The organism is Micromonospora luteifusca (genome assembly GCF_016907275.1).
Taxonomy (GTDB): domain Bacteria; phylum Actinomycetota; class Actinomycetes; order Mycobacteriales; family Micromonosporaceae; genus Micromonospora; species Micromonospora luteifusca.
In genome coordinates, this window is the sequence record NZ_JAFBBP010000001.1 from 4918071 (window position 1) to 4974537 (window position 56467).

54 protein-coding genes, 5 tRNA genes and 1 pseudogene (2 of these 60 only partly in view) are annotated in these 56467 nt (G+C 71.1%); 32 read left to right on the forward strand and 28 right to left on the reverse strand.

The features are described 5' to 3' along the window. On the forward strand, positions 1-134 hold the 3' end of the coding sequence (locus JOD64_RS22450) for an alpha/beta hydrolase (protein ID WP_204944014.1). The gene continues 1021 nt to the left of window position 1, outside the view; 134 of the gene's 1155 nt are visible here — the last part of the coding sequence; the start codon falls outside the window, past its left edge; it ends in the stop codon at positions 132-134. Positions 135-180: 46 nt separating this feature from the next. Here JOD64_RS22450 and JOD64_RS22455 read toward each other — a convergent pair whose 3' ends face one another. From JOD64_RS22455 to bioB, 3 genes are read right to left on the reverse strand one after another with little or no spacing between them, the layout of a single operon-like run. Beyond that, complete coding sequence (locus JOD64_RS22455; RefSeq protein ID WP_204944015.1) at positions 181-687, reverse strand: GNAT family N-acetyltransferase; 507 nt, start codon at positions 685-687, stop codon at positions 181-183. A 4-nt stretch (positions 688-691) separates the two neighbouring features. After that, the gene (gene bsaP, locus JOD64_RS22460; protein WP_372434179.1) at positions 692-886 is read right to left on the reverse strand and encodes a biotin synthase auxiliary protein BsaP; all 195 of its coding nucleotides are present in this window, start codon (positions 884-886) and stop codon (positions 692-694) included. After that, positions 883-1878 (reverse strand): biotin synthase BioB, encoded by a 996-nt coding sequence (gene bioB / locus JOD64_RS22465; RefSeq protein WP_204944017.1) that lies wholly within the window; start codon positions 1876-1878, stop codon positions 883-885. The genes bsaP and bioB overlap by 4 nt, the downstream gene beginning before the upstream one ends. A 157-nt stretch (positions 1879-2035) precedes the next feature. Here bioB and JOD64_RS22470 point away from each other — a divergent pair, with 157 nt between their 5' ends. The 4 genes from JOD64_RS22470 to JOD64_RS22485 are packed head-to-tail and all read left to right on the forward strand — an operon-like array spanning position 2036 to position 6262. After that, entirely contained in the window at positions 2036-3172 is a 1137-nt protein-coding gene (locus JOD64_RS22470; RefSeq protein WP_204944018.1) for an 8-amino-7-oxononanoate synthase, read from the forward strand. 55 nt (positions 3173-3227) lie between these two features. After that, the gene (gene bioD, locus JOD64_RS22475; RefSeq protein ID WP_184183104.1) at positions 3228-3953 is read left to right on the forward strand and encodes a dethiobiotin synthase; all 726 of its coding nucleotides are present in this window, start codon (positions 3228-3230) and stop codon (positions 3951-3953) included. A gap of 54 nt (positions 3954-4007) precedes the next feature. After that, the gene (locus JOD64_RS22480) at positions 4008-5585 is read left to right on the forward strand and encodes a sensor histidine kinase (RefSeq protein ID WP_307813558.1); all 1578 of its coding nucleotides are present in this window, start codon (positions 4008-4010) and stop codon (positions 5583-5585) included. 11 nt (positions 5586-5596) lie between these two features. Further along, positions 5597-6262 (forward strand): response regulator, encoded by a 666-nt coding sequence (locus JOD64_RS22485; RefSeq protein WP_204946189.1) that lies wholly within the window; start codon positions 5597-5599, stop codon positions 6260-6262. A 38-nt stretch (positions 6263-6300) separates the two neighbouring features. Here the strand turns inward: JOD64_RS22485 and JOD64_RS22490 are convergent, their stop codons facing one another. The 5 genes from JOD64_RS22490 to JOD64_RS22510 form a co-directional block, all read right to left on the reverse strand. Next, on the reverse strand, positions 6301-7122 hold the full coding sequence (locus JOD64_RS22490; protein ID WP_204944020.1) for an ABC transporter permease: 822 nt from the start codon (positions 7120-7122) through the stop codon (positions 6301-6303). Next, a complete protein-coding gene (locus JOD64_RS22495) occupies positions 7119-8051 on the reverse strand; it encodes an ATP-binding cassette domain-containing protein (protein WP_204944021.1) in 933 nt (310 codons plus the stop codon). Before JOD64_RS22495 ends, JOD64_RS22490 begins: the two co-directional genes overlap by 4 nt. Positions 8052-8140: 89 nt before the next feature. After that, entirely contained in the window at positions 8141-9040 is a 900-nt protein-coding gene (locus tag JOD64_RS22500; RefSeq protein WP_307813560.1) for a polysaccharide deacetylase family protein, read from the reverse strand. A 24-nt stretch (positions 9041-9064) separates the two neighbouring features. Continuing rightward, positions 9065-10258, reverse strand: coding sequence for a cytochrome P450 (locus JOD64_RS22505; protein WP_204944023.1), 1194 nt, complete (start codon positions 10256-10258; stop codon positions 9065-9067). Between the two features lie 9 nt (positions 10259-10267). Beyond that, on the reverse strand, positions 10268-10936 hold the full coding sequence (locus JOD64_RS22510; protein WP_204944024.1) for a class I SAM-dependent methyltransferase: 669 nt from the start codon (positions 10934-10936) through the stop codon (positions 10268-10270). 182 nt (positions 10937-11118) lie between these two features. Here JOD64_RS22510 and JOD64_RS22515 point away from each other — a divergent pair, with 182 nt between their 5' ends. Next, the gene (locus JOD64_RS22515) at positions 11119-11964 is read left to right on the forward strand and encodes a hypothetical protein (protein WP_204944025.1); all 846 of its coding nucleotides are present in this window, start codon (positions 11119-11121) and stop codon (positions 11962-11964) included. 45 nt (positions 11965-12009) lie between these two features. On the opposite strand, the gene JOD64_RS22520 is transcribed toward JOD64_RS22515, so the two are convergent. The 3 genes from JOD64_RS22520 to JOD64_RS22530 form a co-directional block, all read right to left on the reverse strand. Beyond that, complete coding sequence (locus JOD64_RS22520) at positions 12010-14940, reverse strand: M36 family metallopeptidase (RefSeq protein ID WP_204944026.1); 2931 nt, start codon at positions 14938-14940, stop codon at positions 12010-12012. A 433-nt stretch (positions 14941-15373) separates the two neighbouring features. After that, positions 15374-15955, reverse strand: coding sequence for a TIGR03086 family metal-binding protein (locus tag JOD64_RS22525; RefSeq protein WP_204944027.1), 582 nt, complete (start codon positions 15953-15955; stop codon positions 15374-15376). Positions 15956-16038: 83 nt separating this feature from the next. Beyond that, positions 16039-16641 carry a TetR/AcrR family transcriptional regulator gene (locus JOD64_RS22530; protein ID WP_204944028.1) on the reverse strand — a complete coding sequence of 201 codons (603 nt, stop codon included), beginning with the start codon at positions 16639-16641 and terminating at the stop codon, positions 16039-16041. A gap of 412 nt (positions 16642-17053) precedes the next feature. Here JOD64_RS22530 and JOD64_RS22535 point away from each other — a divergent pair. The 6 genes from JOD64_RS22535 to JOD64_RS22560 all read left to right on the forward strand — a co-directional run bounded on the left by JOD64_RS22535 (position 17054) and on the right by JOD64_RS22560 (position 21587). Then, positions 17054-17126 (forward strand) — tRNA-Gly (locus JOD64_RS22535). Between the two features lie 34 nt (positions 17127-17160). After that, positions 17161-17231, forward strand: a tRNA-Cys gene (locus JOD64_RS22540). 13 nt (positions 17232-17244) lie between these two features. Further along, positions 17245-17319: transfer RNA gene (locus JOD64_RS22545), tRNA-Val, on the forward strand. 95 nt (positions 17320-17414) lie between these two features. Continuing rightward, complete coding sequence (locus JOD64_RS22550) at positions 17415-17810, forward strand: hypothetical protein (RefSeq protein ID WP_204944029.1); 396 nt, start codon at positions 17415-17417, stop codon at positions 17808-17810. Between the two features lie 271 nt (positions 17811-18081). Next, positions 18082-19095 carry a helix-turn-helix domain-containing protein gene (locus JOD64_RS22555; RefSeq protein ID WP_204944030.1) on the forward strand — a complete coding sequence of 338 codons (1014 nt, stop codon included), beginning with the start codon at positions 18082-18084 and terminating at the stop codon, positions 19093-19095. 536 nt (positions 19096-19631) lie between these two features. Then, positions 19632-21587: a serine hydrolase domain-containing protein gene (locus JOD64_RS22560; protein ID WP_204944031.1), complete on the forward strand. Its 1956-nt coding sequence runs from the start codon at positions 19632-19634 to the stop codon at positions 21585-21587. A gap of 456 nt (positions 21588-22043) precedes the next feature. Here the strand turns inward: JOD64_RS22560 and JOD64_RS22565 are convergent, their stop codons facing one another. Next, positions 22044-22832 (reverse strand): ABC transporter permease subunit, encoded by a 789-nt coding sequence (locus tag JOD64_RS22565; RefSeq protein WP_204944032.1) that lies wholly within the window; start codon positions 22830-22832, stop codon positions 22044-22046. After that, complete coding sequence (locus tag JOD64_RS22570; RefSeq protein WP_204944033.1) at positions 22825-23739, reverse strand: ABC transporter ATP-binding protein; 915 nt, start codon at positions 23737-23739, stop codon at positions 22825-22827. Before JOD64_RS22570 ends, JOD64_RS22565 begins: the two co-directional genes overlap by 8 nt. Positions 23740-23803: 64 nt before the next feature. On the opposite strand from JOD64_RS22570, the gene JOD64_RS22575 reads away from it, so the two are divergent. From JOD64_RS22575 to JOD64_RS22585, 3 genes are all read left to right on the forward strand, one after another. Further along, positions 23804-24280, forward strand: a complete 477-nt coding sequence (locus JOD64_RS22575; RefSeq protein ID WP_239559614.1) for a GbsR/MarR family transcriptional regulator — start codon at positions 23804-23806, stop codon at positions 24278-24280. Between the two features lie 414 nt (positions 24281-24694). Next, on the forward strand, positions 24695-24889 hold the full coding sequence (locus JOD64_RS22580) for an SbtR family transcriptional regulator (protein ID WP_204944034.1): 195 nt from the start codon (positions 24695-24697) through the stop codon (positions 24887-24889). A 365-nt stretch (positions 24890-25254) separates the two neighbouring features. Next, positions 25255-25722 carry a nuclear transport factor 2 family protein gene (locus JOD64_RS22585; protein ID WP_204944035.1) on the forward strand — a complete coding sequence of 156 codons (468 nt, stop codon included), beginning with the start codon at positions 25255-25257 and terminating at the stop codon, positions 25720-25722. Positions 25723-25750: 28 nt separating this feature from the next. Here the strand turns inward: JOD64_RS22585 and JOD64_RS22590 are convergent, their stop codons facing one another. From JOD64_RS22590 to JOD64_RS22605, 4 genes are all read right to left on the reverse strand, one after another. Next, positions 25751-26254, reverse strand: a complete 504-nt coding sequence (locus JOD64_RS22590; RefSeq protein WP_204944036.1) for a winged helix-turn-helix domain-containing protein — start codon at positions 26252-26254, stop codon at positions 25751-25753. A gap of 104 nt (positions 26255-26358) precedes the next feature. After that, on the reverse strand, positions 26359-27093 hold the full coding sequence (locus tag JOD64_RS22595) for a GNAT family N-acetyltransferase (RefSeq protein ID WP_204944037.1): 735 nt from the start codon (positions 27091-27093) through the stop codon (positions 26359-26361). A 69-nt stretch (positions 27094-27162) separates the two neighbouring features. After that, positions 27163-27354, reverse strand: coding sequence for an ArsR family transcriptional regulator (locus tag JOD64_RS22600; RefSeq protein ID WP_372434249.1), 192 nt, complete (start codon positions 27352-27354; stop codon positions 27163-27165). 102 nt (positions 27355-27456) lie between these two features. Beyond that, positions 27457-27699, reverse strand: coding sequence for a DUF6458 family protein (locus tag JOD64_RS22605; RefSeq protein WP_091400768.1), 243 nt, complete (start codon positions 27697-27699; stop codon positions 27457-27459). A gap of 145 nt (positions 27700-27844) precedes the next feature. Between JOD64_RS22605 and JOD64_RS22610 the strand changes: the two genes are divergently transcribed. Beyond that, positions 27845-27917 (forward strand) — tRNA-Gly (locus JOD64_RS22610). Positions 27918-27943: 26 nt separating this feature from the next. Beyond that, positions 27944-28018 (forward strand) — tRNA-Val (locus JOD64_RS22615). 53 nt (positions 28019-28071) lie between these two features. Here JOD64_RS22615 and JOD64_RS22620 read toward each other — a convergent pair. Next, positions 28072-28383, reverse strand: a pseudogene (locus JOD64_RS22620) (tyrosine-type recombinase/integrase); the annotation flags it as partial. 103 nt (positions 28384-28486) lie between these two features. After that, positions 28487-28963 carry a hypothetical protein gene (locus JOD64_RS22625; RefSeq protein WP_204944038.1) on the reverse strand — a complete coding sequence of 159 codons (477 nt, stop codon included), beginning with the start codon at positions 28961-28963 and terminating at the stop codon, positions 28487-28489. Between the two features lie 336 nt (positions 28964-29299). Between JOD64_RS22625 and JOD64_RS22630 the strand changes: the two genes are divergently transcribed. Beyond that, positions 29300-29689 carry a CPCC family cysteine-rich protein gene (locus JOD64_RS22630; protein ID WP_204944039.1) on the forward strand — a complete coding sequence of 130 codons (390 nt, stop codon included), beginning with the start codon at positions 29300-29302 and terminating at the stop codon, positions 29687-29689. 1088 nt (positions 29690-30777) lie between these two features. Continuing rightward, positions 30778-31881 carry a phospho-N-acetylmuramoyl-pentapeptide-transferase gene (mraY, locus tag JOD64_RS22635; RefSeq protein WP_204944040.1) on the forward strand — a complete coding sequence of 368 codons (1104 nt, stop codon included), beginning with the start codon at positions 30778-30780 and terminating at the stop codon, positions 31879-31881. A 577-nt stretch (positions 31882-32458) separates the two neighbouring features. Here mraY and JOD64_RS22640 read toward each other — a convergent pair. Together JOD64_RS22640 and JOD64_RS22645 are read right to left on the reverse strand one after the other, a co-directional pair. Next, positions 32459-32878 (reverse strand): hypothetical protein, encoded by a 420-nt coding sequence (locus JOD64_RS22640; RefSeq protein WP_204944041.1) that lies wholly within the window; start codon positions 32876-32878, stop codon positions 32459-32461. Positions 32879-33458: 580 nt separating this feature from the next. After that, positions 33459-34004, reverse strand: a complete 546-nt coding sequence (locus JOD64_RS22645; RefSeq protein ID WP_204944042.1) for a TetR/AcrR family transcriptional regulator — start codon at positions 34002-34004, stop codon at positions 33459-33461. Between the two features lie 151 nt (positions 34005-34155). On the opposite strand from JOD64_RS22645, the gene JOD64_RS22650 reads away from it, so the two are divergent. After that, positions 34156-35040 carry an oxidoreductase gene (locus tag JOD64_RS22650; RefSeq protein ID WP_204944043.1) on the forward strand — a complete coding sequence of 295 codons (885 nt, stop codon included), beginning with the start codon at positions 34156-34158 and terminating at the stop codon, positions 35038-35040. A 174-nt stretch (positions 35041-35214) separates the two neighbouring features. Here JOD64_RS22650 and JOD64_RS22655 read toward each other — a convergent pair whose 3' ends face one another. From JOD64_RS22655 to JOD64_RS22670, 4 genes are read right to left on the reverse strand one after another with little or no spacing between them, the layout of a single operon-like run. Beyond that, positions 35215-38004: an FtsX-like permease family protein gene (locus JOD64_RS22655; protein WP_204944044.1), complete on the reverse strand. Its 2790-nt coding sequence runs from the start codon at positions 38002-38004 to the stop codon at positions 35215-35217. Then, positions 38001-41165 (reverse strand): FtsX-like permease family protein, encoded by a 3165-nt coding sequence (locus JOD64_RS22660; protein WP_204944045.1) that lies wholly within the window; start codon positions 41163-41165, stop codon positions 38001-38003. Before JOD64_RS22660 ends, JOD64_RS22655 begins: the two co-directional genes overlap by 4 nt. A 7-nt stretch (positions 41166-41172) precedes the next feature. Continuing rightward, positions 41173-41895 (reverse strand): ABC transporter ATP-binding protein, encoded by a 723-nt coding sequence (locus JOD64_RS22665; protein ID WP_204944046.1) that lies wholly within the window; start codon positions 41893-41895, stop codon positions 41173-41175. After that, positions 41892-42824 carry an ABC transporter ATP-binding protein gene (locus JOD64_RS22670; RefSeq protein WP_204944047.1) on the reverse strand — a complete coding sequence of 311 codons (933 nt, stop codon included), beginning with the start codon at positions 42822-42824 and terminating at the stop codon, positions 41892-41894. The genes JOD64_RS22665 and JOD64_RS22670 overlap by 4 nt, the downstream gene beginning before the upstream one ends. A gap of 301 nt (positions 42825-43125) precedes the next feature. On the opposite strand from JOD64_RS22670, the gene JOD64_RS33550 reads away from it, so the two are divergent. The 3 genes from JOD64_RS33550 to JOD64_RS22680 all read left to right on the forward strand — a co-directional run bounded on the left by JOD64_RS33550 (position 43126) and on the right by JOD64_RS22680 (position 45159). After that, the gene (locus tag JOD64_RS33550; RefSeq protein WP_275581590.1) at positions 43126-43254 is read left to right on the forward strand and encodes an RNA polymerase sigma factor; all 129 of its coding nucleotides are present in this window, start codon (positions 43126-43128) and stop codon (positions 43252-43254) included. A 22-nt stretch (positions 43255-43276) separates the two neighbouring features. After that, complete coding sequence (locus tag JOD64_RS22675) at positions 43277-44047, forward strand: hypothetical protein (RefSeq protein WP_204944048.1); 771 nt, start codon at positions 43277-43279, stop codon at positions 44045-44047. Between the two features lie 122 nt (positions 44048-44169). Continuing rightward, entirely contained in the window at positions 44170-45159 is a 990-nt protein-coding gene (locus JOD64_RS22680) for an NAD-dependent epimerase/dehydratase family protein (RefSeq protein ID WP_204944049.1), read from the forward strand. 75 nt (positions 45160-45234) lie between these two features. Here JOD64_RS22680 and JOD64_RS22685 read toward each other — a convergent pair whose 3' ends face one another. Genes JOD64_RS22685 through JOD64_RS22695 form a run of 3 tightly spaced genes read right to left on the reverse strand, consistent with a single transcriptional unit; the run spans position 45235 to position 49417 of the window. Further along, positions 45235-46092, reverse strand: coding sequence for a universal stress protein (locus JOD64_RS22685; RefSeq protein ID WP_204944050.1), 858 nt, complete (start codon positions 46090-46092; stop codon positions 45235-45237). 10 nt (positions 46093-46102) lie between these two features. Beyond that, positions 46103-48496 (reverse strand): phosphoketolase family protein, encoded by a 2394-nt coding sequence (locus tag JOD64_RS22690; protein WP_204946191.1) that lies wholly within the window; start codon positions 48494-48496, stop codon positions 46103-46105. Between the two features lie 60 nt (positions 48497-48556). Beyond that, on the reverse strand, positions 48557-49417 hold the full coding sequence (locus tag JOD64_RS22695; protein ID WP_204944051.1) for a universal stress protein: 861 nt from the start codon (positions 49415-49417) through the stop codon (positions 48557-48559). Positions 49418-49608: 191 nt separating this feature from the next. On the opposite strand from JOD64_RS22695, the gene JOD64_RS22700 reads away from it, so the two are divergent. The 9 genes from JOD64_RS22700 to JOD64_RS22740 all read left to right on the forward strand — a co-directional run. Further along, positions 49609-50895, forward strand: coding sequence for a sensor histidine kinase (locus tag JOD64_RS22700; protein ID WP_204944052.1), 1287 nt, complete (start codon positions 49609-49611; stop codon positions 50893-50895). Then, positions 50886-51533, forward strand: coding sequence for a response regulator transcription factor (locus JOD64_RS22705; protein ID WP_204944053.1), 648 nt, complete (start codon positions 50886-50888; stop codon positions 51531-51533). The genes JOD64_RS22700 and JOD64_RS22705 overlap by 10 nt, the downstream gene beginning before the upstream one ends. A gap of 141 nt (positions 51534-51674) precedes the next feature. Then, positions 51675-52448, forward strand: coding sequence for a CPBP family intramembrane glutamic endopeptidase (locus JOD64_RS22710; protein ID WP_204944054.1), 774 nt, complete (start codon positions 51675-51677; stop codon positions 52446-52448). A gap of 150 nt (positions 52449-52598) precedes the next feature. After that, positions 52599-53450 (forward strand): LLM class flavin-dependent oxidoreductase, encoded by an 852-nt coding sequence (locus tag JOD64_RS22715; RefSeq protein ID WP_204944055.1) that lies wholly within the window; start codon positions 52599-52601, stop codon positions 53448-53450. Then, entirely contained in the window at positions 53447-53872 is a 426-nt protein-coding gene (locus tag JOD64_RS22720) for a nucleoside deaminase (protein WP_204944056.1), read from the forward strand. Before JOD64_RS22715 ends, JOD64_RS22720 begins: the two co-directional genes overlap by 4 nt. A 57-nt stretch (positions 53873-53929) precedes the next feature. Next, the gene (locus JOD64_RS22725) at positions 53930-54166 is read left to right on the forward strand and encodes an HTH domain-containing protein (protein WP_007457155.1); all 237 of its coding nucleotides are present in this window, start codon (positions 53930-53932) and stop codon (positions 54164-54166) included. Beyond that, positions 54166-54750: a Clp protease N-terminal domain-containing protein gene (locus tag JOD64_RS22730; protein ID WP_204944057.1), complete on the forward strand. Its 585-nt coding sequence runs from the start codon at positions 54166-54168 to the stop codon at positions 54748-54750. The genes JOD64_RS22725 and JOD64_RS22730 overlap by 1 nt, the downstream gene beginning before the upstream one ends. Positions 54751-54844: 94 nt before the next feature. Then, complete coding sequence (locus tag JOD64_RS22735; RefSeq protein WP_204944058.1) at positions 54845-55849, forward strand: diacylglycerol/lipid kinase family protein; 1005 nt, start codon at positions 54845-54847, stop codon at positions 55847-55849. Next, positions 55842-56467 carry the 5' portion of a YihY/virulence factor BrkB family protein gene (locus tag JOD64_RS22740; RefSeq protein ID WP_204944059.1) on the forward strand. Its footprint extends 376 nt past the window's final position, so 626 of the gene's 1002 nt are visible here — the first part of the coding sequence; the start codon lies at positions 55842-55844; its stop codon lies beyond the right edge, outside the window. The genes JOD64_RS22735 and JOD64_RS22740 overlap by 8 nt, the downstream gene beginning before the upstream one ends.

Sequence of the window (56467 nt, forward strand, 5' to 3'; positions counted from 1 at the left end):
CCGAACTGCCCGGCGGACAGCACGGGTTCGACCTCTTCCACTCCCCGCGCTTCGAGGCGGTCGTGGACGGCGTCGAAGCCTTTGCCGCCTGGGTCCTGGCTGTTCCACAGCGCACTCCCGACTCAGCCCGCTGAACGGGCGCACCGTCCGCCGGGGCGCTGGGACGGTTGAGGCTTGCGCTCACTCCACGAGATCGTCGGCGAGCAGGTCCATCAGCAGGCCGTCGTGCCAGCGCCCGTCCGCGCCGCGTTCGTAGCGGCGCAGCACGCCCACCGGGCGGAAGCCCACCTTCGCGTACGCCCGGATCGCGGCGCTGTTCGCCGCGGCCGGGTCGATGGTGAAACGGTGGTGGCCGTACTCGTCGATCAGGTGTCGGGCCAGGGTGCGGATGGCGTCACCGCCGAGGCCGGCGCCACGCACCGCCGGGTCGAGAAAGATGTCCAGGCTGGCGTGCCGGTAGTCCGGGTCCGGCTCGGCGTGCCACTGGATCGCGCCGACCACCCGGCCGTCGTGCTCGACCGCGTAGACGTGCAGGTCGTCGTCGGCGAGGTCGGCACGGACGGAATCGGCCAGGTCGTCGCCGCCCCGCCACCACCGGCGGACCTCCGGGTCGGCCCGGATCTCCGCGAGGAGCGGCACGTCCGCGACCGTCGCCGGTCGCAGTGTCACCGCTCGCCCGCGTAGCACCGGCTCAGCCTCGCATCTCGCCGTGTTCGACGCACAGTGCCGACCAGCCGACCGGCAGCACCTGCACCTTCATTCGACGGCGACACCGCGTGCAGAACCGGGGCGGCTCCAACTGGCGGGCTGCCGCGCAACCCGGATGGGCGGCGCCCGCCGGCTCACCGCACCGGTCGCACCACAGCTCGGTCGTCATGCTCGTCACAGCGTGGCGGAGAGCGCCTTGACCGGCATCTTCAACTCGTCCAGCAGGTCCAGGTCGGCGGTGGCCGGTCGACCCAGCGTGGTCAGGTAGTTGCCGACGATGACCGCGTTGATGCCGCCGAGCAGACCCGCGCGGGTGCCCAGGTCACCGAGGGTGATCTCCCGACCGCCCGCGTACCGCAGGATGGTGCGCGGCATGGCCAGCCGGAACGCGGCGATGGCCCGCAGCGCGTCCTTGCCCTCCACCACCGGGCGGTCGCCGAGCGGGGTGCCGGGACGCGGGTTGAGGAAGTTGAGCGGCACCTCGTGCGGAGCCAGCTCGGCGAGCTGCGCGGCGAACTCGGCCCGCTGCTCGACGGTCTCACCGAGGCCGAGGATGCCGCCGCAGCAGACCTCCATGCCGGAGTCGCGGACCATCCGCAGCGTCTCCCAGCGCTCCTCCCAGGAGTGCGTGGTGACCACGTTGGGGAAGTACGACCGGCAGGTCTCCAGGTTGTGGTTGTAGCGGTGCACACCCATGTCGACCAGGTCGTCGACCTGCTCCTGGCTGAGCATGCCCAGCGAAGCGGCGACCTGGATGTCGACCTCGGCCTTGATGGCGGCGACGCCCTCGCGCATCTGCTTCATCAGGCGGGCGTCCGGGCCGCGCACCGCGGCGACGATGCAGAACTCGGTCGCCCCGGTCTTGGCGGTCTGCTTCGCCGCCTCGACCAGCGACGGGATGTCCAGCCAGACCGAGCGCACCGGGGAGGCGAACAGGCCGGACTGGGAGCAGAAGTGGCAGTCCTCCGGGCAGCCGCCGGTCTTCAGCGAGACGATCCCCTCGACCTCGACCTCCGGGCCGCACCAGCGCATCCGTACGTCGTGGGCGAGCTGCAGGGCGGCGGGTAGGTGCTCGTCGGGCAGGTTCAGCACCGCGAGGATGCCGGCCTGGTCGAGGCCGACACCGTCACCCAGGACCTGGGTCCGGGCCTGGTCGAGGATCTCTGGCATGGCTCGTACCCTACAAGGCCCCCCGGAAAGCCGGAATGACCTGGCAGCCCGTCGGCCCCCTCGCACCGAGTGGATCCGTCGGGCCGATGATGGCGGGTGGTAATTTCGCCCGGCAGGTGTCGGGCTGACCGGCGCGGACGGCGGCGAAGGGGTGACGGTGGCGGACTGGCTGGCGGCGCTCGACCGCCGCGCGGAGTTGCGGGCGAAGGCCGGGCTGACCCGACGACTGCACCCGCGTCCCGCCGGCGATCAGATGACCGATCTGGCCGGCAACGACTACCTCGGCCTGGCCGCCCACCCGGAGGTCACCGCCGCGGCTGCGGCGGCTCTGTCGGCGTACGGGCTGGGGGCGACCGGGTCGCGCCTGGTGCGGGGCTCCACCGACGCCCACCACGCGCTGGAGGACGAGCTGGCGCAGTGGCTGGGCACCGACCGTGCCCTCGTCTTCTCCTCCGGCTACCTGGCCAACCTCGGGGCGCTGCGGGCGCTCGTCCGACCTCGGACGCTGCTCGTCTCCGACGCGCACAACCATGCGTCCCTGATCGACGGCTGCCGGATCTCCGGTGCGGAGACGGTGGTCACCCCGCACGCCGACGTGTTGGCGGTCGCCGCCGCGCTGGAGGCCGCTCCGGGCCGCCCGGCGGTGGTGGTCACCGAGTCGATCTTCTCGGTCGACGGTGACCTCGCCCCGCTGACCCAACTACACGCGGTGGCGCGCCGTCACGGTGCGCTCCTGCTGATCGACGACGCGCACGCGCTCGGTGTGACCGGTCCGGCCGGCGCGGGTGCGGTCGTCGCCGCCGGGCTGGCCGGTGAACCGGACGTGGTGGTCACCGCCACCCTGTCCAAGGCGCTCGGTGGCGCGGGTGGGGTCGTCGCCGGCCCGGCCGAGTTCGTCCGGCACCTGGTCGAGACCGGACGTACGTTCATCTTCGACACGGCACTGCCACCGGCGGTCGCCGCCGGTGTGCACGCCGCGCTGCGACTGGCGCGGGTCGGCGACGACCTGCGCCTGGAGTTGTCCGACCGGGTGGGGTTGGCGGTCGGTCGACTGCGTGCCGCCGGGCTGACCGTCTCCGCTCCGGACGCGGCGGTGGTCTCGGTGACCGCGCCTGGGCCGGAGGCGGCGAGCGCCTGGGCCGCCGACTGCCGGGACCGGGGTGTCGCGGTGGGCTGTTTCCGGCCGCCGTCGACCCCGGACAGCCGCTCCCGCCTGCGCCTCACGGTCAGCGCCGGGGTGCCCCGGGCGGATTTCGAGCGGGCCCTGGAGGTCATCGTGGACTGTGCACCGTGAGCGCGAGGAGTGAGCCGGGTTTGCGAGCCCCGCAGTCGCGAGCAGAGGCGACCCCATGAGCGGGTGGGAGGGGCCGGTTCTGGTTACCGGGACCGACACCGAGGTCGGCAAGACCGTGGCGACCGCGGCGATCGCGGCCGCCGCGCAGGCCGCCGGGCTGCGGGTGGCTGTGGTCAAGCCGGGCCAGACCGGTACGGCCGGCGGTGAGCCCGGTGACGTGGACGCGGTCAATCGGCTGGCTGCCCCGCTGACCGGGCGGACCCTGGCCAGTTACCCGGACCCGCTCGCCCCGCTGGCCGCCGCCCGGGTCGCCGACCTGCCGCCGCTGGAGTTGTACGCGGCGGTGGACGCGGTCCGTGACGAGGCCGACAAGCACGACCTGGTGTTGATCGAGGGCGCGGGCGGGTTGCTGGTGCCGATGGGGCTGCGTCCGTCGGGTGAGCCGTGGACGATGGCTGACCTGGCGGTGTCGCTCGGTGCGCCGGCGGTGGTGGTCGCCCGGGCGGGGTTGGGCACGCTCAACCACACCGCGTTGACATTGGAGGCGCTCGACCGGCGTGCGGTGCCGGCGGGCGTGGTGATCGGGGCCTGGCCGACCAGGCCGGAGTTGGTGCACTGGACCAACCTCACCGACCTGGTGCCGAACCTGCTCGGGGCGCTGCCCGACGGCGCCGGTGCGATGGATCCGGGCGTGTTCCGGCGTTCCGCGCCGGGTTGGCTCACCCCGGCCCTGCACGGCGTGCTCGACGACTGGCGGGTCTGGGCCGAGGAGAGCGGCTGAACACCTGACGTTCGTCGGTGTCCGCCCAGGTCGTGCGTGGGTAGCCTGACGGCCGTGCGGATCCCCGACCTCTCGACGCCAGGCTCGCTGGACCGGCGGCGTCGCCTGCTGCTGGACGCGCTGCTCTGGGCGGTGGTCGCGGCCCCGGTGGGTTACGCCGGGCTCAGCCCGCCCTACCCGCGGTGGGCGTTGCCGCTGCTGGTCGGGAAGCTGCTGCTGCTCGGCGCGGCGGTGGTGGCGAGTCGACGCGCACCGTTGGTCGCCCTGGTGCTGGTGGTGCTCGGGTCGGTCGTCGATGGCAACTTCGTGTTCGCCATCCCGGTCTTCAGTTACCTGGCGGGGCGGCGCAGCGCGACCGCGGCCCCGGCGGCCGTGGTCTTCGTGGTGATCGCGGGCGGTGGCACGGCGCTCAACCTGGGGTTGCTCGGCACCGGCGCGGGCACCTGGTTCCTGCTCGCCTCGGTGCTGCTCTTCGCCGCGGTGTTCCCCTGGTTGGTGGGCCGGTACCGGCGTCAGCAGCAGGAGTTGGCCGACGCGGGTCGTCGCCACGTCGAGGCGCTGACCCGTGAGGAGCGTGGCACCGCCGAGCGGATCCGGCTGCGGGAACGGGCCCGGATCGCCGGGGAGATGCACGACTCGCTCGGTCACGACCTCAGCCTGATCGCGTTGCGTGCCGCTGCCCTTGAGGTCGCCGCCGACCTCGACGATCGACACCGGGCTGCGGCGGGGGAGTTGCGGGCCAGCGTCTCTGCCGCGACCGAACGACTGCACGAGATCATCGGGGTGCTCCGCGAGGAGGGCGGTGCGTCGGTGCGTCCGAGCGGGGAGACCGTCGCCGACCTGGTCGACGGTGCCCGGGAGGCCGGCATGGCGGTACGGATGGACGCCGCCCCGGCGGTCGCTGACCTGCCAGCGATGACCGGTCACGCGGCCCACCGGGTCGTCCGTGAGGCGCTGACCAATGCCGCCCGGTACGCACCGGGTGCCCCGGTCGACGTGCGCCTCGCCCGGGACGGTGACCGGGTCGAGGTGAGTGTCGTCAACGGTGCCCCGCAGGCTGGGCCGTTGCCCGCGCCGACGTCGCAGGGCAGCGGGTTGCTCGCCCTCGCCGAGCGGGTCCGTCTCGCCGGTGGGACGCTCGACGCCGGCCCCCGCGACGACGGCGGATTCGCGGTGCGGGCGGCGCTGCCGGTGAGCGCGCCGCCGTTGGAGGAAATCGAGCTGGTGGGCCCTGGGGCGGGTCTGGCAGTGCGGCCCGGCGACGGCAGGCCGGGTCCGGTGGAGCGGCCGGTGGATGCGGAACGGCGGCTGAACGACGCCCGCCGACGAGTCCGGCGCAGTCTCCTCGTGGCGCTCGTGGCACCGGCCGGCTTCGCCCTGGTGCTCTCCCTCGTCTACTACCCGGTGGCGACTGCCGGGACGGTGCTGGACCGGGCCACGTTCGACCAGATGCGCCTCGGCACGGCCAGGTCGGAGTTGAACGGTCTGCCCCGGCGGCAGTTGGAACGCCCCACCGCCGCCGACCGGGCCGACTGCGAGTACTACACCGACGGCAACTTCCCCCTGGCGCAGCCGACCTGGCGGCTCTGTTTCAACGATGGCCGGCTGGCCAGCAAGGAGTGGATCGCGTAGTGAACACCGACATGGCCGGGGCACCGCCGGTCCGGGTCGTCCTGGCCGACGACGAGGCGATGATCCGGGCGGGTGTCCGGGCCATCCTCGCCACTGATCCCGGCATCGAGGTGGTCGCCGAGGCCGGCGACGGACACGCGGCGGTGGAGCTGGTCCGTGCGCACCGACCTCGGGTCGCGCTGCTGGACATTCGGATGCCACGGCTGGACGGGCTGGCCGCCGCCGCCGAGATCCGCCGGGTCGTGCCGGAGACCGCGACGATCATGTTGACCACGTTCGGCGAGGACGACCACGTGGCTCGGGCGCTCGGGCACGGCGCCAACGGGTTCCTGCTCAAGGCCGGCGACCCGCGTGAGCTGATCGCGGGTGTGCACGCCGTCGCCGACGGTGGGGCGTACCTGTCGCCGAAGGTGGCCCGTCGGGTGCTCGAGCTGGGTGCCGGAAGGCTGGCCCGCCGGCCCGTCGCACGGGACCGTACGGCTGGGCTGACCGAGCGGGAACGGGAGGTGCTCGCCCTGGTCGGGGCGGGGCTGTCCAACGCCGAGATCGCCCGCCGGCTGCACCTGGTGGAGGGCACCGTGAAGAGCTACCTGACCAGCATCTTCACCCGGCTGGACGTGCGCAACCGGGTGCAGGCGGCGATCCTCGCGTACGAGGCGGGGTTGGTCGACGGCTGAGCGGGGACCGGTGCGGTCCCCGCTCAGCCGGTGAGCCGTTACGCGTCGCGGCGGCGCAGCGCGTACCGGCCCAGCAGCAGCGCGGCACCGGCCCACCCGGCCAGCAGGAGCAGCCCGACCAGGCTCGGGTACGGCTCGGTGTCGCCGGCCAGGAAGTGCCCGCCGGCCACACCGGGGAACACGTCGGCGATCCGGTTCAGCACGTCGATGTCCGGCTCCTGCAGGGACAGCGGCACGATCATCAGGGTGGCGAGGAGGACGGTGAGCGTGAGCACCGCACTGCGCAGCGCGGCACCGAGACCCAGCGCGAGCACGCCGACCAGCGCCAGGTAGGCCGCCACCGCCACGATGTCGCCGATCGTGCCGGCCACCGGGGCGCTGCCCCACTCGCCGAGCACCGGCCGGGCCATCAGGGCGCCGACGCCGCCGAGCAGCAGGCCGAGGACGAAGGTGACCGCCCCGGCAACGGCGGCCTTGGCCAGCAGTACGCGACCGCGGGACGGGGTGCACTGCAGCGTGGTGCGGATGGTGCCGCTGGTGAACTCGGCGGTGATGGCCAGCAGGCCCAGCGCCAGCACCACGTACTGGGTCATTTCGACTGAGTCGATCAGCACGCTGCCGACGGTGACGATTCCCCGGTCGTCGGTCGGGTCGTCGTTGGTGTTGTCGTTGGCGGCGTAGATGGCCAGCTGGCCGGCGCTCGCGGCCATCACCAGCAGCCCGGCCAGCGCCGTCCACCAGGTGCTGCGCACCGAGGAGAGCTTGGTCCACTCGGCGGCCACCGCCCCCCGGAAGGTGGCCGGCGCACCGGCGGCCGGCTTGCTGGCGGGGCGGGTGCCCGCGTCGGTCTGCGTGCTCATCGTTGCCCACCCTCGGTCGGACCGCCGGCGTACTCGACGCTGTCGGCGGTCAACTCCATGAACGCCTGCTCCAGCGACGCGGCGTGTGCACTCAGCTCGTGCAGTCGTAACCCCAGCTCGTGGGCCAGGTCGCCGACCTGGTCGGCAGTGGTGCCGGTGACGGTCAGCTCGTTCCGGTCGGCCGCCTCGACGCTCGCCCCGGCGGCCGTAAGGCGCGCGGCGAGCGCGGCCAGCCCGTCCGGGTGCGGGCTGCGGACCCGGACCGCGACCGTGCTGCGGGCGATCACCTCGCCGATCGGCTCGTCGGCGAGCAGTCGCCCCCGGCCGATCACCACGAGTTGGTCGGCGGTGAGCTGCATCTCGCTCATCAGGTGGCTGGAGACGAAGACCGTCCGCCCCTGGTCGGCCAGCGAGCGCATCAGCTGCCGCACCCAGCGCACCCCGTCCGGGTCGAGGCCGTTCACCGGCTCGTCGAACATCAGCACCGGCGGGTCGCCGAGCAGCGCGCCGGCGATGCCGAGCCGTTGGCCCATGCCGAGCGAGAGCGTCCGCCCCGGCTTGGCGGCGGCCCGTCCGTCCAGCCCGACGGTGTCCAACACCTCGTCGACCCGGCGGGTCGGGATGCCGTTGCTGTTCGCCATGGCCCGCAGGTGCGCTCGGCCGGACCGGGCCGGGTGGATGGCCCGGGCGTCGAGCAGCGCGCCGACCTCGTGCAGCGGCCGGCGCAACTCCCGGTACGCGCGCCCGTCGATGAGGGCCTGCCCGGCGGTGGGGCGGTCCAGCCCGAGGATCATCCGCATGGTGGTGGACTTGCCGGCGCCGTTGGGGCCGAGGAAGCCGGTGACCCGGCCGGGCGCGATGTCGACGGTCAACGCGTCGACCGCGACGGTCGCCCCGAACCGTTTCGTCAACCCACGTAATGTGATCATGCGCTGACGCTAGGCGTGCGGCCCGCTGCCGCACCGCGCCCGAACGGCACCACCCGGTACTGACTTTCGTCAGGTCGCGGCCGGGTCGGTCAGCGGACGTAGTCCTCCAGCAGTGCCGGCGTGAGCCCGGCCCGGTGAATCGCCTTCAACGCCGCGAGCAGGTCGTCCATGAGCGCCGGCCGGAAGTGCATCAGCAGCACGTCGCCGGGCTGGACCACCTTCTCCGGGGTCTGGTAGCGGACCTTTCCCTCGTGGACGGTCTCGGACCAGTGGAAGACCGCCTTCGCGCCGCAGTCGTGCGCGGCCCTCAGCGTGGTGGCGTCGTGGTTGCCGAAGGGTGGGCGGAACAGGGTCGCTCGCTTGCCGAAGAGCGTCTCCAGCTTGTCCGCCGCCCCGCAGATCTCCCGCTTCTGGTAGTCGTACGACCGGCCGGCCAGCGAGTTGTGGTTGATCGTGTGGCTCTCGACGACCCCGCCGGCCACCTCGATCTGCCGGAAGTAGACGTCGTGCTCCTCGGCGGCCGGTGAGTTCAGGAACAGGGTGACCGGGATGTGCGCCCGCCAGATGAAGTCGGCCACTGCGGGCGGGCGGGCCAGGCCACCGTCGTCGATGGTAATGAAGGCGACCTTCTGCTCGGTCGGCAGGCGGTGCCAGAACGGGGCCGTATCGGTCGTGGGGGGCAGCAGCACCGGTTGCGGTGGTGGCGGCTCGGGAAAGGTCGGCACCTGGGACACGTACCACTCCAGGCTTCCCGGTGCGGGCTTCGCCGTCGCGGACGGCAAGATCGAGGGCGTCGCGGACGGCAGCGTCGACGGCGCCGCGGACGGGGCGATCGACGGCGTCGAGGGCGGGGTCGACGGGTTCGACTGGCCCGCAGCGACCTGGCGGGCGTGGATCGCCTGGCCGGGGCCGGCTGTGCAGCTACTCAGCGCCAGGATGGCCGGAAGCGTTACCGCCGCGAGGATGCGGCGCACGGGGGCTGACAACACGCCCGGAAACATATCGGGTCAAGGTCAGGATCGCGGCCCCTCGGTGCTGCGCGCACCGGCGGCGGCGATCACGAAGGCGTCGGGCATCCGGAAGGTGAGATTGTCCGGACACCAGGGCGGGCGGACCACCGTCACCCCGTCCAGCAGCGGCGCGGCCTCGGCAACCACCACGGCGGCCTCCATCCGGGCCAGCACGTCACCGACGCAGCGGTGCGCGCCCGCCCCGAACGCCAGGTGTCGGCGCGAGCCGCGCTGGCCCGGCCGGAACTCGTCGGGCGACTCGACGACCGCGGGGTCTCGGCCGGCGCGGCCCAGCCAGAGCACGAGACTGCTGCCCGCCGGCACTGCCGTCCCGCCCAGCGTGGTGTCCGTCGCGGCCACCCGTCGCCAGGTGACGATGGGCGGTTCGAGTCGTAGCCCCTCCTCCACGACATCGGCCACCGCGACCTCGCCGGTGCGCAGGCCCGCGCGCACCGTGGGCTCGCCGGCCAGCCGGTGCAGCAGCAGGGTGAGGAACTGCGAGGTGGTCTCCTGCCCGGCGACCAGCAGGAAGAAGAGCGCGCCGACCACGACGTCCGGCGGGTGCCCGGCCGCGCGCAACTCGGCGGCCAATCCGCCGCCGGTGGCCGCGAAGTCGCGCAACACGCGGTGGAACCGGCCCACCTCGGCGGCGAGTGCCACCTGCCGGTCGGTGTCCAGCGGTGCCCAGAACAGCTCCAGCGCGGCGCGGGTGAACTCCTTGACCGCGCCGACCGGGGCGTCCGGCAGCTCGACCAGTCGGGCCAGCACCAGCAGCGGCAGGTCGGCGGCGAGGTCCGCGTACAGGTCGACAGGCGTGCCGGCGTCGAGGGTGGCGCGGATCTGGGCGACCCGGTCTCGGACCAGCGTGGTGAGCCAGGGCCGCTGCGCGGCGACCCGGGCGGGGTGCAAGGCGTCCGCCACGATGGCGCGGATCTGGGGATGGCTGGCGCCCGAGTTGTTCGCCAGGGTCGGCGGCAGCCGGAACCGGTGTCCGGCGAGCACCCGCAGCGCGGCCGCCGGCATCGGTGTCACCGCGTCCAGCGCGTTGTCCGGTCGGTAGGTGACCGGGTCGGCGAGGACCTGACGGACCAGCGCGTGCCGGGTGACGAGCAGGTGGGTGCCGCCGACGTGGTCCGGCACCCGGGCCACGTCCGGCCATGCGGGGTCGGTCACCCGCGCCCAGCTGCGAAACAGCACCCGGACACGCTAGCCGGAGGCCCCCGGCAGCCCGGCCCGCAGCCGCCAGACGGTGGTGCGCTTCACCCGGACACTCTCCAGCGCCTCCGGCACTGGCACGTCGTACGCCGCCAACTCGTCGAAGCGGTCCCGAGGCAGGAACGCCCGGCCGGGGTCGCCGACCAGCGCCGGTGCGCCGGCCCGGGTGGCGCGGAGCAGGAACCGCAGGACCCGGCGGGCCATCGCGTCGCTGTAGAAGACGTCGCCGGCGAGCACCACCTCGGCGTCCCCGGCGTCGGAGTCGAGGATGTCGCCGAGTTCGGCGTCGACGCGTACCCCGTTGGCCTCGGCGTTGAGCGCGACCGCCGCCACCGCCAGCTCGTCCACCTCGACGGCTCGCACCGACGCGGCGCCGGCACGGGCGGCGGCGATGGCCACCAGGCCGGAGCCGGAGGCGAGGTCGAGCACCCGGCGGCCGGCGACCAGCTCCGGGTGGTCGGTCACGTAGCGGGCGAGCGCCTGCCCGCCGGCCCAGGCGAACGCCCAGAACGGCGGCGGCCGGTCGGTGGAGAACTCGCCCTCGGTCAGCTCCCACAGCCCGATCGGCTCGTCGGCCTGGTGCAGCCGCACCTCGGGGACGAAGGGAACCGGGGTCAGCCGGGCGTGCAGCCGGACGAACGCGCTGGAGAGCTCGGACACGTCGCCGATTGTCCCAGCGGGCCGACTCCCGGCGTGTCGCGGGGGAGCGGTGACCGGTTCACCACCGTCGGTGAAAACCCACCCCGTCCTTGCCGTCCGGTGCGAACACACCCGTCTGGTCGGGGCGATGCCCCGCTTCTAGCGTTGCGAGGTGGGGGCGACCGGAGGCGAGGGCGGCGGTGGTGACGGTGTGGCGGTATGCGCTGAGGGCGGGGGTGGTGCTGGCCTGCCTGAGCGGGCTGGGGTTGGCCCTGGCCGCTCCGGCACAGGCGGCGTTCACCACCGAGCTGAGTGGGCTGCCGGCCCGGTTCACCGCCGGTGAGCAGGTGCGCACGGTGTCCGCCGTCGTCTCCCGGACCGACCGGCGCGGCGGCTGCGTGAAGGTGCGGTGGTCGATGGTGCTCACCGTTCAGGGCATCCGACTCGACCAGGTGAAGATGGATCGGGTGGAGGAGACCGGGGACTTCCCCCTGGACGTCCGGAGCGAGGGCAACGTGGCCCGGCTGACCGACCGGCAGCTCGACCCGGGCACGCTCTGCCCGGGCCGCACGGTCACGGCACGCTACCGGGTGGCCTTCGACGAGGACGTCGCCCAGGGTCGCGTCACCCTCGCCGCCGAGGCGTACGACGCCGACGCGCGTCTGCTGGCCCGGCAGACGGCCACTCGCTCGGTGGTGGGTGTGGGCGGCACCCCGACCGGTACGCCGAAGCCGACCGCCATCTCGCCGCAGCCCAGCGACCCGGCGAGCGCGCCGGCCGAGGAGGACACGTCCGGGGTGGAGCCGGTGGGGGACTACCCGGCCGACGCCGCGCCGCCGGCCGGCCGCCCGGTCTCGCAGTCCGGAGGGTTCGGCGTGGTGCAGGCCGCGTTCCTGCTCGGCGGGCTGCTGCTCTCGCTCGGGATGGGGTTGCTGCTGCGGCTACGGCACCTGACCAGAGCCTCGGGCGAGGATGCCGAAGACCCACCCGTGGACCGGCGCTGGGAGCGGCCGGCCCCGGCCGACCGTTGGCGACCGGCCCGCCGCTGACCCGGGCCGTGAGGGCCGGCGGACATCCCGCCGGCCCTCACGGTGTCACTTGGAGAACGCCTGGAACTCGGCGATCCTGACCTGGTTCCGGGCCGGGCTGGCGGTCGCGCAGTCCGTCGTCGTGGCCGGGTCGTCGTCCTGCTCGCCCGCGTACTGCGGACCGCCGGTGCACTGGCTCGCCAGCACCTCCAGTCGCAGGTGGGTGGCGAGGGTGGTGGGCACCGCGAACGTCCGGAGGTTGATGTCCCGGCTGTAGGCCCGGTACGCCCCACCCGGGAACGCGTCACCCGCGCTGGTGTAGATCCGTTGCCAGCGTGCCGGGTCCGCGCAGTCGGTGGTCGTCGCGTTGCAGGCGGACACGGCGAACGAGCGCAACGCACTGAGCGCGTTCTGACTGCCGGTGTCGGCGTCGCCGGCGATCGCCGGGCGCAGCATCGCGCTGACGTTCACCCGTTTGACCACCTGTGCGGCGTCCCCGGGCAGCGCCACGGTGAGCTGCCGACCGGCGACCCCGTCCAGGGAGGCCCAGTTCGTCGACTCGGTGTCGTCGACGATCCGGTCCAGGTTGACCCCGTCGCCGCTGATCGTGGCACCGGACGCGGTGGACGCGAGGTTGCGGCTCATCCGCAGGTCCACGTACCCGTTCTGGCCGGCCTTGGCGCTCACGCTGAGCCGCTGGTGCCCGAAACCGGGGGCCACAGCGAGCAGGTCGTACGTGCCGGCCACCAGCTCCACGGTGTCCGGGATCGGTGTCGCCGGGTCGGTGTCGGCCACCGGCACGGCCCGCGCCTCGTACGCCCCGACGTAGACCCGGATGGGCGCGTCGGCGCTGTCCCCGCGCGGGCGCAGGGTGAACGTCGCGTTGCCACCGCCTGGGGAGGCGAAGCTCGGCGTCGGGTCGGTGTCACCGGCACCGTTGGTGACGGCGTCCCGGCCCATCCCGGAGCGGGCGAACTCGGCCCAGATCAGGTCCTGGTTGGCACCGCCGAAGCGGAGCAGGTCGGCGGTGAGCATGTTGTCCCGCATGTCGAGCATGCTGACCTGGCTGGCGGCCTGGAGCAGGAACGAGTCGAAGACCAGTTGCGACCAGCGCCGGTTGCCGGGGCACTTGTCGGCGGCGACCTTCCCCTGCGCGCATTCGAGCTGTCGCTGTGGGGTGCCGAGGCCGTACCGCTTGACGAGTGCGGAGCGGACCCGGAAGTTGGTGGCACCCCAGATCTCCCCGTCGGCGTGCACGGCCGGCCCGCCGGTGTTGTAGCCGATGTCGGAGTAGTTGAGGGGGCTGCGGCTCAGGTCGTAGTTGCGGATGCCGCTGACCAGGTTGCCGGTGACGTAGCCCCCGGTGACGAAGGGCGTCTCGCCCGGTGCGCGCAACCCGTGCTGGAAGAGGTATTCGGCGGCGAGCAGGTCACCCCAGGACTCACCCATCGACCCGCCCTGGTGGCCGCCGATCCCGCTGTCCGGGCCGGCGATCATCCGGTTGGTGATCGCGTGGGTGTATTCGTGGCCGATCACCGTCATGTCGTAGTCGCCGTCCACGCACGGCGGGTACGGCCCGCCGGCCAGCGGCTGCCACAGGTACATGTTGGTGGTTGGCGGCTGCCCGTCGCGCCCGGTGCCCTGGTTGGCGTTGTTCCGGTTGCCGGTCAGCGCGCCCTGCTGGGCGCGGCCCTGCTCGGCGTCACCGCCCAGCCCGTCGGGGGTGAGGTTGACCGCCTGGAGGTTCCACGCCGACTCCGTGAAGCCCAACTGGTACGACCAGTCGTGCAGCCGGTTGTGCATGGCGAAGAGGTTGGCGATCGACGCGTCCGCGTCGTTGCGTTGGGCGGAGGTGAACACCCCCGGGTTGCAGCGGGCCTGGTGCCACTGGTCGGTGAAGGGGTAATCGTAGCGGCGTTCCGGGCTGGTGGTGGCCGGGACGATCGGGGTGCCCGAACCCCAGGAGAGCACCGTGTTGGCCGAGTTGCCGCGCGAGGTGAAGGTTGGCGTGCCGGTGGCCGCGTCGACATCCCACGGTTGGCCGGTGGCCGGGTCACGGAAGGCGGCCTGGCAGCCGGGCGACGGGTCGCCGCACCAGCGCACCCGGGGGTCCTGCCCGGGGCCGAGGTCGCGGGGCGGGGTGGCCGGGAAGACCGCCCAGCTCGGGTTGTCGGAGTCGAAGTCGACGAGGTCCTCCCGGACCAGCACGTGACCGGTGATGCCGTCGACGTAGCTGGTGAACGCGGCCGGCTGGTCGGTGTCCGCACCGATCATGGTCACCTCGTAGGCGGCCCGAGGCCCGTCCAGCGGGGTGGGTACCGCCACGGTTCGCACGGTGTGGCTGGCCACCGCGCTCGCGGTCAGCTTCGCGTCGGCGAGCGCGGCGGCGTACGCCTGCTCGGCGGTGCGGGTGGCCGGTGCCGGGGCGCCGGTGTTCCGGGCCAGCGAGGAGTTGACCGAGAGCACCGCGCCGTTGGCGACCGCGATGGTGACGAGGCCGTCCGGCCCGGCGGGTAGATCGCCGAAGCGTTGCCGGAGGGTGACGACAGCCCCGCTGCCGATCGCCCGGACCAGCACCCGTTCCATGTTGGCCACCGTGGCCGCGTCCATCCCGAACAGGTCGCGGTTGGCGATCAGGTAGGCGCGGGCCGCGACCTCCGGGTCGGCGGAGAGCCCGCTGGCCAGCGGGGTGCGGCCGGGGCCGAGCGCCTGCGGGGTGCCGAGCCGGTTCCACCGGACGTCGGGATCGGCGGCCCGGGCCAGGCCGCGCTGACGGGTGTCGGGTGCCGCCGTACCGGTGCGGTTGTCGACGTCGGCCGGTTCGTGCCCCTCGGCGAACGGTCCGGACCGGCGCTCGGCGGACGGTGTGCTGCCTGCGGGGGCGGCGGTGCTCGCGCTGGTGGGGAGCAGCGCGGCGACCGTCGCCGTCGTCGCCAGGACGGCGATGAGCCGGCGTCGACGCCGGCTCATCGGGGGTGACCATTCCGGTTGTGGCACGGGACCTCCTCGTGGGAGCGGGATGGCCGACGGTCGCCGGCCGTCATTGCGCGGTAACGCATGTGCATCTGTGGATATCAGTCGATCGTGGTGGCGGCAAGGTCCAGGGCCGCCGATGCGCCAACAGATCGAGATAAGTTGGCTGGATCATGACCGTCGTCTCTGGTCTGAGCCCGGTGATCGACCTGCTGCTCGGCGACGACCGGCCGGGCGGCTGGAGGCCAGCCGGTTCCGCGTCCGCGCTCGGGTGCTTCAGGCGGTGGTGGGCTTCGCCCCGCTGGAGGTGGTCGACCTGGGCGCTACGGCCGGCCCGGCAGCGGCGCGGCGATGGTGGGGGCGCACAGGTGCCACCGCCGCGGTGCCGGGTGAGGGACCGTCGCGTGCTGGCCCATCACGGCCGCGGCCGGGGGCGGACCAACGTCCACCGCCGTGGTCAGACGCCCGGCGCCCAGTTCGGGTCGCGGCCGAAGGCGGCCAGCAGGTGATCCTGCTCGTCTGCGTCGTCGGGCACCCGCACCCCGGTCCGGACGAGGTTGTTGCGCCGGTAGTTGTCGATCTGGCCGGCGAACCATCCGGCGGCGGCGTGCACCACGCTCGGATCGAAACGCGGCTGCGCCCCGATCGCCACCGCCACGTCCCAGCCGTGGATGAGATGCTCGGCGAGGAGTTGCTTGAGGTATTCCGTCGCCGGGGTCTCGCCGCTGGAGAGCTGCACGGTGCGGTCGATGGTGCCGGGGTGGGTGGCGGCGATCTCTGCCTGCGCGGCCGCCTCCCGCGCCATCGAGATCGGGTCGGTGCCGAGCTGGTCACCGTCGAGCCGGTCGCCGACCTCGTCGATGGTCCGGCCGGCGAGCAGCGGGACGCTCCACCGGTCCTCGCTCACCACGTGGTTGACCAGAGTGCGTACGTCCCAATCCGTGCAGGGTGTCGGGTCGGACCACTGGCCGGGCGCGACCTGATCCACCCGGTCGATGAACTCGGCCAGGCTCCGGCGGTACGCCTCCAGCAGATCCATGCTGCCGATTGTTCCGGTCCGCGCGGCAGGCCGAGCCGTTTTCCCGGGCCTGGTGGGGCGAGATCAGCGCCGGGCCGCCCGGCTCAGTCCAGCTCGGCCTGGTCCAGGCCGAGCTCCCGGGCCGCGACCAGGCGGACCCACTCGCCGAACTGGCGGCGGGAGATCACCCGGTCGTGCACGGCGAGCTGCACGGCAAGGCCGTCCATCACCGCGCTGATCCGCCAGGCGGCGCCGTCCGGGTCGGCGCACTGGAAGGTGCCGTCGGCCACCCCGGCGGAGATCACCGCGGCCAGGTCCTGCCGCCAGCGCAGGTCGAGCCGTCGGGAGACCTTCTCCAGTTCCGGGGTACGCAACGACTCGGACCAGCCGTCGATCCACATGGACCAGGAGGTTGCCCGCCCGGCCGGGGTGTAGAGCTTGAGGATCCGCCGGAGCTTGGTCAGCGGTGGGGCGGAGGAGCGGGTCACCGCGTCCAGCCGGGCCAGATCCTGCTCGACCGCGTACGCGAAAGCCTGCGCGAGCAACCGTTCCTTGGTGGCGAAGTGGTAGAAAACCAATGCTTGACTCACCCCGGCGGCCTGCGCCACGTCCGCCGTCCGGGTGTTGGCCAGACCCCGCTCCGCGATCACGTCGCAGGCGGTGCGCAGCAGGGCATCCAGGCGGATCTCGGCCGCACGTCTCGTCACGACGGTTACCGTAGCCCATCCGAGTGAACACGAACAGTTACCACCACCGTCCGATCCGCGATGCGACAGTCGGAAGCCGGACACTTCGGGAAGGCGTCGTCGGTCGTTCTTCTGAGAGTGTTCGTCGAGGTCCGAAGCGGCTGGTTGGCCTGCGAGGACGTCCGCCGACTGGCCTGTGGCGTGGTGGTGGCGATGATGGCCCGGCGATGCCGGAGTGTGACGGTCGGTGGCCGACGAGGGTCCCAGGCCAGCCCCCTAGGAAGCTGGCCGGTGGTGGTGGGCCGCTCCACGCACGCTGCTTCCGGCTCCACGCCGGTGCGGGTGGGACGCGCCGGCGGCGACCCCGAGTTGGCAGTAGTTCACCGGCTCGGCTAAAGTTCTCATCCGTCACCCGGGAACGTCCGGGGGGCGTGCGGACGTAGCGCAGCTGGTAGCGCATCACCTTGCCAAGGTGAGGGTCGCGGGTTCGAATCCCGTCGTCCGCTCGGAGCTGCCGCCACGCATGACGGGGGCAACCTCGGTGGGGTGGCCGAGAGGCGAGGCAACGGCCTGCAAAGCCGTGTACGCGGGTTCAAATCCCGTCCCCACCTCGGCAATGAGCACGGGCGATTGGCGCAGTGGGAGCGCGCTTCCTTGACACGGAAGAGGTCACTGGTTCAAACCCAGTATCGCCCACCAGTAGTAAGAGCAGGTCAACGGCTCGTTACCGGAAGCTTCCGGTGACGAGCCGTTCTGGTTGTGCCCCTTACGTTGGGAGCAAACTGGGGGCACAGATGACCCTGCGGACAGCCGAGGCCAACGGGCTTGTCGTTGACGGCTCCGCGGCAGCACTCGAACGCCTTCTCCCCGGGAACGAGATCGCCGAAGAGTTCACCCACCAACCAGACGTCGCCATGGGCACGATGTTCCGCAGCCCCGGGCTCCGTACCGATGGCAAGATCTTCGCCTTCCTCGGTCATAACGGTGAACTCATCGTGAAACTCCCACAGGACCGGGCTCGCCAGTTCGTCGACGCGGGAACCGCGGAGGAAGTGACCACGGGAACGCGGACCATGCGGGAGTGGGTCGCGTTCCCAGCCGGCGGAAGCGACCCGGCCACACTCACACTATGGCGAGACGTGGCGCAGGACGCCTATCAGTACGTCCACTCCCTGCAACAGCCAAGCTGATCCGATTAGACCCGCCCAAGCGACAATCGCCGGCCGCCTTCACCTCACCAAGGCGCTCTGCGAATAGCGACGGATTCCCATCCACCAGAGTCGCGGTTTGGCGTATCCGCCGGGGGAGGCCGGCCGAGAGAGTCGGATGAGCACTATCAAGACCATCATCCCCGTCTGTGAATTTCCCAACTCCTCACGACCCCCTGGCCAGCCGGGCTCGTGCACTGACCCATGATCGTGGAGACGATCTGGGCGTCTCGACCGCAGCGGAGGTGCCACGTTGCTGGAGATCCTTGGGATGAGCGACGCGGCGGAAAACGTGTACCGGGCGATGCTGGGCCGCTCCGAGTTGGGCGCTGCCGAACTCGCCGAACACCTGGGTTGGAGCGGCGACAAGGTCAAAGACGCTCTCGAAGAGTTGACCAGGCTTTCGCTCATCCGCCACTCCGGCCAGCAGGCCGGTGGCCTGCTCCTGGTGAACCCCGAATTCAGCCTGGCATCGCTGCTCGCGCGCCAGGAGGTCGAACTGGCCCGGCGCCAGCAGGAACTCGCCTCGGGACGGCTCGCGATCAGCGAGCTCATCGCCGAGCACGCCCGCTCCATTCAGGACAAGCGCCGGCTCGAGGTCGAGGAGCTTCCCGGCGTCGACCTGGTCCGCGTCAGGCTGGAGGAGCTGACCCACAGCTGCACCTCAGATCTCATGGAACTCATCACCGGCGGCGGGCAGTCGGCCGCGAACCGGCAGGCCAGCACCCCGCTCGACCAGCAGGTCCTGGAGCGCGGTGTCCATATGCGTTCCGTCTATCTGCAGAGCGTGGTCAACCACCCTGAGACCGTCGCCTACCTGGCCTGGCTGGCCGGCCTGGGCGGCCGGGTACGGCTGGCCCCCGCGCTGCCGCTCCGGATGATCATCTTCGATCACCGGACGGCGATCGTCCCGAGCAAGCCGGAAGACACCGCCTCCGGCGCCCTTCTGCTGCGCGGCGCCGGACTGGTCTCCGCCCTGTGCGCCCTGTTCGAATACATCTGGGAGGACGCCACTCCGTTCGGCGCCACACCGCAGGGGAACTCCACCGGCCTCACCAGCCAGGAGCGCGCCGTGCTGTCCCTGCTCGCACAGGGACGCACCGACGAGGTGGTCGCCCGTAAGCTCGGCATCTCGGTGCGCACCTCACGCCGCATCACCGCGGAACTGATGACCGCACTGGGCGCCCGCAGCCGATTCCAGGCTGGTGTGATCGCCGGTGAACGAGGCTGGCTACAGGGCCTCCAAGACGCGCCCGAGCGGGACTGATCCGCCGCCGGGCCGCGACGATCAGCACAGCGTCCGGCCGCATTCGTACCACTCGGGCCGCTCGCTCAGCGGATTCCATGAATTTGTCCAACGCTCGGTTCTTGCCCGGATATCGCGTACTCCCCGGCTCCTGTTCCCGAACTCGGTGAGCACTGGAAGTTACCGCCGTAAACAGCAGACCGGCGCCTCCCCTGCCTGTTCCGGACTGTCAGCATCCTGCAGTTGCAGGATGCTGCAATCGCCTTTTCGATCGCGGCCACGAAACAGCCCTTAGTGTTCTGGGCGCACCTCCGGTCCGCTCCGGCAGGCGGTAGCGCGCAGGAGAGGTGAGTGGCAAGTAAACGGAACTTCGCCGCCGCACCGGAGATGAATCGCGCGTTACCGCGAGCCGAGTCGGAGCGGTAGGTCGGCCTGCCGCCGGTAGGGCTAGCCCGACGCCAGGTCGGGGGTGGACCGGCTCGATACCCGCGCTGGTCAGCCATAACGTCTGACTGTGGCTGGCTCGAAGACAACAGCACCTGAGCAAGGAGTACGAAGTGTTCACTCGCTTGACGCGCATGCTGCTAGCGCTGACCGTGACCGTGGTCGCGGCCTCGGCAGTGCCGGGCGCGGCCCAGGCGGCACCCCCCGCCAAGGACTACGAGGCGTTCTTGGACGAGTTGGTTCCGGCGCAACTAGCCAAGTACAAAATTCCCGGGGCTGCTGTGGTCGTCGTCGACGGCCAGCACCAACTATTCGCCCGAGGATACGGTCTGGCTGACGTCGACGCTCGCGAGCCGGTGTCGCCGGAATCGACTGGCTTCTTCATTGCCTCGACCGCGAAACTGTGGACGACGACGGCCGTCATGCAACTGGTGAAGCAGGGCAAGCTGGACCTGAATACAGACGTCAACCACTACCTCACGGCCTTCAAAATCGACGATACGTACCCCGGCCGGCCGGTCACCCTTGCGCACCTGCTCACCCACACCTCCGGGTTCGTCGACGAGATCGTGGGGGCGGCGGTCCGCGACCCGGCCGACGCGCAGCCGCTGGCCGAATACCTGGCCGAGCATCAGCCCGACCGGGTCCGCCCGCCGGGCACCCTCGCTTCGTACGACAACTTCGGCTTCAGCCTCGCCGGCTACCTGGTACAGATCGTCTCTGGAGAACCGTTCGACCAGTACGTGACCACGCACGTCCTACAGCCGCTGGGTATGTCCGGCTCCACCGCCAACCAATTGCCCTCCGCCGCCATCAACGCCACACTCGCGCACGGTTACCGGCCCGAGGGAGACGGGCAGGTGCAGGTGCAGGGCCAGTACGGGCCGATGGCGCCAACCGGCGCCGGTGTGGTGTCCACCGCCACCGACATGGGCCGCTTCCTCAGCGACCAACTACGCACGAGTACCTCCTCGGCGAAGCCACTCCTGCTCGATTCGGCCGCTCTCCAACAGATGCAGTCGCAACAGTTCAGCCACGACCCGCAGTTGCCCGGCATGGCCTTCGGCTGGGAAGAACACCCCCGCAACGGGCAGCACATCCTCGAGAAGGACGGCGACGTCCCGGGCTTCCACAGCAACGCCGCCCTGCTGCCCGAGAAGGGCATCGGCATCTTCGTCGTCTACAACGGTGACGGCGTAGACGGCAGCGCCTTCTGGGCCAACAAGCAGCTTGTCAACGCGTTCGTGGATATAATTTCCCCCGGCGAACCCGCCGCCAGTGGGACTGCTGGTGTCGCCAGCGAGACCCCGGGAGCGGCCGGCAACCTCGACCAGTACGTGGGTAACTACCGGATCACCCGCACCGCGGAGGATCTCACCAAAGCGGCCGCGCTGATGTCCTCGGTCTCGGTCGAGACCGGCCCCGACAACACACTCACCACGCACGGGCCACTCTCGCCCGACCCGGACAAGGCCACCCAGCACTGGACGCCGATCGGGCCGCAGTTGTTCCAAGAGCGCGGCGGCCCGGATCAGATGGGCTTCCGCGTCAACGGCGATGGACAGGTCACCGCCCTGTTCGATACCACCAATCCGACCGTCGCCTACCAACGACTGGCCTGGTGGCAGGCTCCCAGCCTGCACCAACTCCTCCTGGCCGGCGCGCTGGCGATCCTGCTCGTCACCCTGCTCTACTACCCGATCGCCGGGCTGGTCCGCCGGCTGCGCCGCCGCTCGCCGGCCAGCACCCGGTGGGGCAGCGCGGCCCGGCTCGCGGCATGGGTCACCGCCGCCCTCGTCGCGGCGTTCACCACCGGCCTCGCCGTCCTGTTCTCCGACGGCAACCGGCTGCAGGAGAGCATCCTGCTCGGCAAGTCGCCGCTGGTGATCACAATCCTGGCGTTGTCGACCACGGCGTTGGTCACCACGGTGGGCGCCAGCGTGGGGACGGTGGCGGCGTGGCGCCGAGGTTGGTGGAGCCTGCCCGGACGCCTGCACCACACAGCCGTCTCCCTTGCCGCAATCGCCTTTCTCGGTGTCGTGTCGATCTACCACCTATCGCTGGGCTGAGCTGCCCGGTGCGACTGGCCGGCCCTCCCACCGTTTGATGTGGAAGGGCCGGCCGCGATCGAGGTCTGCTGCCACGCCTCCACCTGTTCGCCGTCCGCGAGGTAGTCGTTGAGCGGATGCTGACCGACAACGGCGTAGTTACGCCTCGCCGATCCGGAGCGGGTGTGCAGCGTTGGGAGGTGAACGTGAGGTGATCGTGCTGCGATAGCGCGCTGATGGTCGGGCCAGGGTCGGGGAGGTCCCGTCTTGTCCACTCCTCAACGCCGGCTCGACCACGGGCGAGCGGTAGGGGCGGTTGGCTGAACAATCGGCCGATTCTGCTGTTCGCGTTCGCGTTCGCGGTGATGGCGGACCCGGTCTCCGTTTCCCAGACCTGGCGGTGGCCGAGCAGAGGGGACACTGGCTTGCCCTGCCGGCCCCGTCCACCGAGGGCGGTGGAGGGGCCGGCGAGGGCGGTCAACTGCTGAGGTCGCGGCGGTTGAACGAGGTGGTCGCGATGGACACCAACAGGGCGATGGCTGCGGTGAGGATGGCCAGGTCCGCCCACTGGAAGCTGTTCCTCAGGGGTTCGTGGCCGATGTAGTAGTGGAACGGGGACACGTACCGGGCGGCATCGGCGCCGATCTGGGTCGCGAAGGTGTTCGCCGCGTAGGTAAGAACCCCCAGGACGGCGGTGCCCGCGAGCGCGGCGGCTTTGCTGCCGGTGACCGCGCCGATGGTGATGGCGGCGGTGCCGAAGAACGTCGCGAGTAGGGCCAGGGCCAGGCACTGGGCGGTGAACTGGGTGACGCTGACCGTGTCGAGCTGGGCGCCGGAGCGGATGGCGAGCATGGCCAGCCAGACGAGCCCGGCCAGGGCGAAGGCGCCGATGGTGAGTGCGAGGAAACGGTGCAGCAGCAGCCGGGTACGGGCGACCGGGTGAGCCAGGAGAAGGTCGAGGTAGCCGGCTTCCTCGTCGCCGGCGATGGCGCGGGTGCCGGTGGCGATGCCGTAGATGACGGCGATCAGCGGCACGATGATGCCGAACACGCTGGAGCCGAGGTACCCGGCGGCAGAGGACAGATCCTCCATGTTCAGCGCCTCCCGCATCGCGGGGGAGAAACCTTCGAGGGCCTCACCCATCGCCCCGTCGGCGACCTGCGGGTAGAAGCCCGCGTACATGGCGCCGACCAGGGCGGTCCCGAGCGCGAACCCGGCCAGGCTGCGCCGGGAGTCCCACAGCGACTTCGTCATGACACTAGGCACGGGTGGCCTCCTTGGCCTGCGGGCTGGCCTGGTAGTAGCTGAAGAACAGCTCTTCGAGGTTGGGTTCGCTGGCCCGCAGGGCGGCGACCCTGTGTTGGGCGAGAACCTGGATCAACGCGTCGGGGCTCGCGGCGAGTTGGAACCGGGCGGTCGCGCCGTCGAAGCTCAGGTCGGAGACTTCCGGGAGCGCGGCGATGGCCGCCTGGTCGACCGGACCAAGGAACGTGATCTCGAAGCGGTGGACGGCCTGGCTGCGGAGCCGGGCGACGGTGTCGAGGGCGACGAGTTGGCCCTCGCGGATGATCCCGACCCGGTCGGCGACCGCCTCGACCTCGGTCATGATGTGCGAGGACATGAACACCGTCTGCCCGGCGGCCTTCGCCTCGCGTACCAGGTCGAGGAACGTCTGCTGGACCAGCGGATCAAGACCAGACGTCGGCTCGTCGAGGATCAGCAGATCCGGCTGGTGCATGAACGCCTGTACCAGGCCGACCTTCTGCCGGTTTCCCTTGGACAGGGCCTTGATCCGAACCGACAGATCAAGGTCCAGGCGGACGGCCAGCTCCTCGATGCGGGACTTCGGCACACTGCCGCGTAGGCCGGCCAGGAACGCCAGGCACTCGCCGACCATTTGGCGGGGGTCGACCACGAAATCACCGGCGAGGTAGCCGACGCGTCGGTGCACCTCGACGGCGTGCTCGCGTGGGTCGCGGTCGAACAGCCACGCCCGGCCGCCGGTGGGGCGGATCAGGTCCAGCAGCAGCCGGATCGTGGTCGACTTCCCGGCGCCATTCGGGCCCAGATAGCCGAACACCTCGCCCTCGGCCACGGTCAGGTCCAGTTCGGCCAACCCCCGGCGGCTCCCGTACGTCTTGCTCAGCTTCTCCAGCCGAATCACATCTCCCATGCCTTCGACAGTAGCAAGGTTTCAGAGATCTGCGAACAGTGGGAGCTGTTAGTATTTCGTCAAGATGAGCGACGAGAGGACCTCGATGGCAGCCCTGAGTGACCCCGCGGAGCAGCTTGCCCTGACCCTCACCCAGGGCGGCCTGCAACGGATGACCGCCCGGGTGCTCGCCGCGTTGCTGTTCACCGAACAGGAGACGATGACGGCAGGACAGATCGCCGAAGCCCTCTCGATCAGCTCCGGCAGCGTCTCCACCGCGGTGAAGACGCTTACCACCGTCGGTCTGATCGAACGCGTACCCGCCCCAGGCAGCCGCCGGGAACACTTCCGCCTACCCGAGGGCGCCTGGGCAACCCTCATGTCCGGCCAGAACATGACCGTCAAGACGATGCGCGAGGCCGCCGAGCAGGGCATCGCGACCACCGGCGAAGACAGCATCGCCGGCCGCCGCCTAGCCGAAATGCGCGACTTCTACGACTACCTCTGGCGCGAACTCCCCGCCCTGATCGAGGCGTGGAGGAGTCAGAAGTCCCGTCGCTGACCACGCTTCGGCGAGCCTCAGGTAATCCGGATGGATGACGACGGGCAGACAACGGGGCAGTCGGGGCCGAGGCGGATCGCCCGCGCTCCGAGGAATCGGAGCGGATGAGCCATCGCGTCTGACGCCCCCACTCACGCGCTTCGTGATACGCGAGCCGTTCGTCGGCGAACCCGTGCCCCTCGCCGTCCGATGTCGGCCCCCACCGGCGCAGGATGAGACACCCATGTGCTCGGCGGCCGCGTTCAACGGCTACTTGTTTCATTGACCTGCGACCGTGGCCCGGCCAGGCTTCGGTCGAGGCGCCCACGGACGGCGGTACTTGTTCACGACTCGCCGCGATCATGAAGCGACTGCTGGCACAGTCCGTCGAGGAGGCCGGACGGCGAGACCTGTTCGCCTTCTTCACCGCATCTGGTGGCGCAGGCCGCGGCGAAGAAGACCGTCGTCGACCTGCTTGCCGGGTCCAAAATGGACACCCGGCTGCCCGACGCGGTCGGTCACCTGAGGGAGGCGGTGGCCCGGCTGCTGGAACAGGCCCGAGCCGCGGGAGCCGTCGCCGCTCCGGTACGGCTACCCGAATCTTCGAGGGCGAACTTTCCGGCATGGTAGGCCCGAAGGCATGGAAGCTCGTCTGTCCACCCTTCGTCGTCTGGGCGGCGCCCGCGTTCCTCAGGCCCGCGCGGCACTGGATCGCGCCGATCAGGTAGCAACCACAGAACGAGTCGTACGTGGCGAGGTCGGCCAACCCGCAGCCCTGAGGGCGGTCTACACGCTAACCTCACCCTCACGCCGCCCCGTGTGAGGTGCCGACTTCGTGGTAGTCGGCAGCGGTTACAGGATCATGCTGTGGTCGGCACAGGAAAAGGATGTTGGACGCGGCGGACCCGCCCTGAGGATGATTTGTCTCGTCAACCACTGGACGGTTCGGCTCGCCGGCCGAACGTGAACCCATGGGTATTCGCAAAGGAATAATCATGCCTTCGGAAGTTTCTCTTCAGCAGTTTGCCGACCGCTACGCCCTGCGCGATCTGGTCGATGCCTATGCCCGTAACGCAGACGTGAGGGATTTCGAGGCGCAGGCGGCGCTGTACGCGGAGAACGGCCGGGTCGCGGTCTACACCGCGGACCCCAGCACAACTGAGCCCGTCCAGGTGCTGACCGGTCGGGACGAAATCGAATCCGGTATAACGGCGACGTTGCAGGACTTCGAGCAGACTTTTCACTTCAACGGCCAGAGCACGGTGTTGACGCTGAGCGGTGACCAGGCGACGGGCGAGAGCTACTGCATTGCCCACATGGTGACCAACGCGGCCGGGGAACGAACCCTGACGGCAATGACCATTCGCTACCGCGACACGTTCACGCGTGTCGACGGAAGGTGGCTGTTCGCCGAACGATTGCTCCTGATCGGTGTCACCGAGCAGCGCCCTCTGGCGGCCTGAACCCTCCGCGTAAGCCCGGGGCGAGGCTTCACGTCAGGCTGAGCCGGTAACCAACCCCCCGTACGGTCTGCACGCGCAGGGTGTCATCGGCGGCGCGCAGTTTGCGGCGTAACCGCTTCACCGCGGAGTGCAGGACCGACGTGTCACCGAGGTACGCGCAGCCCCAGACCGACTCGAAGAGCCTCTCGTACGTCCAGACTCCGACCGGTGCGCTGGCGAGTTGGGTGAGCAGGCTGCGCTCGAGTCGGGTCAGAGTCAGCGGTTGTCCGCGCCACGTCACCAGGTGACGAAGCGGATCGATGTGCAGGTCACGCAGGCTGATCCGACCGGGGACGGGAGCGGCGACGGGAGCGGCGACGGGAGCGACCGCGGGGCTGAGCAGCGGGGCCGGCCCGCCGATCGGGGGCGGACCGATCATCGCCTGCAACTCCGCCAGGTCGGTGCAGATCACCAGTGTGCCGAGCCCGTCCAGGCGCCGGACCATCCGCTCGCGCACCGACACGTCAGCGGTTACGCAGAACACGAGGGACATGTCTTCGACCACTGCTCTCCCTCCCCAGGCGCCACGTGAAAGACAACGCTGTCTGAACCCCTTAGTCAAGGTTTCCTCAGACGGTCGTTGCCGTGCCGGGGGGCTCAGAAGGTCAGCAGTCGGAACTCGCCCACCGGCCGGAAGCCGAGGTTGCGGTAGACCGACTCACCGATGGGCGACGAGGTGAGGGCGGCCGTTTGAGCACCTCGCTCGGCGGCGAGTCTGAGCGCGGCGCTGGTCATGGCCGCGCCGATGCCCCGGCGGCGCTGCTCGGGTTGCGTGCCCACGAAATAGAGCGTGACCAGGCCCTGGCTGAGCCAGGCGACTGTCGTTCCGACGATCCTGCCGTCGTCGAGGCGACCGGCCAGCCGGATCACGGTGCCGTCGCCGGTGAACGCCTTCTCCCGTTCGATGGTCGCCGCCACGCCGTCGGCCGGTATTCCGGACACTCGGGCGTAGGCCGGGACGAAGGCATCGAGATCGGTGGTCTCGGTGATGTCCAGGCCGGCCGGCGCCGGGACGTCGGCCGCCTCGCCGATCGTCACGGTCATGATCGGCAGGCGGGCGACCTCGGCGGCGCCGAGGTCGGCCAGGCCGTCCGCTGTGCCCGGGTCGCTGTCCGGGCCGACCCACCAGACCCGGGGTACGCCGTGGAGTCGCTGCCGGGCCTCGGCGAGCGCGTCCTGCGGTGTGCGCCCCGCCACGCGAAGCACGCCGTTGAGGGTCGCGTGCGGCACGTCGCTGCGATAGGTCGGGAGGTCCGGCTCCCCGGCCACGCCAATGTTCCAACCGAGCAGATACGCCCGGTGCGCCGCCAGCACCGTGTCGGAAGACTCCATGATCCCTGATCGTAACTCGGGGGCCTGGAGGCCCATTGACCAGCGAAAAGGCGATCGATGCCCGACGGCCTACCCGGTCGCGGAGAGCAGTGCCTCGGCGAGGTCGGTGCGGGCACTGAGCAGCGTCCGGCCCCGCCGGTGGGTCACCACCAGACCGGCCGCGCGCAACGAGGTGAGATGTTGGGAGACCCCGGCGGGCGACATCTCGGTACGGCGGGCCAGTTCGGTGGTGCTGACCGGTGCGGTCAGCTCGTTGAGCAGCCGTGCCCGCCCGCGGGTGTGACGAGCCGGCCGCCTTCAACAAGGCGGCCGGCTCGGAATCGAGTGATGCGCCGGTTACGCCACCGATGGACAGTGGTGGTGTCACAGCGGCGGGGCGATGTCCCGCCGCTCCTCGACCTGGCGGTATTCCACCGGCTGCTCAGTGGTGGTGACCACCTGGCGGCGGCGACCCCAGATCAGCGTGGTCATGATCAGGCCGAGTACGCCGGCTCCCATCAGGATCCAGCCGACCACGTCGAGGTTGATGCCGCCAACGCTCGCGTCCAGGGCGAAGGTGAGGATCGCGCCGAGCGCGATCAGGAAGATGCTGGTGCCGATACCCACGACAGCCTCCTTAGGGGATGTGGTGCGCTGTCGAGCCCTTCAGTACCCCGGTGCCGACCGGTGCAACCGCCGCCCCCAGGGTGCCGCGCCAAGCGATCTTGGCATCGGGTAGAGTTCACCTGTCGCCGGCGTTCGTCGGGGACGTGCGGACGTAGCGCAGCTGGTAGCGCATCACCTTGCCAAGGTGAGGGTCGCGGGTTCGAATCCCGTCGTCCGCTCTCGATCCGCCTCGGGCGGTCACCATGGGCGATTGGCGCAGTGGGAGCGCGCTTCCCTGACACGGAAGAGGTCACTGGTTCAAACCCAGTATCGCCCACCAGCTCAGAGGCCACATCCGATCGATGGATGTGGCCTCTTGCTCGTGCTGGGTGACTAAGTCCCAGCACGGGCGTCCTCACCAAAGATCCGATCCATCGCGGCTGCGCCCGTCAGCAGGATGGGTCGGAGCTGGTGGCGGTAGACCTTCTCGGTGACCGAGGTGCCGGAGTGGCCGCACAGGTCAGCGATGTCGCTGAGCGAGACCCCGCCATCGGACAGGAGTGACACAAAGCTGTGCCGTAGCTCCCGGGGCGTCCAGTCGGCCGGGTTGAGACCGGCGCTCTTCGTGATCCGCCGAAAGGCGCGTCGGACGTTCGCCGCGTCGAGTTCGGTGCCGACCGATGACGCGAAGACCAGGTCGAGATCGTGCCAAGCCGACTGCCGGCGATGTCGGGTCTCAGGACCTGCGTGACAGATCAGTCTCGGGACCTGGGTGACAGGTCCGGCTAGAGAAGCTCCCCGCCTTGGGTCACAGCCCGCGAGGGGGACCGTCTCCGTAGAACCACGCGGTGCTGCCGGGCGGCGGCGGTGGTAAGTCGCCCCGGATGAGATTGATGACGGCTACAGCAAGGTCAGCGACGGGGGCTGTGTCGACGGACGATGCGCCGCGCAGGAACACCGGTTGCTGGTCGACGACGTAGTGCTCGGCTGCCTCTTCGGCCGTGATGTGGCGACGTGCTCTCAGTCGTTGAGCTGCCACCGCCAGCAGCTCCAAAAGGTGTTCGCGCTGCCGGTCGGTCAAGCCAGCCGGGACTTCGAGCCCTAGGCTTCCCTGTGCGATGACCGCCATGCTGAGGTCGCGGCGGAGGTCGTCCCACCACGGTTCGCTTTCCAGATCGGCGGCCTCGGCGACGTGCAGCACCTCGACCGCCAGGATTGCGAGGCTGACGTCATACGCCCAGAGCCAGTGACTGTCGTCCAGGATCACCGCAACGGTCTTGCTCAACAGGTTCCTTCCCCAGCAGCAACCGGACTCAGCCACAGCGGCCACCAGCCTGCCGGGCACAGCCAGCCACCGGGAGTGTCACACAGGTCCTGATACCGATCTATCGCGCAGGTCCCGAGACCGGACAGATGTCGGGTCTCAGGACCTCCGTGACAGATCAGTCTCGGCACGTAGGTGACACGTCCGGCTAGACGATCTTGTCCGCCTCAGGCGGTTCGTGTCGGCAGAGTTGTGGACGGTACTCGCCCGCGGCAGCGGTGGCAGCCCATCGCTGAGGTAGGGCCTTTCGGCGCTGAGCTCGATACTTCAAGTAGATCGACACGAGAGGTACAGGGGATGGACGAGCATGCCGGCAAGCAGGAGGGATCATCCGCAGAGGAACTCGTGAGCAGATGGTTTGAGCAGTACGTCGAGGCGTTGAACCTGCGATCTGTAGTGGCTGAATCGGGTAGCGGAACGTACGCGTGTCCGTGCTGCCGGCATCCGACGCTTGAGGGGCGAGGCCAGTTTCAGATTTGCTTCGCCTGCGGCTGGGAAGACGACGGGCAGGATGACGAAGACGCTGACACGGTGCGGGGCGGTCCCAACGGTTCGCTCAGTCTGACGGAGGCACGGCGTGCCTATGCCGAGCGGCCGGTTAGTCTGGCCGATGCGCGACGTGCCTTTGCCGAACGACAAACCCGTTGGGAGCGCAGACGCCGCCGATCGACGCCCGAGACGGGTTGACGTGCTTGGACCGTTCAGCCGGCCGCTCGCGGCGCGTAACGCAGGTCCTGAGAACGATTTGTCACGCAGGTCATGAGACCGGACAGCCGGCTGCCGGCGAGTTGGTCCAAAGTTTCTGTACGTCTTCAAGGCGGCCCGCGACGGGCCGCACGCGCCGCCGCCTGGGCGCGCGCCGGCCGCTGCCGCTGTCGCTCTGCGGCCGTCACGCCGGACGCCCGGCGGCTGGCGCGGACAGCGGGAAGCCGGGAGGGCCGCCGCCGAACGACAGACAGTTGACCGATGAGGTGGTGGGACGGCAGCCGGCCGGGCCGCGCGGCCAAGAGCCCGCGCGGCGTAGGGGAGCGCACGCCGGCCGCGTGGGCGAGCTGGCGGCGGTCGCCGGGGTGCGGGTACTGCGCCTCCGGCGGGGGCGCTCCGGCTCCAGGATGGCCGGGGCTGCGTCGGCGGGTCACGGTCCGTGGGTGGTAGCGGTAGGCCATCCCGCCTGCCATCGACCCGGGCAGAGCCGAGCAGACCACCGCCCGACCCGCCAGCGTCCGAACCTGTGTCAGGGTCCGCTTGACGTGGCGGGCCGGGCGGCGGCCCGCTCCCCAGGAGGGCGGGTCGACGGCAGACAGGATGGCATTACGCCGTCAGTTTGGCGCTGCCGCTCTAACGCCTGGACCGCTTGGTGTTCTCTCTGCGCATCGACTGAAGCAGACCAGCAGCGGCGACCATGATGGCCGCGGCCTCAGCTCCGGTCAGCTTCAGACCGCTTGCTTGGCTCAACGCGTGGACTGGGCAACGGTCGTATATGGGGGCTCTGAGTCGCAGCTCAGGGCCCCAAGCAACACCTCCGGACGCCTCCAGCGGGTCAAGCGGGCTTGGCCTGCAAGATAGTCGTCGGATGCGCGTCGGCGAGTTCACGGACCACGGCGCTGTGAGGTCCCGGGCTGCTCCGCTCGCCGTCGGATGGCAAGCTCATGCCTCATGATCCATGACTTCGCTAAGGACTATCTGCACCGCCAGCTCAGGTCGAGACGTCAGGCGCTGATCTGGAAGCTCGGTGGGGACGCCGTGAGAAGTCCGGATCGCGTGGAGGTTCGCCCGTGAGGGCGGTCATCGTCGCGGCTGCGGTCGCGTTCATCATCTCCCTGTTCGGCACGCCGGTGGCGATTCGCGTCTTCACCGCGCTCAAGGCAGGCCAGCCGATCCGATCCATCGGGCTCGCCAGCAACCAGGGCAAGAAGGGCACGCCCACGATGGGAGGCGTCGTCTTCATCGTGGCGACCGTCTTCGCCTACGTCGCCGGGCACATCGCCCTGACCACCCTGCCTGAGCGGCAGATCGCGCAGGAGGGCCCGACAATGACGGCCCTGGTGCTGCTCGGCCTGTTCGTCTTCTGCGGCGCGGTTGGCTTCTTCGACGACTTCCTCAAGGTGCGCCAGCGCAACTCCGACGGACTGTCCGCCAAAGGCAAGCTGCTCGGCCAGGCGATTGTCAGCGCAGGCTTCGGCATCGCCGCGCTCTACGTGCCGAGCACCAACGGCCAGACCGTGGCCAGCGAGCACATCTCGCTCATCCGCGACATCAGCTGGCTCGACGTCGGCAAGGTCGGCGCGGTCATGGTCATCGTCTTCGTGATTACGGCGATGTCGAACGGCGTGAACCTCACCGACGGCCTCGACGGCCTGGCCACCGGCGCGTCAATCCTGGTGCTCGGCGCATACGCGCTGATCGGCTTCTGGCAGTACCGGCACTGGTGCGCCGACGACGCGTACGGCCGCGTGAACGACTACTGCTACCAGGTCCGGGATCCCCTGGAGATCGCCATAATCGCGGCGGCGGCGGCCGCCGCCTGCGTGGGCTTCCTGTGGTGGAACACGTCCCCGGCGCGGATCTTCATGGGTGACGTGGGCGCGCTCGGACTCGGCGGCCTGATCGGCGGGCTCGCGGTGGTAACCCGCACCACGCTGCTTTCGATCATGATCGGCGGGCTCTTCGTCATCATCACGACGACCTGGGTGATCCAGATCGTCTCGTTCCGGACCACCGGTAGACGCGTCTTCCGAATGGTGCCGTTGCACCACCACTTCGAGCTGGCCGGATGGAGCGAGGTCAATATTGTGGTCCGGTTTTGGATCGTTGCCGGCGTGTGCGTGGCGGTCGGCCTGGGCATGTTCTACTCGGATTTTCTGGCGGTCGTTGGATAAGAGCCACGCGACAAGCCTTGTCGCGCCACCGACGGTGATCCACCTGGCAGCCTGGTTCCCCACCCGGGTGCCAGCTGATCATTCGAGCATGACAGCGGCCGTGAGGTACGCGGAATTTCGGGGTGGCTGTGACCGAAGTTGTTTGGGTACCTCTTGCCTCCGGCGTTCCCGCCCTCCGTCAGCAAGACGTCAGCGAGACGCGCAACAACGGCCGACAATCGCCGGCACAAGACAGCAAGGTTCTTGACGCCAACGCCACCCGCCGGCACCTATCGGCAAGCGCCCAAACCATGGAGCCGCCTTTGCAACGCAATGTTCTGCGAAGAAGCTAGACGGGAGGCTGTTGACAGCCATGGCGACAGCAACCACGCCGGACGAGAACGCCCGTCGGCGGCTGTGTACGGATGGCCGCCCGAGGTCGCGGACGTGGCCAGACACGTCCGGACGGCCTGCACAGAGCTTGTAAGCGAGACGTCGCGGCTCAATATCGGCTGGCTCAACGTGGCGGCCAGTGGCGCGAGGAGCGGGCGACGCGGCCAGCCAGGTTCGAGATGAGGCCGGCCAGTTGCCAACGTGTCTAGTCGAGAAGCCAGCTGAACAACGTCTTGACCGGTGGAGTCAAGGAGGAGGCGGTAACGAGGGCCGCGAGAACCGTGCTAACGATCAGGCTTCGCCGGTGCACGAAGGTCCGCATCCCGGCCTTCAGGAGCCGGGTGACGGCGACGAGCGCTGCCGCAGCAGCGACGTACGGCGCCACGCCGATGACGACGATCATCGCAAGCGCCGCCGGTCCCCAGAGGCCCGGCCAGAGGTTGGCGTTGCCGGTGTACTCGTCGCCCTGATGAGGCAGGTAGAGGTACCCGGAGAAGGACGCGGCTCGGCTGAGGGCAACGCCGATGGCGCCGACGTAGACAGCGGCCAGGGCGAATTGCGCACGCGCCAAGGTCCGGCCGGAAGAAGCCGGTGCAGGTGTCGGATCGACATCAGCGGTCGTCATGCAGTGCATGCTAGAACCGGTCAGCCGCGCGGTGTGCCCGACTACCTCCGCCAGTGCCGAGCAGCCAAGCGAGCAGCCAAACCGGCGAGCAACAGCGGACGAGCGCGGACGCGGACCCCACGTCGAACAGGACGACCAAACGGCTGACCAGCGCCCCGGGACTGACTCGTAATGAGTAGGTCGGAACGTTGGCCCGCTCGTTCCTGTCAGTGCGGGGCACACTGGGGGCACAAGACACCGTGAAACGTCGTCAAGCAGTGCCGAACGATGGCAGCCCGGCACCCCGCATGAGCAGGCGTCGAAGGCTGATCCCGCTGGTAGCGGTACAGCGGCTCATAGTTCCGCTTCAACGTCTGACACTCGGGCTGGGTGACTAACTGGGTGACTACGGCCACGAACAACGACGGACAACCGTGGACGATGACGGACCGTTTGCGCAGGTCAAGCGGGAAAAAGCACCAGCTCTCTCGGTCATGATCGTTCCCTGACACGGAAGAGGTCACTGGTTCAAACCCAGTAGCGCCCACCAGCAGGTCAACGGCTCGTTACCGGAACCCGGTAGCGAGCCGTTCTCGTTGTGTCAGCCTCTGCCGAGGCCGTTGACGAACGTGTCCACGACGATGTCGGCCGCGTGCGGGGCTGTCAGGTCGGGGAACTGATGGGCGGCACTGGCGACCAGTTGGTCGAGGGCCGCCCGCACCCAGGCCAGGGGCACGTCCGAGCGCAGGAAGCCTTCATCGACGGCGCGTTGGAGGAAGTCGGTCAGTCGTTCGCTCTGACCCTGACGCCGCTGGTGCGCGTCCGGGTCCTGCTGCATCAGGCGGGCTGTGTCGACAGGCCACTCACGGCTGACCGGGATGATGCCCTCCACGTAGCGGTGCAGTGCGACCGGCACCGGCGCCTCCGTGAGGCGCGCCTCGTTCAGGACCTGTTCGGTGGAGTCGAGTTTCGCCTGGAACACGGCGGTGAGCAGGGCTTCCCGGCTGGCGAAGCGCCGGTGGACCGTGGTGCGGTCGACCCCCGCCGCGTTGGCGATGGCTGCCACGGACGTGCTCGGATCCTCGGCCAGCAGTCGGGCACCCGTGCGCAGGACCGTCGACAGATTGCGTGCGGCATCAGCTCTCATAGTCCCGTTAACCCTATCACTGTGGCGGTTACCACCACCATCGGCAACTAGGCGTCGGCGCTGAAGACCGCTTCTGCAACATCGGTGTAGCGTTTAGCCGGCAATGCTCCGCACTGAGGGCAAACGATCTAGGAGTTGGGAGCGGTACGCCATGTCAAGGACTTGGTTGATCACCGGTGGTTCGCAGGGTCTGGGGAAGGCGCTGGCGACCGCGGTGCTGGCTGCGGGTGATCAGGTCATGGTGACCTCACGCCGGCCGGACGCGCTGGCCGATCTGAAGGCGGAGCACCCGGAGCGGCTGGAGACCGTGGCGCTGGACGTCACGTCACCTACCGACGCCCGGAACGTGGTCGCGGCGGCGGTGGAGCGTTTCGGCTCCCTCGACGTGGTCGTGAACAACGCCGGTTACGCCACCAGCAATTCGTTGGAGGACTTCCCGGAGGATGAGTTCCGGGCGCAGATTGAGACGAACCTGTACGGCGTCATCAACGTGACCCGGGCGGCGCTGCCGGTCCTGCGAGGTCAGCGTTCTGGACACTTCGTGCAGATCTCGTCCATCGGCGGCCGCGTCGGCGGCACTCCCGGACTCGGCGCGTACCAGACCGCGAAGTTCGGGGTCGAGGGCTTCTCCGAGGTGCTGGCGAACGAGGTGGGCCCGCTCGGCGTCAAGGTGACCATCGTGGAGCCGGGAGGCATCCGTACCGGTTGGGCCGGTGGCGCGGCGGTGGCGTCCGGCACCATCCAGCCCGACTATGAGCAGATCGTCGGACAGTGGCGGGCCATGTTCGCCGACTACGCCGGCAACGAGCCGGGCGACCCCGCCCGCATGGCCGGGGCGATCATCGACGTGGTGAACTCCAATGAGCCGCCGCGTCGGCTGCTGCTCGGCGGCGACGCCCTCGGGCTTGCGCTGGAGTCGGACGAGAAGCGGCTCGCGGAAGCCCAGCAGTGGGCCGAGGTCAGCCGTTCCACGGACTATCCGGACGCGTCGGCGAGTGCTGCGGCGCAACCGGTCGAGATGACGCGGAACATCTGAGGAGGGGCGAACCGAAACCGATGGCGGTCGTGGTCGGACCTTGCGTGATCGGCGGCGCGATGAGTGTCGCCCGGTACCTGCGGCTCTTCGTCGCTCATGCCCGGCTTGACGGCGTCCGAGGCGATTCGGCCGGGCGCCACCTAAGCGCCGGGCACCGGCCCTGCCAGTAGTCGGTTACTCGCCGGCGCGGAGTACCTCGCTCAGCCGGTCGCGTCGCCGCAGCGCCGACTCGACAGGTACGACCGTGGCGGCCGCCGCCAACAGCGCCACGCTCACCAGGCCCAGCAGCCACCACGGCAGGACCGCCGTCGGGTCGGCGGTCTGGCCGGTGAGCAGCCGCAGGTCGAGCGGGCCGAGCGTCAGGCGTGCGAGCAGGGCCCCGAGTAGCGGGCCGCACACCGCGGCGACCACGACCGGCGGCAGCACCTCTCCGGCGGCGACCCAGCGGGCGTCGCGTGGCCGCAGGCCGAGGGTCCGCAGCCGGGTCAGGGTCTGCCACCGCGCCGACGCACCGGCGGCGGCGGCGAGCGTGAGGCCGAGCAACCCCAGCGCCAGCAGCACCGCGGCGGCCGTCCACGCCAGACGTATTAGCCCTGCGGTCAGCGGAGCCACTCGCTGCGCCCGCAGGACGTCCGCGCGCAGCACGACGTCGGCGGCGACGCCGGTGTTCGACACGGCCCGCGCCGCGCCGGGGCCGGTCACCCAGACGGTGTTCGGAACGGCGGGCAGCCCGGCGTCGGCCAGAGCCGAGGCGTCCACGATGACGACGTCGGTCGCGCCACCGACGGAGGGAGCGGTACCGACCGCGGCGAGACGGATCGCGGGGGCCTGGTCGTCGGTCGCCGTACCGTTGGGGGCGCCGTCCCGGGGTAGCTGCAGCCGCGTGCCGGTCCGCAGAGCGCCGTCGCTCGATCGGACCAGCGCTGGGACGTCCCCGGGGCCAGGCCCGGGTGCCGTGAGCCGGGCCAGCGCCGGCGCATCGGGCAGCGCAGTGGTGGCCAGCAGCCGTTGGAACGCGGCGGCGTCCACGATGACCAGGCGTGGGGTGAGCAGTGTCGATTCGGTGAAGACGCGTGCCGAGTCGGTCACCCGCGCGACGACGACCTGCCCTACCCCGGGTGCGGCGGCGATGCGCTCGGCGAGTGCGGGCGTGGCCGCCTCGGCGTCGGCGCTGACGTCGAGGCGGGCGTCGGCGCCGACGGCGCTCCACGCGCCGTCGGTCAGACCCCGGGTGACGGTGGTGCCGAGGATGAGCGCGAACGACGCGAGCGCCGTGGTGCTGACCAGAACCAGCAGCGGCAGCGCGCGCCCGGCCGTTGTGGCCGCCTGGGCGGCACTGAACACGGCCAGCGGGCGGCGCGAGCGCAGGGCCTGTCCGAGCGCGAACCGCGCCCCGAGGGGCAGTAGCCGGAGCAGGACGAGCGCGCCGACCAGCGCGCCCAGAGTGAGGGCGCTGATCGGCAGGATCAGGTCGCCGGTCAGCTCACCGGCGTCGCCGTCGACGGCGACGGGCAGGAGCCCGCGCTGGTGCAGTGTGACGAAGGCGGCGACCGCGGCGACCAGGACGGCGGCCTCCACGGCGGCGCGGCGCAGCTGGCCGGTGGCCCGGATCCAGCGCCGAGCGGCCGGGTTGGCGGGTTGACGCCGGTCGCGGCTGGCGCGGGCGGCGGCGAGGGTGCCGAGCGCCGGCCCGGCGACGGCACCGGCCACGACCACGGGAACGGCCCAGGTCCAGGAGACGCCCGGAGCGACCGCGCGGGCGAACGCGAGCCCGACGGCGGCGGCCGACAGGGACACCACGGTGGACTCGATGATCAGTTCCGTACCGAGGTCGGGTAGCGCCGCCCCACGCTGCCGGGCGGCGCTCAGCACCGGGGTACGGCGGCTTACCAGCAGCTCGGCGGCGAGCAGCAGGACCAGTACCGTGGCGGTCAGCACCCCGGCGAGCAGGACGGCGGCCTGTGCGGAGGCGGCGCTGTTTTGCGTACGGGCGACGCGCAGGGCGGTGTCCAGCTGCGATTCCCACTTCAGGGATTGGCCGCGGTCGCTTGATGAGCCGGAGGTTGCCTTGAGCTTGACCACCTGGCTGGCGAGCGCCGCGGTGGCGTCCCAGGTGAGCGCGTCGGGAGCGGGTGCGAAGTGGACGGTGCGCCGCAGTTGGTCCTCGTCGATGGCGAGCCGGGCGTCCGGTAACGACTCGCGCGACAGCAGGCCGGCGAACCGGGTGGTCCCCACGCCGTCGGCGCCGGGTACGGGGCGCAGTAGCGCCGGGGCGAGTCGCCAGGCTGGGTCGGCGCTGTCCGCGGGTCGGTAGATCCCGCTGATCCGGACGTCCTTGTCGCGACCCTGGCCGTCCTTGACCCGGATTCGGTCGCCGGGGCCGAGGTTGAGTGCGGCGGCTTCCGGCTCGGAGAGGCCGACCTGCACCGGCCAGAGCGGTCCGTCGTAGGGGATCTCGACGTACTCGTCGGAGACGGCGGGGCCGGGTGGGCTGCCGGCGATCCAGGTCACGTCCGGGCCGCCGAGGTCACCGGCCAGGTAGGTGAACTGGAAGGTACGCGGCACGCGGCCGTCGGTGATGCTGAGGATCGGACCGTTGACAATGGCGACGGGCGGGAGCAGCGCGGCGTCCAGGTCGGGCCCGAGCGCGTATGTCGCCTGGGCTCGGAAGTCGTCGAGGTCCTCGGCGAGGTGGGGCATCCGGACCCGCCCTCCGGTTGGCCCGTCGTCGCGTTCCCAGTTGGCGTGAACGAGGACGTTCGAGTCGGGGCCGGCGCGGCGGACCGTGTCCTGGACGGCTTTGTCGGCGGCGGCGCGGAGCAGCGCCGGCACGGCCCCGGCGAGTAGCGCGACGGCCGCGATGACGGCGGCGGTGAGCAGCAGAGGTCCGGCGTCGGTACGGCCACGGCCGCGGATGCTGGGCCAGTGCAGCGCCGGCCACCGGCGGGTCAGCCACCGGTTCACGGCGCCACCCGTAGGTGCGCGGCGTCGGCCCGGCGGACCTGGACGGTGACCACAACGGCGACCGCCAGTACGCATCCGGCCAGCAGTACGGCGAGGAGTGCGGCCTCGGCTGGCCACGGCCAGTGTGGCTGGGCGGCCGGGACGGGCGCGGCGCCGGTGTCGGAGCGCACGAGCAGGGGAGCGACGAGGCGGGTGGCGAGCGCGCCGACGGCCGCGCCCGCCGCGAGTAGGGGCAGCAGAATGCCGGCGTGCTGGCCGAGCAGCACGGCCCGGATGCCGCGCCGGGACATCCCCAGGCCGCGCAGCCGCGCCACCTCGACGGCGCGGACCTGTAGATCACAGGTGACGTGCAGGACGACGCCGGCGAGCAGCAGCAGGGCCGCGGCCGGGACGATGAGCCGGAGTGCGGCCGGCAGCCCGGCGCGCAGCGGGCCGCCGATGAGGCGGGCGGTCTCCGCCTCGCGGGTCGCGATGGTGCCCAGGTGCAGGGCGTCGGCCCGCTCGGCGGCATCCCGACCGGCTGGGTGGCCGACCCACCAGGCGTCGACCGGGAACGTCAGGTCGCCGGTGACGGCGCGTGCGCGGGACAGCGTGTCCAGGTCGGCCAGGACGGCGACGGCGCCGGGGGCGGACGGTACGGTCGGCACGACCTCGGTGACGACGATCGGGACGGGCGTGATGCCGACCGTGACGCTGAGCTGGCTGCCGCGCTTGGCACCGACCTCGCTGGCAAAGCGGGCGGAGACGGCGACGGGCACCGGGCCGGGGTCCGGGAAGGCGGTGGCGACGAGGGTCCGGGCGGCGTCCTCGGCGCCGCCGAGGTCGACGGTCGCGGCCATCCGCAGCGCGGTTCCCGTCGGCGTGGCGGACAACCCGACGGTCAGGTCGCTCAACGTGCTCGGGACCGGCGGCGCGGACGTGGCGGTCCAATCTGATCCGTCGGTGGACCTCTCCGCCGACGCGGCGGCGGGCACGGTGAGTGTGACGGCCACGGCGACGGGTCCGCTGACCGCGTCGGCGGTGACCGGCAGGGCGACCGCGACGAGGCGCAGCCCGTCAGCCGTCGCGCAGGCGGGCAGCCGGAACTCCTGGCCGTCGAGCGGTACGGCGGGACCGGTGCAGGACGTGCGTAGGCCGCTGGTGTCCTGCAGCAGCAGCCGGGGCGTCACGGCGAGCGGGGTGTGGCCAGCGGCGGTCCCGCTCAGGACGAGCGGGGCGCCGGTCGGAATGGCGAGGCCGGTGGCCGGGGTGCGTGGCGCCAGCGTGGCACCCACGTCCGCCCACCCGCGGTCGCTGTCCAGCCGCCCGCGCAGCAGCGCGTCGGCGCGGGTGGTGTCGACGGCGACCAGGCGCGGCGCATCGCCGGCGCCGCCGAGCCACTGACCGACGGCGGTACCACGGTCGAGGACCGGACTCACGGCCCCTGCGGTGGCCGCGCTGACGACGGCGCCCTCTCCGGCCACCGGCGCCGTGCTGAGGGTGAGTGCCAGGTCGGTGCCGACGGAGAGCGCGGCCTGGTCGCGCTGCGACTGGTGCCACGTGTTGTCGAAGGCGAGGCCGAAGGTTCCGGCCGCGCAGGCCAGTCCGACGAGCAGCCCGGCGGCGACCGCTTGTGGCCGGCGGGCGGTCTCCGAGACGGCCAGCGGAAGCGCCAGCCCGCGGGCGCGGTACGCCAGCCGGTCGGCGCCGCGAAGGGCGGGGAGAACCACCCGGAGAGCCAGGGCGGCGCCTGCGGTGAGCAGCAGCGCCGGCGCGAGCACCCGAACCGCGTCAGCGCGTGGGTTGGCGGCGGTGGGTTGCGCGTGCAACTGCCACCATCCGGCGGCGGCGAAGACCGCGAGCAGCAGGTCGGCGCCGGATCGGGCCAGCAGTTCGCGGCGGGTGCGTTGGTCGCCGGCTGCCGGGACGGGCCGGATCGCCAGGACGGTGAGTACGGAGGCGAGCACCAGCGCACCGCCGGCAACCGCGAAGACCTGGGCACCGGCGATGGCCGGCCGGACGGCCAGGCCGGCGCCGTCCAGCGGCGGCAGGTGGGTGAGGCCGGCGTGCAGGGCCGACGAGGCCGGTATCGCGAGCGCGGCGGCGACGGCGGCGACGAGCCCGGCCTCGGCTGTCGCGGTGGCGGCGAGTTGGCGACGGCTGGTGCCCAGGGCGGACCGCAGGGCGGTCTCGTCGGCGCGGATGCCCGCGGTCAGCCGTCCGGCGAGGATGAGTGCCGTCGCGGCCAGGACACCGCCGAGGACGGCGATGGCGAGCACGACGGCGGCGGTGACGTGCCGTTGGTCATCGGCGGCCCGCAGGGTCGCCGGTAGGTCGGAGGCGACACGTGCGAGCTGGACGCGGTCGCCGAGGGTGCCGGCCAGCCGGCGGTCGGCGCTGCGGACGGCCTCGGTCACGGTCGCCAGGTCGCGACGGTTGTTGTGGGACAGGTCCGGATGGGCGGTGATCTCCATCCGGTCGACGGTGGCGCCGGTGGTGACCAGGTCGGCGAGGTCGAGGAGGAACGGGCCGTAGGCGTTGACCGGCTGCATGAAGCGGCCGTCCCGGTAACCGGTGGCGGAGCCGGCCGCGGCCAGCGGGTCGCGGTCCCAGCCGCGCCCTGCGAGCGGGCGCACCACACCGACGACGGTCACGTCGATGGCCGGGACGGGTGCGTGGGCCAGCTCGGCGCCGAGGCGCACCCGGTGACCGGGGGTGAGGCCGAGCAGTTGTGCGGTGGACTCCAGCAGCACCGCGTCGCCCGGCTGCTGTGGCCAGCGCCCGGTGACCAGCTCGGCTCGGGCCGGCAGGTCGTCCAGCCCCGACAGGTACGCCTGGGCCGGGACGCTGGTGCCCTTGGCGAGCGCGGGCGGCAGCGCCCGCAGCACTGTCGACGCCCGCGCGGTTGTCGTCACCGGGAACGGTGCGAGCGCGGCGGCCACCACGGTGCGGGTGTCGGCGGCGACGGAGGTCGTGTCCTCGCCCTCGACGGTGCCGGTGTAGACGGTCACGTCGACGGCGGCGGGGTCGGCGCGGGCCATGGCGACCTCCAGCGCCCGCTCGGCGGTGCGGGTGACCAGCAGGGTGCAGGTGCCCAGCAGGGTGGCGCCGATCATGACGACCCCGAGGAGGGTTGCCAGCAACGGCCACTGCGCGCGGGCGCGCCGGCTGGCCAGCCTCATCGACGCGTCACCCGACGTCCGACGCGGGCGCGTACGGCTGCCCGGCCGCCTGTTCGTCGAGGTGCCCGTCGTGGATGCGGATCACCCGGTCGGCCAGGGCCATCATCACCGCGTCGTGTGTCGACACCAGTACGGTGACGCCTTCGGATTCCACAATCCCGCGCAGCAGGGCCATCACCGACAGGCCCGTCTCGGCGTCCAGTTGCCCGGTGGGCTCGTCGGCGAGCAGAAGCCGGGGCGAGGCGGCCAGCGCGCGGGCGATCGCCACCCGCTGCTGCTGGCCGCCGGACAGCTCGGCCGGCCGCTGCCGGGCGTGGTCGGCCAGGCCGATCAGCTCCAGCAGCAACTCGACCCGCCGCTCGCGCTCGCTTGGGGCGACGCGGGCCATCCGCAGCGGGGCCGCGACGTTTTCCGCGGCCGACAGCACCGGGATCAACCCGAAGCTCTGGAAGACGTACGACACCTTCTCGCGCCGCAGCCGGGACAGGCCATCCTCGTCGAGCGCGGTGACGTTGGTGCCGTCGACGTGCACGCTGCCGGCGTCCGGGCGGTCCAGGCCGCCGATGACGTTGAGCAGGGTGGTCTTGCCCGAACCGGACCGGCCGACGAGCGCCACCATCGCACCGGCGGCCACGTCGAACGACACGCCGTGCAGGGCGTGTACGACGGTCGGCCCGGTGCGGAAGCGCCGGTGTACGCCGCGCACGCTGAGCAGCGGTTCGCTGCTCATTCGCCGCTTCCCGAGTCGGCGCGGAGCGTGATGTGGTCGGGTTCCAAGGCCAGCCGGACCCGTCGGGTCAGCGCCAGCGCCTGGCGGAACTCGCGGGGCACCTGGACCCGCCCGGCCCGGTCCATCACGGCGTACTCCTCGGCGATCATGTGCGTGTCGCCCTTCGCGTCGGTGGTGGTGCGGCGCAGCACCTCGCTGCTGGTGCGCCCATCCCGGATCGCGACGGTCCGTTCGACCTGGCCGCTGACCTCCGGATCGTGGGTCACCACGACAACGGTGACGCCGTACCGTCGGTTGACGTCCCGCAGCACGCCGAAGACCTCCGCGGACGTGGCGGCGTCCAGCTCGCCGGTCGGCTCGTCGGCGAGCAGGACCCGCGGCTGGTTGGCCAGCGCCACCGCGATCGCGACCCGCATCTGCTGCCCTCCGGAGAGTTGCCCGGGGCGCCGATCGGCGCAGTCGGCGACACCGAGGCTGTCCAGCAGTTCGGCCGCGCGCTCCCGGCGCTCCTCCTTCGGGGTACGGGCTGCGGTCATCGGCAGGTCCACCATCTCCCGTGCGGTCAGGTAAGGGATCAGGTTGCTCGCCGTCTGCTGCCGTACGAACCCGACGGTGTGCCGCCGGTAGTTCACCCGGTCCGCGCGGGACATCGCCAGCAGATTCCACCTGTCGACCCGGACCCGGCCGGCGGTGGGGGCGTCGATGCCGGCCAGGATGGAGAGCAGCGTCGACTTGCCCGACCCGGAGGCACCGACGACGGCGACCAGTTCACCACTCTCCACGGCCAGGTCCAGTCCCTGCAGTGCCTGCACCTCGATCGAACCGGCCTGGTAGATCCGCACCAGGTTCTCGCAGACGATGAGCGCGTCCCGGCCGAACTCGGGTGCCCGCGCGGATGGCCGCGGCAGGGACAGTGGTGGGCTGGTCATCCCCTTCTCCGTCCGGGTTGTGCCGACGTCGAGCCAGCCTCGGGTAGCGGTCGCGCCCACCGATCGGGCACGTGGTGTCACCCGGCCGGCACGCATGGTCACCAAATGCGTCAAGCGCCTCGATTGCCCAGGCTGACGCAGATTGAAGCAGGTTCGCAATCGGCGGCTCCGTTGACCCATGCCCTAGGCGGCTTTCCTGCATTCTGGACGGAGGACCCCCACCTGCCGAGGCCGGTCTTCACTGTGGCGGGTCGTGAACCTGCCGGGCTCCCACGCCGACTGAACAGGCGAGGGAGGGCCAATGAGCGATGAGTTGCTGGTGGTCCGCTGTCAGTTGGGCGAACGGGAGGCGTTCGCCGAGCTGGTGCAGGGCGGGTATCCGGCGGTCGAGCGGTACGTCGGGCGGATGTTCGGCGAATCGATTCGATGATGACCGATGTTATCGTGAGGTGGTGAGCGGTGACGGGGCGCCGGGCTCCCATTCGGGATTGAACGGCGTGGCCAAAGCGGTAGGCATCGTCAGTGGCGTCATCGCGATTGTGCTCGCAATGGAGCCATTGTTCGGCTGGAACCCACTCGGCGAACTGTCCCCCGGCCCGTCCGGCACCGCCAGCCCGACGCCGCTCGACGCGCGCCCCCGCATCCCGCCGACCTCCGACCCCGGCCTTAACCGCGACCCCAATCCCGACCGCACAGGTTGCGAGGAGGCGTTCCGGATCCTCAAGGCACCGGTGCCTGAACGGGAAAGCGACCTCGGGCCCGTATACGCCTACGCGGTGCAGCAGGCGGCGCAGCTCCAGGTGGTTGCCAGGAAGACCACCAATCCGGCGGTGACCGCCGCGGTGCGGGCCTACGCGACCGACTGGGACTCCCTGGGGTCGGCCGTTCAGGACCACGAGGATGCGAGACACCAGGCCGAGCGGTTCGTCAACGACGCCAAGCTGTACACGGAGTCGTACAACAAGCACAACAAGGACGTCGCGGAGTTCGGCCGGCAGCAGCGGTACTACGAGAGTCGGGGCGACATCCGAAACGCCACCATCGCGCACAACAACGCGGTAGCCGCCGACGAGAACGCCCGGGTCGCGCGCAACCAGAGCAGCACGCTCCTGCAGAAGTCGAGCGAGGCGACAGCTCAGGTGGAGACGGCCTCCCAGCGGATGACCGCCGTCTTCCGCAAGCTGCGCGCGGACGTGAAGGCCCTGGGCATCGCCTGCGACTAGATCAACCCGCGCGGCTCGAGCGGCAACCGTGCCGCTCTCACCTGACGGGTTCTGCCATGGGCAGATCCGCGGCCGGCGAACGGAGGTGCCATTCGCCGACCTGTGCAGGCAGGGTGGAGCGAATGAGATTGCTGGTGCTGGGCGGTACGGGTTTCGTGGGTGGCGCGACGGTCACCGAGGCGGTGCGCCGTGGCTGGTCGGTGACAGTGTTCAACCGAGGGCTGCACGGCACGGTGCCTGCCGGCGTACACCGGTTGCGGGGTGACCGCACCGAGCCGGACGGTCTGGCGGCTCTGGCGGGCGGCGAGTGGGATCTGGTGGTCGACACCTGGGACGGCGCCCCGCTGGGGGTGCGGGAAGCGGCCCGCGCACTGGTCGGGGCGGTCGGGCACTACGCCTACATCTCCAGCGGCTCGGTGTACGCCCCACCGGTGCCCGCGCACGTCGGTGAGGACGCGACCACAGTGGATGGCTCTGCCGACGCCACCGAGGGGGACTACGCGCAGTGCAAGATGGGCGGTGAGCTGGCGGCGACGGAGGTCTTCGGCGAGCGGGCGTTGCTGGTCCGCGCCGGGCTGATCCTCGGCCCGGGTGAGGACATCGGCCGGCTGCCCTGGTGGCTGCAGCGGGTGGCCCGCGGTGGCGACGTGCTCGCGCCCGGCCCGGAGGACCTGCCCGTGCAGTACGTCGACGTGCGCGACCTGGCCGGGTGGACGCTCGACCGGGCCGCCGAAGGGATCGGCGGCGCGTTCAACGTCATCAGCCGTTCGGGGCACGCCACGATGGGTGAGCTGCTGGCGTCGGTCGTCGCGGTGGCCGGCTCCGACGCCCGGCTGCGGTGGACCGACCCGGAGCCGATCCTGGCCGCCGGCGTGGTCCCCTGGAACGATCTGCCGATCTGGATTCCGCGCGACCACGAGTTCCGGTGGTTGCAGGAGCGCGGGGTGGAGAAGGCGTACGCGGCGGGGTTGACCTGCCGGCCGGTGGCCGACACGGTCGCCGACACCTGGCAGTGGCTGCGTTCGGTCGGGTCGGTGCCGCCGCGCGCCGGCCGTCCGGCCCGGGTGACGGTGGGGCTGGACGCCGAGCGGGAAGCCGCGCTGCTCGTCTGACCGGGCAGGCCAGTGGTGCCGAGGTCAGGTCGGCGCCACCGGCAGCATCGGCGGCGGCCTCCGCCAGCGCTGTGGTCAGCGTTCCCGGACCACCGCGACCGGGCAGTTGGCGTGCTGGATGAGCTGCTGGCTGACCGAGCCGAGCAGCATCCCAGCGAGCCCGCCCCGGCCCCGGCTGCCGACCACCACCAGCCGCGCGTCGCGACTCACCTCGATCAGCATCGCCGCCGGGCCGGTCGGGATCAGGTCGACGGTCACGTCCAGATCGGGGAAGGTCCGCCGCCACGGTTCCAGCGCCTGCTCCACCGCGGCCCGCTCGTCGGGCGCCCCGGCCGCCCCGCCCGGGCCCGGTGTCCAGGCGTGCAGGACCCGCAGCGGCACCTGCCGCTGCGCCGCCCGTTCCGCCGCGAAGCCGAGGGCCACCAGCGAAGGTTGCGAGCCGTCCACGCCGACCGCCACCGGGCCGGCCGACGCGTCGACCGGAGCGCTGCCGGCCCCGTCCCGGACCACAACGACCGGGCAGTGTGCGTGCGCGGCGACCGACACCGCCGTCGACCCGACCAGCAGACCTCCGAATCCGCCGTGGCCTCGACTGCCGAGCACCAGCATCCCGGCCTCGGCCGAGCGTTCCTGCAACACCAGGGCAGGTGGCCCGTCGTACACCTCGCCGGTGACCGTCAGCCGGGGGTGTGCGGCGACGGCGTCCGCCGCGGCCCTGCGGACCAGATCCTCGACCTGCCGGCGGGCAGTCTCGTCCGGCCAGACCCCGGGTGCCACGCCCGGGCCGACCCAGCCGGCCACGGTCAGCCATTCGAAGACGTACGCCAGCCGCACCGGTTGGCCGCTGTGCCGAGCCTCCTCCAGCGCCCAGTCCACGGCCACGGAGGCATCGGTGGAGCCGTCGTAGCCGACCAGGATCTCCGCGTCACGCACGTCGTACTCCTCAGGGGTTGGTCGGGTCGGTCTCGCGGACCCAGCGCCACTCGGCGACCTGGGGGTCGTCCTCGCCGTACTGGCGGGTGTAGTCGCGGGCCGCCTGCCGGGCGTCGACCATCCGCTGGCGCAGGTGCGCGGCACGGGCGGCCAGCCCGGGCACCCGGTCGATGACGTCGATGACCAGGTGGAACCGATCCAGGTCGTTGAGCATGACCATGTCGAACGGGGTGGTGGTGGTGCCCTCCTCCTTGTAGCCGCGCACGTGCAGGTTCTCGTGGTTGCTGCGGCGGTAGGTGAGTCGGTGGATCAGCCACGGGTAGCCGTGGTAGGCGAAGATGATCTGCCGGTCCTCGGTGAAGATGGTGTCGAACTCGTTGTCGGTCAGGCCGTGCGGATGCTCGGTGTCCGGCTGGAGCCGCATCAGGTCGACCACGTTGACCAGCCGGACCTTCAGGTCCGGGAGGTTCTGGTGCAGCAGTTCGGCGGCGGCCAGCGCCTCCAGGGTGGGCACGTCCCCGCAGCAGGCGAGCACCACGTCCGGCTCGCTGCCGCCGTCGTTGCTGGCCCACTCCCAGATCCCCAGGCCGCGGCGGGTGTGCTGGATCGCCTCGGTCATCGTCAGCCAGTTCGGCGCCGGCTGCTTACCGGCCACCACCACGTTGATGTAGTGCCGACTGCGCAGGCAGTGGTCCATCGTGGCGAGCAGGGTGTTGGCGTCCGGCGGCAGGTAGACCCGCACCACCTCGGCCTTCTTGTTGACCACGTGGTCGATGAAGCCGGGGTCCTGGTGGGAGAAGCCGTTGTGGTCCTGACGCCAGACGTGGCTGGACAGCAGGTAGTTCAGTGAGGCGAGCGGCTGCCGCCACGGGATGCCGCGGGTCACCTTCAGCCACTTGGCGTGCTGGTTGAGCATCGAGTCGACGATGTGGATGAACGCCTCGTAGCTGGTGAACACGCCGTGCCGGCCGGTCAACAGGTAGCCCTCCAGCCAGCCCTGGCACAGGTGCTCGGAGAGCACCTCCATGACCCGACCATCGGGGGAGAGGTGGTCGTCGCCCGGTACGGTCGCGGCCACCCAGGCCCGGCCGGTCACCTCGAACGCGGCACCCAACCGGTTGGACGCGATCTCGTCCGGACCGAACAGCCGGAAGGTCTCCGGATTGGCGCTGATGACGTCGCGGATCCACGGCCCGAGCACCCCGGTCGCGCCGGCCATCGGCTCGCCCGGTTCGGGGACCTCCACGCCGTAGTCGCGGAAGTCCGGCAGGGACAGGTCGCGCAGCACCACACCGCCGTTGGTGACCGGGTTGGCGCTCATCCGCCGGTCACCGCGCGGTGGCAGCGTCCGCACCTCGTCCACCGGCGCGCCGGTCGCGTCGAACAGCTCCTCCGGCCGGTAGCTGCGCAGCCACCGCTCCAGCTCGGCCAGGTGCGCCGGGTTGTCGCGGACCCCCGACAGCGGCACCTGGTGGGCGCGGTACGTGCCCTCCACCTGGGCGCCGTCGACCTCGCTCGGGCCGGTCCAGCCCTTCGGCGTCCGCAAAATGATCATCGGCCAGCGGGGACGTTCGACGATGCCCCCGGAGCGGGCCCGTCGCTGGATCTCGGCGATCTCGTCCAGCACGCGGTCCATCGTCGCGGCGAGGACGCGGTGCACCTGGGCAGGGTTGTCGCCGGCCACCACGTACGGCTGGTAGCCCGAACCCCGCATGAGATCGAGCAGATCGGCCTCGGGGATCCGGGCCAGCACCGTCGGGCTGGCGATCTTGTAACCGTTGAGGTGCAGGATGGGCAGCACCGCGCCGTCGCGCGCCGGGTTGAGGAACACGTCGGAGAGCCAGCTCCCGGCCAGCGGCCCGGTCTCCGCCTCGCCGTCGCCGACCACACACGCCACCACGAGATCCGGGTGGTCGAACGCGGCGCCGTAGGCGTGGCTCAACGCGTACCCCAGCTCGCCGCCCTCGTGGATCGAACCCGGCACGTCCGCGGCGACGTGGCTGGGGATGCCACCCGGGAAGGAGAACTGACGGAAGAGCTTGGACATGCCGACCTCGTCGCGTGCCACGTCGTGGTAGCGCTCCGACCAGGTGCCCTCCAGCCAGGTGTTGGCCACGATGGCCGGGCCGCCGTGGCCGGGGCCGGTGACCAGCATGGCGTTGAGGTCACGCGCCACGATCACCCGGTTGAGGTGGGCGTAGATCAGATTGAGCCCGGGGCTGGTGCCCCAGTGCCCGAGCAGCCGAGGCTTGATGTCGTCGGTGGTCAGCGGCTCCCGGAGCAGCGGGTTGTCCAGCAGGTAGATCTGCCCGACGGTGAGGTAGTTCGCCGCGCGCCAGTAGGCGTCCAGCCGGCGCAGCTCGTCGTCGGTGAGGGCGCGGTGCACGTCGAGAGCGGTGTCCATCATGCTGCCTCTCGCGGGTAGGGGTGGGGCCTCCAGCTTCGCCGCTGCGAACGCCCCGGGTCAGGGCCGGCGGTCCCGCGTGGGCCGGGCGTCGGACCCGGTCAGCGGCATCTCGGCCAGGCCACGGACGACGACCACCGGGGCGGGGGAGTGGTAGAGCAGGGATTGGGCGACCGCGCCCAGCATGGCGCGTGCCGGTTCGTCGCCGCGGGCGGCGACCAGCGCCACCTGCGCCGCGCGCGACGTGTCGACCAGGACCTGACCGGGGTCTCCGCGCACCACGCGACACTCGGTCGGCACCGAGTTGTCGCGGCTGGTGTGGCGGGCCAGGGCCTCGCTGAGCTGCTCGGCTACCGCGTCGGTGTCCTCGTCGTACTCCACGACGCGTAGCGCCAGCAGTCGGGCGCCCCTTCGGGCCGCGCACTCCGCGGCCCACTGCAGAGCGAGGTGCGAGCTGGGCGAGCCGTCCACGCCGACCAGGACCGGCCCCTGCGGCGGCGGCTCGCGGCGGACCACCAGCAGCGGGCAGCCGGCCCGCGCGGCCAACTGCACGGCGAGCGTTTCGGCCGGGACGCACTGGCCGCTGCCGGCCATCCCGCTGTCGCCGACCGCCAGCAGGAATGCCCCCTCCGACCGGCGGATGAGAGTGGCCAGCGTGGCGCTCTCGACGATCTCGCCGCCCACGGTCAGCTCCGGCTCGACCTGGTGGGCGAGTTGGGCGGCTCGGGTGATCAGGCTCTCGGCCTCGTCACGGGGAGCTGCGACGGTGTCCGCGGCGAAGGCCGCGTGCCAGTCGAAGGTGTGCAGCAGGTGCAGCGGCCGGCCGTGCGCGGCGGCTTCCTGCGCGGCCTGTTCGACGACCGGAAGGTCGAGATCCGAGCCGAGGCCGACCAGCACCGCTGCATCGGCGGGTACGGCCATCGATATCACCTCCCGGGCGTCGCGCCCGGCACGACCAAGCTATCCCTGACCGAGGGTAGTCCGATGGTCACGTTTGCGGGCCGGTTGTGGGTTCTCGGCGGCACCCACCTGGTGGCTGTGGGGGAAAGTGCACGTCGACATGGCCATTCAGTTGATGCCGCGTACCGGGGCGAGTCGGACATGATCTTGAGGTGCAGGTTGATCATGAGAGCGAAGCAGTGTCAGGCGGAGAAGAAGGCCGGCCGGTCGGGCGGTGGACGGCGCTGCGCGGGTCACTGATCCTCGCCGGCCAACTGGTCGCGGTGCTGGCGATGACGGTCGTCGCCGCCACGGCCTTCTGCCTCATCCCGCTGGGTGTCGGTGTGCTGATCTTTCCCGGCTGCGTACGCGTCCTGCATCGCCAGGCCGAGCGACTGGGCCGGACGGATCAACGTTTTGCCGGCATCGACGTCGCGGTGCCGAGCCTGCCGGACCCCGCCGCGTCCGGATTCGTCGCCCAGGCGCGTCGATGCTGGCGACTCGTCAACGACCGCGCCTTCTGGCACCTGATGCGGTGGGCGGTCGTCGACCCGTTCACCAGCACCGTGCTCGTGATGATCGCACCCCTCGGGCTCGTCGGCTGGGGTCTGTACGGGGTTGTGGCCATGCCGATCCTCTACCTCGGCCTCCGGCTGGAACCCACCGAATGGTACGTGTTCATCCCGGTCACGACGGCCAGCACGGTGCCGTACGCGGCCGTCCTCGGCTGCGCTCTGGTCGTCATCGGCCTGCTCAGCGCCCCCTGGTGGTTGCGGGTGCAGGCCCGTTGGTCGTCCGTGCTGATCGGCAGCCACCTGGTCGATCTGCAAGCGCGGGTCTCCGTCCTCTCGGCCAGCCGCGAAGAGGTCCGCGACGACGCGGCCGCGCAGCTTCGCCGCCTCGAACGGGACGTGCACGACGGCGCTCAGGCCCAACTCGTGGCGATCGGCATGAAGCTGGGCTTCGCCGAGACGCTCATGGCCAGCGACACGAACGCCGCGCTCGCCCTCATCGGGCAGGCGCGCGACGACTCCTCGAACGCCCTTGGTGAGCTGCGCGACCTCATGCGCGGGATCCACCCGCCCGTCCTCGCCGATCGCGGCCTGGGCGCGGCGATCGAGGCGATGGCCATCGAGTCGGCCCTGCCGGTGACCACGCGGATACGGCTACCCGTCCGTCTGGACTCGTCGCTTGAAGCCGCGGCGTACTTCGCCACCCGCGAACTCCTGACCAACGCCGCGAAGCATTCCGGCGCGGCTCACCTCGCGGTGACGGCGGACATCGACGAGGGCAACCTCCGCATCGAGGTGCGCGATGACGGCAAGGGGGGCGCGGTGGTCGTCCCCGGCAGCGGGCTCGACGGTACGCGCCGACGGCTGGCCGCCTTCGACGGCACTCTCACCGTCCGGAGCCCGGTGGGCGGCCCGACGGAGATCGCGTTGGAGGTGCCGTGCGCGTAGTCGTCGCAGAAGACCAGATAATGCTGCGTGTGGGCCTGGTCAGCCTGCTCGAGGCCGTCGGTCATGAGGTGGTCGAGCAGGTGGGTACCGGACCCGAGCTGAGTCGGGTGCTCGGCGACTGGCGGGCCGACGTCGCGATCGTCGACATCCGCCTGCCCCCGTCGCACACCGACGAGGGGTTGCGCGCCGTGCTGGCGGCGCGACGGGTCCGACCGGCGCTGCCGGTCCTACTGTTCTCGCAGTACGTCGAGCAGTTGTACGTGCGTGAACTCCTCGCCGACCAGGCCGGTGGGATCGGCTACCTGTTGAAGGATCGGGTGTCCCATCCTCGCCAGTTCATGGACGCCCTCGACCAGGTCGCCGCCGGCGGCACCGTCCTCGACCCCACGGTCATCAGCGCGCTCATCAACCGGGTCGAACGGGGCGGGCCCGTCGGCACGCTCACGGGACGCGAGCGGCAGGTCCTCGACCTCATGGCGCAGGGGCGCTCGAACACGGCGATCGGCTCCGAGATGCACATCAGCGAGAGCGCGACGACCAAACACATCTCGAACGTGTTCACGAAGCTCGGTCTGCACCCGAGTCTCGACGACAACCGACGGGTCCTGGCGGTACTCGCCTACCTCAACGAACGCTGAGCCCGCTTGGTAGCTGAGCCTGCTTGGTGGAGGAAACTGCACCGCAGTCGGAGGGCCAGCTCCAGTACAAGCAGCCGCCGCCTGTCCGAGGCTGGACACATGACGCAGACTTCTCCTCCGACCGGAGCGGGTAGGGCCCGTGTGACGACGGTTGTCGTCGCGTTCCTCGCGGTGTCGGCCGCCGCCTCGCCGGTGTTCGCGCTGGCGCAGGGGGTAACTGGGCTCGATCCGACCATCCTGGTGCTCGCCCAGTTCTCCACCGCCGTCGGCGCCCTCGTCGCGTACGCCATCTGGCGAGGCCGCCTTCCCTACCCGCGTACGACCAGACGAGGCGTTCTCGCCCCACTCTGTGCCGCCGCCGGGCTGTCGCTGATGATCACCCTGGTCCTCTGGCTTCTGGCGATCGCCGAACCGCACCGCTGGCAGTCGCTGCACACCTCGACGCTTCCCGCGCCACTGGCCCTGATCCTGCTGGCGCAGTTCCTTGGCGCGGCCGGCGAGGAAATCGGCTGGCGGGGCTTCGTGCAACCCATGCTCGAAACACGCATGGCGACGCTGTCGGCCGCCGCCATCACCGGCCTGTTGTTCGGGCTCGGCCATTTCCCGATGGCAGGCGCCGGGCTCGCGGTCTACTCCGTCTTCGTCGTATCGGCCATCGGGCTGTCCGTCGCCGCGGCGGCCGTCACGACCGGACGCCCATGGTGGGCTCGTGTCCTCGTGTCCACCGTCCTGCACTGGGGCATCAACATCGGGATACTCGTCGGCTTCTCCAACGCCGATGAATCCATGCGATGGATGGCCAACACCGCGATTGCGATGGGTCTCATCGGAGCGGCGTGCGTCCCGCTCCTCATTCGGTCGAAGCAGAGGGTGTCGAGTGGTTTGTCGGCACCACGAGCGGCCGTCGGCGTCTAGGGCCTGTGTCAGGCGCGGGCCGCGATAGGGCAGGGTGGCGCTGCACTCTCGGCCATCGGGCCAATCTACCGACGGATCCACGGCAAAGGTCAACGAAGGCAGGGATCACGGTGTTCACACACCCGGTCCACGCTGGCTAGCGTAGGGCTCGTGCAGATTGGCGTGAACGTTCCGAACTTCGCCCCGGGTACCGACCCCGACCTGCTGCGACAGTGGGCGCAGACGGTCGAGGGTCTCGGCTTCGACCTGCTGATGGTCTCCGACCACATCGCGGTGACCCCGGACGTGGCCGAGCAGTATCCGGCGCCCTTCTACGAGCCGTTCACCACGCTGTCCTGGCTGGCCGGGGTGACCCGCCGGGTCCGGCTGGGCACGACCGTGCTCATCGTCCCGTACCGGCACCCGCTGCTCACCGCCCGGATGGCGGCGAACCTCAACCGGCTCAGCGGCGGCCGGCTCGTCCTCGGCGTCGGGGTCGGCTGGGCCCGGCAGGAGTTCGAGGCGCTCGGCGTGCCGTTCCGGCGGCGCGGCGCGCTGACCGACGAGTACCTGCACGCCATGCGCGAGGCATGGAAGGACACCGACGACTACGACACGGGTGCGATCCCGATCTGGGTCGGTGGCAACAGTGACGCCGGTATGCGCCGGGCGGTACTGCTCGGTGACGCCTGGCACCCGTTGCGGTTCACGCCCGGATGGCTGGCCGAGGCCGCCGGGCGGCTGAGGGCCATCGCCGACGAACTGGCTCGTCCGGTGCCCGCGTTGATGCCGCGCATCGCGCTGCGGGAGGCAGCCGAACCGGTCACCGCCCCGGACCGGCTGGCCGGTGTCGGCACCATCGACCAGATCATCGCCGACATCGACCAGATCCGTCTGCTCGGGGCGGAGACGGTGGTGCTCGACCCGTTCAACGGCGACCTGACCGAGATCCGCCAGCCCGAACGCGCCTGGCGGACACTCGCCGCCGTGGCCGCGTACCACAGCTCCCAGGAGGACCGATGACCCCCGACGACGAGAAGTTCCTCCGCCGCGCCGTGGTGCTCGCCAGCCAGGCCGGGGCGTCCGGCGAACGCCCGTTCGCCTCGTTGCTGGTCGATGCGGACGGCACCGTTCTGATCGAGGACCACAACACGGTTGTCTCCGACTCGGACATCACCGCCCATCCGGAGTTGAAGCTGGCCCGCTGGGCCGCTCGGGAACTCGCTCCCGAGGTGGCCGCCGGCACCACCATGTTCACCAGTTGCCAGCCCTGCCCGATGTGCGCGACCGCGATCGACCGGTCCGGGCTCGGCCGGGTGGTGTACGCCCTGTCGAGCGAACAGTTCGAGGAGGTCAAGCCGGCCACCCCGCCGCTGCTCCCGGTGCGCTACGAGGGGCCGGCGCTGTTCGATGCGGCGCGCCAGCCGATCGACGACTACTACTGACCAGGGGCGCGTCAACTGGGGTTGACACGGGTTGCACTGTCAACGTATGTTGACGGCATGAGTCAGGCGACAGAACTCGCGGCGGCAGCCGGCAGCACCGACCCCCGGGTCGGGCTGCGCGCCGTCCGCGCGCTGCGCCGGCTGCTCGAGCGGCTCGAGGTGGTCCAGGTGGACAACGCCCGTCGACAGGGCTGGTCCTGGCAGGAGATCGCCGACGCGCTCGAGGTCAGCCGGCAGGCGGTGCACAAGAAGCACGCTGGGCGACCGGCGGTCAATTCATCCTGGGAGGCGTGATGTTCGAACGGTTCACCGACCGGGCGCGCGGCGTGGTGCGACGGGCGCTGGAGGAGGCTCGGGCCGAGGGCCAACGGCCGGTCGGCACCGAGCACCTGCTGCTCGCCCTGCTCGATGACGACGCCGGCCTGGCCAGCCGGGTGCTCGCCGACGCCGGCGTGCGCGCCGACGACCTGCGCGAGCGCGTCCGCCGGCACACCGTCAGCGGTGGCGCCGGCCTCGGCGACGCGGACGCGGCGGCCCTGCGGGAGATCGGCATCGACCTGGCCGCGATCGTGGCCCGCATCGAGGAGTCCTTCGGCCCGGACGCGCTGCGCGAGGCCGTGCCGGCACCACGCAGCCGCTGGGGTCGCAGGCGGCGGCGGTACCTCGGCGGTCCGTTCTCGCCCCGGTCGAAGAAGGCATTGGAGTTGTCACTGCGGGAGGCGCTGCGCCTGCACCACCGCCACATCGGCACCGAGCACATCCTGCTCGGGGTGCTGCGGGAGGGGCACGGGCTGGGTGCGCTGGTGCTCACCGAAGCCGGCATCGACCTCGACGATCTGCGCCGACGGGTGGAGGTCGCACTGCGGGCGGCGGCCTGACGGGGTGCGCTCGCGTTGAAACCTGTCTGTGGCACTTCCGACGCCAGCCGCTCGCCGGGTCGCTGAAGCCGTACCGGTGCTGCACACTGGCGCCGTGGATGCTGGACAGGACAGGCAGCCCTCGGGCGGCGACGGCGGGCTGCGCTCCGCCGTGGTGGTCAACCCGGTGAAGGTCGACGATCTCGACGACCTGCGCCGCACCGTGACCGACGCCCTGACCGCCGCGGGCTGGCCCGAGCCGCAGTGGTTCGAAACCACCGTCGACGACCCGGGCCGCGGGCAGACCGAACAGGCGGTCAAGGCCGGCGTCGACCTGGTCTTCGCCTGCGGCGGCGACGGCACCGTGATGTCCTGCGTCAGCGCGCTGGTCGGCACCGACGTGGCCCTCGCTGTGCTGCCGCAGGGCACCGGCAACCTGCTCGCCGCCAACCTCGGGCTCTCCACCGACCTGGCCGCCGGGCTGCAGGTCGCCGTCGAGCGCGGTCGACGGCTCCTCGACGTCGGCGCCGTCGAGGACCGGTACTTCACCGTGATGGCCGGCATGGGCTTCGACGCCCAGATGCTGGCCGCCACCTCGGAGACCACCAAGGCCCGCATCGGCTGGCCCGCGTACGTCATGGGCGCCGCCCGGCACCTGCGGGACCGGCCGATGCGGGTGCAGATCCGCATCGACGACCGCCCACCGGTGCGCCGCCGGGCCCGCTCGGTCCTGATCGCCAACGTCGGCCGGCTCCAAGGCGGCGTGACCCTGCTGACCGAGGCCGAGCCGGACGACGGCTGGCTCGACGTCGCCGTGCTCACCCCGCGCAACCTGCGGCACTGGCTCGCGCTCGGCTGGGCGGTGATCCGCCGCAGCGGCCAGGTGCCGCAGATGGAGGTGTTCCGGGGCCGCCGCGTGCTGGTCACCAGCAACCGGGCCCAGCCCAGGGAGCTGGACGGCGACCTCATCTCCCCGGGTCGGCACCTGCGGGCGGACATTCGGCCCCAGGCACTCTGGCTCTGCGTCCCCCAACCCGAGGGCGCCCCCGACCTGGCCGTCGACGCGCAAGGAGCGGGAGAGCGGGGCGAGCAGCTGATCGAGGAGGCGCGCCGTGAGTAGCACGCGGATCGTGCCGGAGACCCGGCTGATGGCCGACGAGGAGCTGTCCGCCGACGACGCCTGGCACACACTGCGCCGCCAGGGCGGCTGGCACCTGCTGCGGGACGCCTTCATCCGGTTCCGCTACGGCGACGGGTTCAGCCACTCCAGGGCCTTCGCGTTGCAGCTCTGCCTCGCCGTGGTGCCGTTCCTGATCGCCCTCACCGGCCTGATCAGCGAGCTGGGCGTCGAGGAGGGCGGCCAGGTAGTCGCCGACACCGTCCTGGCACTCACCCCGGGGCAGAGCGCGCAGATGGTCGCCGAACTGCTGGGTGAGGGCGACCGCGTCGAGGATGCCGGGGAGCTGGCACTCACCCTCGGTCTGCTCACCGGCCTGTTCGCGCTGACCACCACCATGGCCCAGATCGAGCGGGGCGCCAACCGCATCTACGGTGTCGAGCGGGACCGCCCCGTGCTGCGCAAATACCTCCGTGCCGCCGTGCTGGCCGTCACCGCCGGCCTGCCCGCGCTCGCCGGCTTTCTGATCCTGGTCGGCGGCGGCGCGATGGGTGACTCGGTGCGCCGACACTACGAGTGGGGCGCGGTGGCCAACGGCATCTGGGACGTGGTCCGCTTCCC

Excerpts from the sequence above, each read along its gene's own strand:
- JOD64_RS22590 (WP_204944036.1), bottom strand. The coding sequence starts at position 26,254 with ATGTCCCTCGTGTTCTGCGTAACCGCTGACGTGTCGGTGCGCGAGCGG.
- JOD64_RS22630 (WP_204944039.1), top strand. The coding sequence starts at position 29,300 with ATGGACGAGCATGCCGGCAAGCAGGAGGGATCATCCGCAGAGGAACTC.
- JOD64_RS22670 (WP_204944047.1), bottom strand. The coding sequence starts at position 42,824 with ATGACCAGCCCACCACTGTCCCTGCCGCGGCCATCCGCGCGGGCACCC.
- JOD64_RS33550 (WP_275581590.1), top strand. The coding sequence starts at position 43,126 with ATGAGCGATGAGTTGCTGGTGGTCCGCTGTCAGTTGGGCGAACGGGAG.
- JOD64_RS22720 (WP_204944056.1), top strand. The coding sequence starts at position 53,447 with ATGACCCCCGACGACGAGAAGTTCCTCCGCCGCGCCGTGGTGCTCGCC.
- JOD64_RS22550 (WP_204944029.1), top strand. The coding sequence starts at position 17,415 with ATGACCCTGCGGACAGCCGAGGCCAACGGGCTTGTCGTTGACGGCTCC.
- JOD64_RS22650 (WP_204944043.1), top strand. The coding sequence starts at position 34,156 with ATGTCAAGGACTTGGTTGATCACCGGTGGTTCGCAGGGTCTGGGGAAG.
- JOD64_RS22525 (WP_204944027.1), bottom strand. The coding sequence starts at position 15,955 with ATGGATCTGCTGGAGGCGTACCGCCGGAGCCTGGCCGAGTTCATCGAC.
- JOD64_RS22645 (WP_204944042.1), bottom strand. The coding sequence starts at position 34,004 with ATGAGAGCTGATGCCGCACGCAATCTGTCGACGGTCCTGCGCACGGGT.
- JOD64_RS22570 (WP_204944033.1), bottom strand. The coding sequence starts at position 23,739 with ATGGGAGATGTGATTCGGCTGGAGAAGCTGAGCAAGACGTACGGGAGC.
- JOD64_RS22575 (WP_239559614.1), top strand. The coding sequence starts at position 23,804 with ATGAGCGACGAGAGGACCTCGATGGCAGCCCTGAGTGACCCCGCGGAG.
- JOD64_RS22495 (WP_204944021.1), bottom strand. The coding sequence starts at position 8,051 with ATGATCACATTACGTGGGTTGACGAAACGGTTCGGGGCGACCGTCGCG.
- JOD64_RS22595 (WP_204944037.1), bottom strand. The coding sequence starts at position 27,093 with ATGGAGTCTTCCGACACGGTGCTGGCGGCGCACCGGGCGTATCTGCTC.
- JOD64_RS22730 (WP_204944057.1), top strand. The coding sequence starts at position 54,166 with ATGTTCGAACGGTTCACCGACCGGGCGCGCGGCGTGGTGCGACGGGCG.
- JOD64_RS22690 (WP_204946191.1), bottom strand. The coding sequence starts at position 48,496 with ATGGACACCGCTCTCGACGTGCACCGCGCCCTCACCGACGACGAGCTG.
- bioB (WP_204944017.1), bottom strand. The coding sequence starts at position 1,878 with ATGCCAGAGATCCTCGACCAGGCCCGGACCCAGGTCCTGGGTGACGGT.
- bioD (WP_184183104.1), top strand. The coding sequence starts at position 3,228 with ATGAGCGGGTGGGAGGGGCCGGTTCTGGTTACCGGGACCGACACCGAG.
- JOD64_RS22695 (WP_204944051.1), bottom strand. The coding sequence starts at position 49,417 with ATGGCCGTACCCGCCGATGCAGCGGTGCTGGTCGGCCTCGGCTCGGAT.
- JOD64_RS22725 (WP_007457155.1), top strand. The coding sequence starts at position 53,930 with ATGAGTCAGGCGACAGAACTCGCGGCGGCAGCCGGCAGCACCGACCCC.
- JOD64_RS22660 (WP_204944045.1), bottom strand. The coding sequence starts at position 41,165 with ATGAGGCTGGCCAGCCGGCGCGCCCGCGCGCAGTGGCCGTTGCTGGCA.
- JOD64_RS22490 (WP_204944020.1), bottom strand. The coding sequence starts at position 7,122 with ATGAGCACGCAGACCGACGCGGGCACCCGCCCCGCCAGCAAGCCGGCC.
- JOD64_RS22585 (WP_204944035.1), top strand. The coding sequence starts at position 25,255 with ATGCCTTCGGAAGTTTCTCTTCAGCAGTTTGCCGACCGCTACGCCCTG.
- JOD64_RS22665 (WP_204944046.1), bottom strand. The coding sequence starts at position 41,895 with ATGAGCAGCGAACCGCTGCTCAGCGTGCGCGGCGTACACCGGCGCTTC.
- JOD64_RS22640 (WP_204944041.1), bottom strand. The coding sequence starts at position 32,878 with ATGACGACCGCTGATGTCGATCCGACACCTGCACCGGCTTCTTCCGGC.
- JOD64_RS22485 (WP_204946189.1), top strand. The coding sequence starts at position 5,597 with ATGGCCGGGGCACCGCCGGTCCGGGTCGTCCTGGCCGACGACGAGGCG.
- JOD64_RS22680 (WP_204944049.1), top strand. The coding sequence starts at position 44,170 with ATGAGATTGCTGGTGCTGGGCGGTACGGGTTTCGTGGGTGGCGCGACG.